Raw genomic sequence first — 57,671 nt, forward strand, 5'->3', positions numbered from 1 at the left:
AGCGTTAACTCGTAGGCTCATTATGCAAAAGGCACGCCGTCACCCCACTAAAGGGCTCCGACCGCTTGTAAGCGTATGGTTTCAGGATCTATTTCACTCCGTTATTCACGGTTCTTTTCACCTTTCCCTCACGGTACTGGTTCACTATCGGTCTCTCAGGAGTATTTAGCCTTAGCGGATGGTCCCGCCGAATTCAGACAGGGTTTCACGTGCCCCGCCCTACTCAGGATACCATTATCTATTACACTCGTTGCCCGTACGGGGCCGTCACCCTCTACGGCGCCGCTTTCCAGCAGCTTCCGGTTCCTTGTGCATAAAATCTCATGGTCCTACAACCCCAGAAAGGCCGTAACAATTCTGGTTTGGGCTGTTCCGCGTTCGCTCGCCACTACTTACGGAATCACTTTTGTTTTCTTCTCCTCCGCCTACTTAGATGTTTCAGTTCAGCGGGTTTGCCCACCTATCGGTGTGCTATATCTTCAATATAGCGGGTTGCCCCATTCGGATACCTGCGGATCAATCTGTGTGTGCCAGTCCCCGCAGCTTTTCGCAGCTTATCACGTCCTTCATCGCCTCTGAGAGCCTAGGCATCCCCCATACGCCCTTATTTTGCTTATTGCACCAAATCATAATTTAATATGATCCGTTTTTTTTTGTTTTTTACAATAAAACTGTAAAAAACGCTTTCTACTTTCTTATTATTTTCTTATCCCAATATGTCAATGAACTTTAATCTATCATTTCATGATAGTTTCGTGGAGAATAACGGAGTCGAACCGTTGGCCTCCTGCGTGCAAGGCAGGCGCTCTAGCCAGCTGAGCTAATCCCCCATTTCTTTAGTGATGAGTTATTAGTTATGAGTTATGAATTATTTCTCATAAGGCCTCAACCTCTAAAATTTCCTTTTCCTTAAGCATTCAACAGTCTTTTTAATTCTTAATCCCCGGTTTTTTTAACCGGAAATTCTTAAAAAGTAGTCCCGGGCAGACTCGAACTGCCGACCCCTACATTATCAGTGTAGTACTCTAACCAGCTGAGCTACGAGACTCTGTTTTACTTAATTCTTTTATCATTTTTTTAAATTAACAGCAAGAGTAATACAATCTTAAGATCCAGAACCTTAAGCGGGCATCTTATTTCCTGGGCGTGTCTCTGACTAACACCCAGGCTCTAGAAAGGAGGTGTTCCAGCCGCACCTTCCGGTACGGCTACCTTGTTACGACTTAGCCCTAGTTACCAGTTTTACCCTAGGCAGCTCCTTGCGGTCACCGACTTCAGGCACCCCCAGCTTCCATGGCTTGACGGGCGGTGTGTACAAGGCCCGGGAACGTATTCACCGGATCATGGCTGATATCCGATTACTAGCGATTCCAGCTTCACGGAGTCGAGTTGCAGACTCCGATCCGAACTGTGACCGGCTTTATAGATTCGCTCCTGGTCGCCCAGTGGCTGCTCTCTGTACCGGCCATTGTAGCACGTGTGTAGCCCAAGGCGTAAGGGCCGTGATGATTTGACGTCATCCCCACCTTCCTCACAGTTTGCACTGGCAGTCTTGTTAGAGTTCCCGACCTGACTCGCTGGCAACTAACAACAGGGGTTGCGCTCGTTATAGGACTTAACCTGACACCTCACGGCACGAGCTGACGACAACCATGCAGCACCTTGTAGACTGTCTTGCGAAAGATCTGTTTCCAAACCGGTCAGTCTGCATTTAAGCCTTGGTAAGGTTCCTCGCGTATCATCGAATTAAACCACATGCTCCACCGCTTGTGCGGGCCCCCGTCAATTCCTTTGAGTTTCAAACTTGCGTTCGTACTCCCCAGGTGGGATACTTATCACTTTCGCTTAGCCACTGAAGTCGCCCCCAGCAGCTAGTATCCATCGTTTACGGCGTGGACTACCAGGGTATCTAATCCTGTTCGCTCCCCACGCTTTCGTCCATCAGCGTCAATCCACCGGTAGTAACCTGCCTTCGCAATTGGTATTCCATGTAATATCTAAGCATTTCACCGCTACACTACATATTCTAGTTACTTCCCGGTAATTCAAGTCCTGCAGTATCAATGGCCGTTCCACCGTTGAGCGATGGGCTTTCACCACTGACTTACAAGACCGCCTACAGACCCTTTAAACCCAATGATTCCGGATAACGCTTGGATCCTCCGTATTACCGCGGCTGCTGGCACGGAGTTAGCCGATCCTTATTCTTACGGTACCGTCAGGCTGATTCACGAATCAGTGTTTCTTCCCGTACAAAAGCAGTTTACAATCCATAGGACCGTCATCCTGCACGCGGCATGGCTGGTTCAGGCTTGCGCCCATTGACCAATATTCCTCACTGCTGCCTCCCGTAGGAGTCTGGTCCGTGTCTCAGTACCAGTGTGGGGGATCTCCCTCTCAGGACCCCTACCCATCGTCGCCTTGGTAAGCCGTTACCTTACCAACAAGCTAATGGGACGCATGCTCATCTTCCACCGTTGTGACTTTAATTACCGGATGATGCCATCCTGTAATACTATGAGGTATTAATCCAAATTTCTCTGGGCTATCCCTCTGTGGAAGGCAGATTGCATACGCGTTACGCACCCGTGCGCCGGTCTCAAGGCCCGAAAGCCCCTACCCCTCGACTTGCATGTGTTAAGCCTGCCGCTAGCGTTCATCCTGAGCCAGGATCAAACTCTTCATCGTATATTTTTTATATTATAATTCGATGCTTACTATCGGTTCTTTTCGAATCTAATCGATTCTATTACCCTTATTTTATCTGTTCTGATTTTCATCAGAACGGCTGTCAATTCAATATGTCTACGAACGTAATTTCTTTTCTTTTCCGCTTGTCTCTCAAAGCGGGTGCAAAACTAAAACTTCTTTTTAAAACCTGCAAGAAAAATTTAAAAAAAATTAAAACTTTTTTTTCGTCTCATTTTCCAATTTTTCTTCCAGTCTGCCAAGGAACTTTCCGTGTTTTGCGGGGTGCAAATGTAAAAAGCTTTTTCAATTCCCGCAAGCTTTTTTTGAACTTTTTTCGAAAATTTCTTTTCCTTCCAATTCAAATGCCTGCCGGTATTTCTAAGAGCGTTTCGCTGATGCGGGTGCAAAAGTAGAACCTTTATTTACATTTACAAGACTTTTTTTTACATTTTTTCCATCTTTTTTCGATGTTTTTCTTAACCCGCTGGCAGAAGTGCTTTTACATTTTGATTATTTTTAATTTCCTGTGGGGTTTTTCTGAATTCAGACGTGTTTTTCTTATTTTACCCATCGTTTAGATTGGCAGTTTTGCGGAATTTTCAGATTTTATGCCCGCTCTATGGAAAGAATTTAAGATCCGAAAGCCTCCCTTCTGCCCCTTTTGCTCTCGCAGAGGCGCAAAGGCGCAAAGTTTCTCCCTATAGCCTATTCTGAAAACCGGTGCCCTAGCCCCGATAGGAGCGGAAATCCTTTTTGGAGCGGGGTTCGCCCCAAAAAGATTGAAGCGGATAGCGGGAAATAGCTCCTTATATTTATTAAAATTCCATTTTTTAAATTCCAAATTCCAAAAACTGTATTGCTTCGCTGCGCTCAGCTTATAATCTGCACTATTATATAAATAGTAAACCCGACAGGTTTTGAAAACCTGTCGGGTTTCATGGCGCCTAGATTCTGCTTTGCTATTCTTAAACATTCATTCTATACTTATATAATATGTAACAAAAAAACAAACCCGACTGGTTTTGGAAAACCGTCGGGTTTGAAATGAGAATTACTCTTATATATATTAAAGAGTAAAAACTATACCATATATAATATGTATTATTGATTTAAAGCATCTATTACTTCTTTTGTGATTTCTATGCTTTTTAGTTTTGCTTTGTGATCGAAGATTGGACTTGTTACCATAAGTTCGTCGATTCTTGCATAGTCTATAAACCTCTTTAAATCGGTTACTAATTGTTCTTTGTTTCCTGTAAAGGTTCCTGCTGTCATTTGGTTTACATGGAAACATTCTGCTTCGTTCATGATATCATCTAATGATGAAACTGGCGGCTGTAATCCTTTGCGGTCGTTTCTAATTAAGTTTAGAAACATTTGATACAAACTTGTTGAAAGCAATTCTGCTTCTTCGTTTGTATCGGCAGCAATGATATTTACACACGCCATTGTTTTTGGTTTGTCTAGATATTCTGATGGCTGGAAATTTTCTCTATAAAATTCAAATGCCTGAATCATCAGCTTTGGTGCAAAGTGCCCAGCGAAAGCATAAGGTAATCCATAAGCTGCCGCCAGAGCAGCACTGTCCATACTGGAACCTAAAATCCAGATTGGCACATTTAGACCTTCAGCTGGAAATGCACGAACTTTTCCTGTTGCATTTTCAGATGAAAAGTATTCTTGAAGTTTGCTTACGTTTTGTGGAAATCTTTGTGCTTGCTCGAAAAAGTCTTTTCGAATTGCTTCGGCAGTTGGCTGATCTGTTCCCGGTGCTCTTCCTAAACCTAAATCGATTCGGTTAGGATAAAGCGTTTCTAAAGTTCCGAATTGCTCTGCCACTACTAAAGGGGAGTGATTCGGCAGCATGATTCCGCCAGAACCTACGCGGATATTTTCGGTTTGACTTGCCACATAACCAATCAAAACCACCGTTGCTGTACTGGCAACGTGTGCCATATTATGGTGTTCTGCCAGCCAGATTCTCTTGTATCTGAGTTTATCTGCTAATTGAGCAATGTCTTTAGTTTTTTGAAATGTTTCTGTTGCATTACTATCTTGAGTGATAATTGCAAGCTCTAATATTGAGACTGAAATTGGGTTTTTCATATAAATTAAGGCTAAAATGCAAAATTAAGCCATTTATGCGAATGCCTTTGGTTTTCTAATGTTAATAGAATTATAATATTCGTAAATCGTTCTAAATATCTATTTTTTAATAATTAATTATTGTTTTACAATAATTAATTATACATTTGCAATATCAAATTTAATTTTCTGTGTATGAAGACCACTCACATTGTTTCGAGAATATTATTTTATTTCACCAGAATTTTATCAGCCATCTACTTTTTTCTGGCTGCTTATTCGGTTTTTGCATTAACAACAGGTCTGTTTTTAACTTTCAAAGATAATGGCAAATATTTTCAGGTTTGTTATCCGTTTACTATACATCCTGTAATGTTGGGCGATTACAACCTGCCGTATATTCTTTTTGATTTTCTGGCTCCGCTGAGTCTTTATGGACTTTTCTTTTTATTGAGCAGTAATGTTTTTAAAGTTTTCTTTCAGCCGAAACTGTTTACCCAAAATGGAGTTGTGCACTTAAAACGTTTTTATTTATCAAATTTATTCATTCCGAGTATCGTGATACTGTTTGCGTTCTTCTTCGTTCCTTTAGATAATGAAGTGGCACTTTTTATCATATTGCACGGAATGCTTGGCGCTTTTGCTTATTTTTTAGCTGCCATTTTTAAACAAGGTTTAAACCTTCAGAACGAACAAGACTTATTTATATAGCTATGCCAATAATTGTAAATGTTGATGTCATGCTTGCCAAACGCAAGATGCAGAGTAAAGAATTGGCAGAGAAACTAGATATAACGCCTGCTAATTTATCGATTCTAAAAACGGGAAAAGCAAAAGGTATTCGATTTGATACTCTCGAAGCTATTTGCAAAATTCTGGATTGCCAGCCTGGCGACATTTTAGAATATGTAAGCGAGTAGCTTTCTTTTAAATCAAATTTTCTGAATCTAAAAATCGGCATTTTAACGCCGAGAGGCATTCTATTGTCTAAAATTTTCAAATCATCATTTATATAATCATCAAAAATCAATCAAAAAATGAACAGTTTATCAATCAAGAATCTCAGCAAAACGTATGAGAACGGCACGCAGGCGATTGACCATTTATCGCTAGACATTACAAACGGAATGTTTGGTTTATTAGGACCGAATGGCGCTGGAAAATCAACTTTAATGCGAACCATTGCAGCTTTGCAAGAACCGACTTCGGGAATTATCGAGTTTAACGGAACCAACATTCTCGAAAATCCAATGTTTATTAGAGAAAATCTGGGATATCTTCCGCAGGAATTTGGCGTTTATCCAAAGATTTCTGCTTATCGTTTATTGGATCATTTGGCGATTTTGAAGGGAATTGTCAATACAAAAGAACGACATGAACAGATTTTGTATTTGCTGCAGCAAACCAATTTACTACAGCACAAAGACAAAGCGGTGCATTCTTTTTCGGGCGGCATGCGTCAACGTTTTGGAATTGCTCAAGCTTTGCTAGGAAATCCGAAGATTATCATTGTTGATGAACCGACTGCGGGACTTGATCCTGAAGAGCGAAACCGTTTCAATAATCTTTTAAGTGAAATTGGCGAAAGTATTATCGTGGTTTTGTCCACACATATTGTAGAAGATGTTCGCGATCTGTGCACCAAAATGGCGATTATTTCTAACGGAAAGTTGCTTTTGGAAGGAAATCCAAATGAAGCAGTTGATTCTTTGAAAGGAAAAATCTGGACGAAAGCCATTCATAAAGATGAACTGAAAGAGCATCAGGAACATTTTAATATAATTTCGTCTCATTTGAATTCTGGAAAAATCAACATTCATGTTTTCTCTGATCAAAAGCCTGATTCTGGTTTTGAATTGACTTCTCCAGATTTGAGCGATGTTTATTTCAATATTTTATCTCAAAATCAACTTAAAAAATAACGTTATGTTTTCGAAATTAATTCAATTTGAATGGCATAACAATACCAGAAACTGGGCTTTTTATGCTACCTATATTATATATCTGATTCTTGGCTTTCTTGTGAGTGCTTTTGCGAACTTTTCGTTTTCGGGCGCTTATAAAAATAGTCCATTTACCCTGACTTATGCGATTGGTTTGCTATCGTTGATGACGATTTTCTCCATCACACTTCAAGTTGCACAGCATTTTTTAAAAGAATACGAAACCAAATTTGATGCGATTCTCTTCTCTACTCCTATTTCTAAATTTCATTTTTTGGGAAGCAAGTTTATCACTGCTTTTGTAATTGCGATTTCTTCTTTTGGAATGTTCATCATCGGAATGATTATCGGGCATCAAATGTCATGGATTCCGAAAAGCGAAATTGGTCCTTTTGAAGTTTTAAATTACCTCTGGCCTTATTTTGTAATTGTTATTCCTAATATTCTTTTATGTCTTTCGATTCTTGCAACGTTGGCTTGGCTTACGCGAAGCAAACTTTTTATTTATGTTGGCGGCTTATTCATCTACCTATTATATATAGCGGGTTCGATTTTTTCTAATTCGCCTTTATTTGCAAATGCTTCTCCGTCTTCCGCGAAAGCGATGTCTTTGGCCGCAAAAATAGATCCGTTTGGGTTGGCTGCATTTTTAGAACAAACGAGATATTGGACATCCATAGAAAAAAACACCCAATTGCTTTCGCTTTCAGGCAACTTTTTATTCAATCGAATTATCTGGATTTGCGTTTCTTTCCTTCTGATTTTTGTTTCTTATAAATTGTTTTCATTTCGAAAAACAAAAACTAAAAAGGTAAAGTCGGTTAAAATCAATAGAAAAGAGGCAAAAGTATTTTCTGCTTTAATTCCAGAACAGCAATTCAAAACCTCAAAACATAATTGGGCCGTTTTTAAAAGCAATTTGAAAATGGATATTTATTTGGTTTTAAAAGGGATTCCTTTTTTACTGATTGCGATTTTATTTTCGGGAATATTAACGATTGAGATTTCAGATGAAATTGACGGCGGAATCAGATTGGCAGAAAATATTACCAATACGGCTTTGATGATTTCCACCATTATGGATCGCCTACCCTTTATTTTAATTCTGATTACTCTTTTTTATAGTAGTGAATTATTAAATCGAAGCGAAAATTCAAGATTTGAAATGCTCGAAAATACAGCGCCGTATTCTCAATTTATAGTTTTGATTTCAAAATTGACGACGCTTTTTATGATTCCGATGATTTTGATTGGAATCACTATTTTAATTGGAATTGGTTTTCAAATCATACATGCAAACGCTCCAATTGAAATTGGACTTTACCTTTCAATGTTTTATTATATTGGATTTCCATTGTTTTTGATTTCGATTTTGATAATTGCCATTCAGACTTTCATTAAAAACAAATATTTAGGATTGGCCATTTCCGCATTTATTGTGCTTTTGTTTTGCACAGGAATTGGAGAACAATTAGGAATTTCACATCCGCTATTCCGATTTGGAGATTCTTTTAAAAGAGAATATTTTGATTTGAATGGTTTTGGAAATTATACTTTTCCGTTTCATATTTCGATGTTGTACAATTTTGGTGTGGCTTTGATGCTGCTAACTTTGACCGGAATTTTATGGAAACGAAATTCGACTATTCTAAAAACCATTCGAAGAAATTCATTTAATGCTATTCAGAAAACAATTTTTGCTTTCGGAAGTATTCTTTTTATTGGTTTTGGAAGTTTTCTTTTTTATAAAACCAATATTGAATATCCGTATTTAACGAAAGACGATTACAATAATTGGAGCGAGCAATACGAAAAGCGGTTTAAAAAATATACGAATCTTGCCCAGCCAACGATTATTGCAGTTAAAAGTAAAGTTGATTTGTTTCCTGAAGAAAATCGTTATGAAGTGAAAGGCACTTATGAATTGATCAATAATTCGGAAAAACCAATTGATAGTTTACTCCTATATATAGATCGAAATTCGAAACTGACTTCTGTTAAAATTGAAAACGCCAAAAATCTCGATGATGCTTCTCAATTTCAGCATTATTGGTATCGATTGGAAAAGCCTTTACAGCTAAAGCAGAAAATGAAAATGAGTTTTTGTTTTACCTCAACCTGGTCGTCCTTTAAAGGTCATACTGCTTTTAATTCGATTATTGAAAATGGTTCGTTTATGCGAATAAGCCGTTACTTTCCAACTTTTGGTTATCAAGATTCTAATGAAATCAGCAGTAAAAAAGAGCGTACAAAAAGACATTTAAAATCACAAACACCGCTGAAAAAGCTGGAAGAAAAATCGAAAACGATAAATGATTTTATTGATTATGATGTTGTCGTTTCGACTTCAAAAAATCAAACCGCAATTGGAATTGGAGATTTAATTGAAAGTTGGAAAAAAGACAACCGTAATTATTTCCATTATAAATCTAATGAAAAGATTCCATTTCGATTTGCTTTTTCTTCTGCCGAATATGAAATTCAAAAAACGAATTATAAAGGAATTTCAATCGAAGTTTATTTTGATAAAAGGCATTCTAAAAATGTTACCAAACTAATTCAGGATCTAAAAAATACCTTGGATTATTGCCAAAACAACTTTGGGAAATATCCGTACAAAACCATTCGCTACGCCGAAGTTTCTGCTTTCGCGGATGGATTTGCCGCAACTTCCTATCCGTCGACGGTTTTCATGAAAGAGAATTTTGGGTTTTACAGCAACTTGAATAATCGAGATAAAGAAGATGTCATCAATCAATTGACGGCTCACGAATTGTCGCACGAATGGTGGGGAAATTCACAAATTAGTCCAGAACAAAAAGAAGGAAGTTGGATTTTGACTGAAACTCTGGCGCAATACACCGAATTAATGTTGTATGAAAAGGAACATGGTTTGGAAAAAGCGTTGGAAACTTTAAAAATTCATCTGGATTTGTATTTGAGCAGCCGTAGTTACGAGCCCGAAACTCCGTTATATAAAACCAATTATGAAACTCCTTACCTACCTTATGATAAAGGAATGTTGGTGATGCATCAACTACGCATTTTAATTGGAGAAGAAAAAGTAAATCTGGCTTTGCATAATTTCTTAAGTCATTATAAATATCCTACAATTCCGGATTCTGCGGATTTACTGAAAGAGATTTATTTAGTTACGGATTCCAAACTTCAACCCAAATTGGATGAAATGTTTAAAAAGATTATTACTTATTCTTCTAAAATTTCTGAAGTTGAAAGTGTAAAAAAGAATGGTTTTTATGAAGTTTCTTTTAAAGCGGATTCTAAAAAATATCTCGAAAACTCAACAGGGATTCGCAAACAAATTGTCAATGATGCAACAATTGATATCGGAATTTATGATGAAAACGGAAAGTTATCTTGTTATACTTTTCCAATCCAAAACAATAAAATTCAAGGCAAAATTAAAATCAAAAACAAACCTCAACGCATTGTAATTGATCCTTATTTAATGAACATTGACACTTTTATAAAGGACAACGAGAAAGAGATTGATTAAAAATTTCGTTGCGGTTAGTTTTTTAAACACATAGAAACATAGATTTTTTTGCTGTTAAAGGCGTTTCACTTGCATTAATACACATAGTTTCTATGTGTTAGAAACGAGTTTCTTTCAGCTTTCTTTTAAACAAAGAAAAATTTATGTTTCTATGTGTTTATTTTTCTACCCACAGATTCTTTTCTAAATAATTCTCCTCAATCAAAAAAGCAAACCGATTTTAACCCTAAATTTGTACATCAAATACCAAAATTTGGTTTAGCATCTCTGCAAATGACACACAAAATTTTAATTATAGACGACGAAGAAAAACTGAGAAGTCTGCTGGTTCGCATAATAAAATCGGAAGGATTTGAAGTTTTTGAAGCGAAAGATTTAAAATCTGGTTTTAAAAAACTGGAGCAAACCGATATTGATGTTGTTTTGTGTGATGTAAAACTTCCAGATGGAAACGGCGTTGATTTTGTGCAAAACATAAAAAGCAGTTTCCCTTTGGCAGAAGTTATTCTGCTGACGGCTTTCGGAAATATTCCCGACGGTGTTCAGGCGATGAAAAATGGCGCTTTCGATTATATTGTAAAAGGCGATGATAACGACAAGATTATTCCGCTTCTTTATAAAGCGGTCGAAAAAGTGCATTTGCAGAAAAAAGTAAAACAACTTGAAAAACGTATTGGTGATAAATATTCCTTCAATACCATAATCGGAAAATCAAAAGGAATTGAACAGGTAATTGATCTGGCCCAAAAAGTAGCCAAAACTGATTCGACTGTTTTATTGACTGGAGAAACAGGAACCGGAAAGGAGGTTTTTGCACAGGCAATTCATGAAAACAGCAATCGCGCAGGAAAATCTTTTGTGGCTTTAAATTGCAGCACTTTCAGTAAGGAAATTTTAGAAAGTGAACTTTTCGGCCATAAACAAGGTGCTTTTACCGGAGCTTTGAAAGATAAAAAAGGCTTTATTGAAGAAGCAAATGGCGGGACTTTATTCTTGGATGAAATTGGTGAAATGCCAATTGATCTTCAGGCAAAATTATTACGTGTTTTAGAAACTAGCGAATATATTCCCGTTGGAGACACGACTTCTAAAAAATCTAATTTTAGATTAATTGCTGCAACAAACCGAGATTTAAAAGAAGAAAGTGAAGCACATCGTTTCCGTTCTGATTTGTATTTCCGTTTGAATATTTTCGAAATCAAACTTCCTTCACTTCGTGAAAGAGCTAAAGATATTCCGTTACTCGCTAATTATTATGTGAAGCAATTTTCTGAAAAAACGAATAAAAAGACATTACATACTGCAGCTGATTTTCTCGAGAAATTAGAAAATTATTCTTGGCCGGGAAACATCCGTGAACTCAAAAATGTTATCGAGAGATCGGTTATTTTAAGCAATGGCGATACTTTGACTTCTGATGTTCTACCTTATGAAATCCAGCATCAAACAGAGAAAACCAACAAACCAATGTCGGCTTTTTCTATGCAAAGTATTGAGAAATTACACATTCAAAAGGTTTTAAATTATACTAAAGGAAATAAAGCTGAAACGGCGAGATTGTTGGAAATTGGGATTGCGACTTTGTATAGAAAGATTGAGGAATATGGGATAGAAATTTCCAAAATTTAAATTCCAAATTCCAATACTTCACTTTTAAAATCATTTACGATCCTGCAAGGTTTTCAAAACCTTGTAGGTTTAAATTTTAAAGTATTAGATTAACCTAGAATACCTACAAGGTTTTGAAAACCTTGCAGGAAACGGATAAAAATAAACCTATCGTTTTAATAAAAGCTTATCATTTTGATAGGCTTTTTTTATGCCTGATTTTTGGCACAAAAAAACAACTTCTTATTTTACAAGACTTTACACTCTACTTCACATTTTAGGAATATCTTTTGGCATAAGGAGAAAGAACATCAAAATTCCTTCTCATGAAAAATCAAGTTAATTCTATTTACAAACAAGCGGAACGCTTTGCCGAGATTACTAAAAAAAACATTATCTGCGGCAATATCGTTCGTGCTAAAAAATGTTTAGCGCTTGCCGAACGTCTATTTATTACTGGCAGTATCGAGACTAAAAATGCTATTTCAAACGTGTATGTTTTTTCGGTTTCTTCTTTTATGGAAATGCGCCACTGCAATATTTCACATCTTTTCCCGCAAACTCTTAAAGCAGAATATATCAAACAGGTTAATACTTCGGGAGTCTAAAAAGTTTAATCGGTTAACTGTTTAATTGTTTAATCGTTTCTGCAACAATCTAAAATCTGAAATCTAAATTCTAAAATAACTATGATCACAATTCTTTTACTCGCATTGGCCGTTTTGCTGTTTGCTATTTGTTTTAAATCTGTTGAATTCTTTGAAAAAATCTAAATCATGACTGCACTCTTTATTGTTTCAATTGCCGTTTTCGTGTATTTGGTTTATGTATTAATTAAACCTGAAAAATTCTAATAAGTGTGAAATGTCAAAAGTGAAATGTTAGATGCCTTTCATTTCTCAAATCTCATCTCACTTTTCACAACTTCACATTTCATTTTTTACAATCAACAACTCACAATATTATGAATACAGAATTATTAGGTGTTATAGGTATTTTTCTCCTAACTATTGTTTTAGCGATTCCTTTCGGAAAATATATTGCTAAAGTATTTTTAGGAGACAAAACGCTTCTTGACCCAATTTTCAATCCGCTTGAAAAAATTATTTTTAAAATCAGCGGTATCAATCCAGCTGAAGAAATGAATTGGAAACAGCATTTAAAAGCACTTTTAAGCATCAATATGCTTTGGTTCTTTCTCTGCTTTTTTGTGTTGCTTTTTCAGGGTTCTTTACCGTTAAATCCAGATAACAATCCATCAATGTCGCCTGATTTGGCTTTTAATACAACCATTTCATTTTTAGTCAATTGCGACTTACAGCATTACTCAGGTGAAAGTGGGGTTTCTTACCTGTCACAAATGGTATTAATGTTTTTACAATTTGTTTCGGCTGGTGTCGGAATTGCTGCTGCTGCAATGGTTTTTACCGCTATGCGCGAAAGAACAACTGACAAACTAGGAAATTTCTACAACTATTTTGTAAAAAGCTGTACTCGTATTTTATTGCCACTTTCAGCAATCGTAGCAATTGCCTTGGTTTTTAGCGGCACTCCAATGACTTTTGAAGGAAAAGATGCTATCACTACTTTACAAGGTGATCATGTGGAGGTTTCTCGCGGACCAGCTGCTGCTTTTGTTGCCATTAAACATATTGGTACAAACGGTGGCGGATTTTTCGGAGCGAACTCGGCGCATCCTTTAGAAAACCCTACTTATTTTACCAATGCTGTTGAGCTTTGGGCACAAATGATTGTTCCGTTTGCGATGATTTTCGCACTTGGTTTCTTTCTTAAAAAACAAAAATTCGCTTATATCATTTTTGGTGTAATGACGGTTGGATTTTTACTCTTGGTAATTCCGACAATGTCAAGCGAAATCAGTGGAAATCCTGCTATCGAAAAAATGGGAATTTCTCAACTAAATGGAGCTATGGAAGGAAAAGAAGTCCGCTTTGGTCCAGCTATTTCAGGTTTCTGGAGTATTGCCACAACAGTGATTTCTACAGGTTCTGTAAACAGTATGCACGATAGTTCGATGCCGGTTTCGGGAGCGATGCAGTTATTGGCTATGATGGTCAATGTATTTTATGGCGGATGCGGTGTTGGTTATCTTAACTTTTACATTTTCATTATTCTGGCTGTTTTCATTTCTGGATTAATGGTTGGTCGAACTCCCGAGTTTTTCGGAAAGAAAATTGAAGCCCGCGAAGTTAAAATTGCCGCTTTCATTGCTATTCTTCACCCATTATTAGTTTTAGCAGGAACCGCTTTAGCTTCTTATTTTGCTGCCCATGATACTGCAATGGGTTATTGGTTCAGCGGAAATGCAACGGGCTGGCTAAACAATCCTGGAAATCACGGATTCTCTGAAATGTTATACGAATATACTTCGAGTGCTGCTAATAATGGTTCTGGTTTTGAAGGTTTGGGCGATAATAATCCATTTTGGAATATCACTACAGGAATTGTTTTGTTGCTAAGCCGTTTCATCCCAATCATCGGACCTTTGGCAATTGCTGGTTTATTAGCCAACAAAAAATACATTCCAGAAAGTGCAGGAACTTTAAAAACGGATACAACGATTTTCGGAATCATGATTTTTGCTGTAATCGCGATTGTTGCGGCTTTATCTTTCTTTCCTGCTCTGGCATTAGGTCCACTTGCTGAATATTTCACACTGAAATAATGTTCGATTTGAATATCCACAAAGAATTTAAAAACATAGCCCAAGGTTTCAACCTTGGAGACAGAGATTGAATATATATATTGTGTCCCAACGGTTGAAACCATTGGCTATGTTCTACAAGCTATGTGTTTTTGCATCGCACAACATTTAACAAATAACATTTAACTTTTTACAAGAAAATGACAACTAATAAATCCACATCATTGTTTGAAAGCAAACAGGTAAAAGAAGCTTTATTGCAGTCTTTTGTGAAGCTGAATCCAAAAATGATGATTAAAAATCCGGTAATGTTTACCGTAGAAATTGGAACTGCCATTATGTTTGCCGTTTGCGTTTCGATCTTAATGGGCGCAACCGACCAAGGCAGTTTTATTTACAATTTAATTGTTTTCCTAATTTTATTTGTAACGCTTTTGTTTGCCAATTTCGCTGAAGCTATTGCCGAAGCCAGAGGAAAAGCACAAGCTGACAGTTTAAGAAAAACCCGTGAAGAAACTCCTGCAAGACAGATTCTGCCAAATGGAGAAATCAGAAACATTAGTTCTTCTCAATTAAAAAAAGACGATATTTTCATTTGTGAAGCGGGCGATTTAATTGCTGCCGACGGAGAAATTATAGAAGGTCTGGCTACAATCGACGAAAGTGCAATTACGGGAGAAAGTGCTCCTGTAATTCGTGAAGCAGGAGGAGACAAATCTTCTGTAACGGGAGGAACAAAAGTGTTGTCTGATAAAATCAAAGTAAAAGTAACTTCAGAACCTGGCGAAAGCTTTTTGGATAAAATGATTGCTTTGGTTGAAGGTGCAAGCCGTCAGAAAACGCCAAACGAAATTGCCTTGACTATTTTGTTAGCGGCTTTTACCTTAATCTTCGTGATTGTCTGCGTTACTTTAAAACCTTTTGCCGATTACGCGAACGCTCCTATTACTATTGCTGCTTTTATTGCCTTATTCGTTTGTTTGATTCCAACAACAATCGGAGGACTTCTTTCTGCGATTGGAATTGCGGGAATGGACAGAGCTTTACGTGCCAATGTGATTACAAAATCAGGTAAAGCGGTTGAAACTGCTGGAGATATTGACGTTTTACTTTTGGATAAAACAGGAACAATCACCATCGGGAACAGAAAAGCAACTAATTTTTACCCAACAAAAGGCATTTCTTTTGAAGATTTCGTTAAATCTGCTGTGTTGAGTTCGCTTGCCGATGATACGCCAGAAGGGAAAAGTATCTTAGAATTAAGTGAAATGATAGATGTAAAAAATGAGGCAAAAGCAAGCTTTTTACAAACGACTTCTGACATTTCACACACCATCAAATTTACTGCTGAAACCAGAACTTCGGGTGTGATTTTAAAAGATGGAACCAATATTCGAAAAGGTGCGCAAGACGCTGCTAAAAAAATTGCAGAACAAGCTGGAAATGTTTTCCCTGAAGACACTTTGCAACAGGTAATCACAATTTCTTCAAACGGAGGAACGCCTTTAGTGGTAATTAAAAACAACGAAATTCAAGGTGTTATCGAATTGCAGGATATCATTAAAACCGGAATGAAAGAACGTTTTGAGCGCTTACGCAGAATGGGAATCAAAACGGTTATGGTTACGGGAGATAATCCGCTTACGGCTAAGTTTATTGCTGAAAAAGCGGGAGTTGATGATTTTATCGCCGAAGCGAAGCCTGAAGATAAAATGAATTATATCCGAAAAGAGCAAGCTGAAGGTCGTCTGGTTGCGATGATGGGAGACGGAACAAATGATGCTCCTGCCCTTGCCCAAGCCAATGTTGGTGTCGCTATGAACAGCGGAACGCAAGCAGCAAAAGAAGCTGGAAACATGGTTGATTTGGACAACGACCCAACCAAACTAATCGAGATTGTCGAAATTGGAAAACAGCTTTTAATGACTCGAGGAACTTTAACCACTTTTTCAATTGCAAATGACGTTGCTAAATATTTTGCGATTGTCCCAGCCCTTTTCATTACTGCCATTCCAGCATTGCAAGGTTTGAACATTATGCATTTGCACAGCCCAGAAAGTGCTATTTTATCGGCTGTCATTTTCAATGCGATTATCATTCCGATCCTGATTCCACTGGCATTGAGAGGTGTTGAATATCGTCCGATTGGTGCGAGTGCGATTCTAAAACGTAATCTTTTGATTTATGGCTTAGGCGGATTGATTGTTCCTTTCATCGGGATTAAGTTAATTGATTTAATCGTTGCAATCTTTATTTAAGGTGCTAAGATTCTAAGGAACTAAGGTTTTCTCTTAGAATTGAAAACTAGAATCTATCAAAAATTAAAATAAAAACATCGGTTCTGAATTGCTAAGTTCTTAAAAGAATACTTAGAACCTCAGCATCTCAGAACCTTAGAACCTCAAAAAAAATGAAAACTATATTTTCACTCATAAAACTTACTGCGGTTACTTTAATCTTATTCGCAGTTATTTATCCTCTTGCGATTTACGGAATCGCACAAATGGCTCCCAATCAAGGAAAAGGAGAAACACTTTCTGTTAACGGAAAGGTTGTTGGGTATCAAAAAATCGGACAAAAGTTCGATAAATCGAATTATTTCTGGGGAAGACCTTCGGCAGTTGATTACAATGCTGCCGGAAGCGCCGGAAGCAATAAAGGTCCGAGCAATGCTGAGTATTTAGCTTTGGTTCAAAAGAGAATCGATACTTTCCTTGTTGTTCATCCTTACTTGAAAAAAGCTGAAATTCCAGCTGATATGGTGACAGCTTCAGGAAGCGGTTTAGATCCGAATATTTCTCCGCAAGGCGCTTTAGTTCAAGTAAAACGTGTGGCTAAAGAACGAAATTTAGCTGAAGCTAAAGTAAAGGCTTTAGTGGAATCTAAAATTAATACGGCTGTTGTTGGACCTGAAACTGTGAATGTTTTGGAGTTGAATGTGGCTTTGGATAAGCTTCATTAAAAGATGCTAAGGTTCTAAGTTGCTAAGATTCTAAGGTTTTCTCCTGCAAGGTTTTTAAAACCTTGTAGGTGTATACCAAAGTTATTTCGTCGTCTCTGTCATTTCGACGAAGTAGAAATCACACTAGAAACCCCACGCTGCTAATTGCCAATCTTTGTCGAATTACGAGTGTGATTTCTCCTTCGTCGAAATGACAAACTGAACGCAAATTGTAATCGAAAACTAAACTTAAAAAATTAATACCTATAAGGTTTTAAAAACCTTGCAGGAAATGATACGTCCTTTTTACCCCAAATGCCCTAGCCCCGATAGTAGTGGAAATCCTTTTGCTTTTTTCTTTAAAAAGCAAAAGATTACTTCGTCAGTTCGCTATCGCTCGTGTGAAACGGATAGCGGGATTAGCTCCTAAAAAATCTACTAAATAAATTAATTACCCTTTTGGGTTTGAATACCACAATTGACAATGAAAAAAATACTACTTACTGCTTTAATCGCATTTGGTTTTAGCAATTTACATGCACAAGAAGAGTCTAAAAGTCCGTTTACGTTCTCTGGATATGTAGACGTTTATTATAGTTACGATTTCGGGAAACCGGAAAATCATACGCGCCCAAGCTTTTTTTATAATTATAACCGAAGCAATGAGATAAACCTGAATTTGGGTTTGGCAAAAGTGAATTATTCTAAGGGAAATGTGCGAGGAAATTTTGCCTTGATGGCGGGAACTTATACTCAATATAATATGTCGGCTGAGCAGGATTTATTGAAAAATGTTTATGAAGCGAATGTTGGTGTGAAGATTTCACAAAAACATGATTTATGGATTGATGCTGGAATTATGCCTTCGCATATTGGGTTTGAAAGTGCGATTGGGAAAGACTGTGCGAATTTAACCCGAAGCATTCTGGCTGAAAATTCGCCTTACTATGAAGCGGGTGTAAAAATTGGCTATACTTCTGATTCTGGAAAATGGTATTTGGCTGCGATGTATTTGAACGGCTGGCAAAGAATTCAGAAAATCGACGGAAATCAAACTCCGGCTTTTGGAACACAGGTTACGTATAAGCCAACTGACAAAGTCGTTTTGAATTGGAGCACATACGCAGGAAATGAACAACCTGATATTAACAAAAAATGGCGTTATTTTAATAATTTCTACGGACAATTTAAAGTAACCGAGAAAATGAATCTAACCGCAGGTTTTGATATTGGTTCGCAGCAATCGGCTAAAAACAGTAACAAATACGATACTTGGTTTTCGCCTGTTTTGATTCTGCAATACAAACCAACAGATAAAATTCAGCTGGCAGCACGAGGCGAATATTACAGTGATGAAAAAGGTGTAATTATCGCAACAGAAACGCCTAACGGATTTAAAACTTACGGATTTTCAGCTAACTTTGATTACTTAATTACTGATAATGTTATGTTTAGAATTGAAGCGAGAAATCTGTCTAGCAAAGATGAAATTTTCACCAAAAACAATCTGCCAACAGATACAAATACTTTTGTAACAACGGCTTTGGCAATTAGTTTCTAACATTAAAATTATTTTACCATTAAGAGATGAAGAAAATTAAGTTTGAGCGTTTAAATCTACAATACAGGACATTAAGCTTAATGTTCTGTAGGCAAAGAAAAGCTTAACTTCCTTAATCTCTTAATGGTTAAACCAAAAAAAATGGAAAACGAAAATAACGCACAGCACTTTCTGGATTTGATTCAGAAATCCCGAAAAGGAAAATTTAAAATCTATATTGGGATGAGCGCCGGTGTGGGCAAAACTTTCCGTATGCTTCAGGAAGCGCATTCGTTATTAAAAAATGGAATCGATGTAAAAATTGGTTACATCGAAACGCATATGCGGAAAGAAACGCATGAGTTATTGTCTGGTTTGCCGATTATTCCGCGACGGACTATTTTTTATAAAGGAAAAGAACTCGAAGAACTCGATGTTCAGGCAATCATCAACCTTAGACCAGAAGTGGTTATCGTTGATGAATTGGCACATACAAACGTTGAGGGAAGCAAAAATGAAAAACGCTGGCAGGATGTTCTGGAGATTCTGGAAGCAGGAATAAATGTGATTTCGGCGGTCAATATTCAGCATATTGAGAGTCTAAATGAAGATGTAAAACGCATAACAGGAATTGACGTTCAAGAAAGAATTCCAGATAATGTTTTGCGTCTGGCTGATGAAGTGGTGAATATCGATTTGACTTCGGAAGATTTGATTGCCCGTTTGAAGGAAGGAAAAATTTATACGGCAGATAAGATTCAGACTGCATTGACTAACTTTTTTAAATCGGAACAAATTCTGCAGTTGCGTGAATTGGCTTTGAAGGAAGTGGCAAGCCAGGTAGTTCGAAAAGTGGAAAGCGAAGTTCCGAATCTGCATGCTTTGCGCCACGAAAAATTATTGGCTTGCATTAGCAGCAACGATAAAACGGCTAAAACAGTAATTAGAAAAGCGGCCCGTTTGGCAAGCTATTACAACGGAAGCTGGTATGTTTTATATGTCGAAACTCCGCAGGAAAGCAGTACCAGAATTGCCCTTGACAAACAAAGACATTTAATTAATAACTTTAAACTCGCCGTGCAATTGGGAGCCGAAGTTATTAAACTGGAAAATTCGAATATTGCCAATGCAATTTTGACAACTGTAGAAGAAAAACAAATTACAACTGTCTGTATTGGGAAACCGCATTTGAATTTATTTAAAGTAATTTTGTCTACAACAATTTTTAGGCGTCTGCTAAATAAATTGTCGTTGTCAAATGTCGATCTTGTTATACTGTCTTAAAAGTTTTTAAACCATATAAGTGATAAGTTCATTTAAAGTAGTTTGCGTTGAATTTAACCGCAAAGGTGCTAAGATTTCGCAAAGGACGCAAAGATTAAATTAAAAAACTTTGCGACTTTGCGTAAAACTTTGCGCTCTTTGCGGTTAAAAAAGTACTTAAATTTCCTTATATCACTTATATGGTTCAAAAAAAATTAAATGTTTTTATAAAATGAGAATTAAAACCAAATTGAATCTGGGTGTTGGATTGTTATTTTTAATGATCATCATTCTTTCTTTAGTGAGTGCTTACTCTGTTTTTTTGATTAAGCAGGACACTGAGAATATTCTAAAATCCAATTACAATACGCTGGAATATTCGCGAAATATGATTCTTGCCTTGGACGGAATGAAATCGGATTCGAAAGAAACGATTCAGAGTTTTGAAGAAAATCTTGAGAAGCAAACCCGCAATATTACGGAGCCAGGTGAAAAGCAAGCAACTGAAAAACTGAAAAAAAGTTTTGCTCTTCTGTCTAAAAACAATTCTAACGAAGTTGTAAAAACGCAAATCCGTCAGGACATTTTTGCGATTATGAAACTGAATCTCGATGCCATAAAACAGAAAAGCGATATTGCCAAACAATCAGCAGAAACGGCTAACTTGTCTATTGCGATTGTGGGTAGTTTATGCTTTTTAATTGCTTTTAATTTATTGGTTAATCTGCCCAACAATATTGCGAATCCGATTAAGGAATTAACGCTGAGTATTAAGGAAATTGCCAATAAAAACTATTCAGAACGTGTTCATTTTACCAGCCACAGCGAATTTGGAGATCTTGCCAAATCGTTTAATACCATGGCGCAAAAGCTGGAAGAATATCACGACAGCAACGTTTATAAACTTCTTTTCGAGAAAAAACGATTGGAAACACTCATCAATAATATGAATGATCCAATTATTGGTTTAGATCATGAAGGAATTGTTTTGTTTGTAAATGATGAAGCTTTAAAAATTATCGGTTTAAAATCGGAAGACATTATTGGAAAAACTGCATCTGAATTGGCGGTTTCTAATGATTTAATTCGTTCTTTAATTCTGAAAGAAAACGAAACTCCGAAAAAACAGCCTCTCAAAATTTTTGCGCATGGAAAGGAAAGTTATTTCGAAAAAGAAATTCATAATATCACCATAACACCAACGGGAGAAGAAAAAGAAATCAATATTGGTGATGTGATTATCCTTCGAAATATTACACTTTTTAAAGAACTGGATTTTGCCAAAACCAATTTTATTGCCACTGTTTCACACGAATTAAAAACGCCAATTGCCTCTATAAAATTGAGTCTTCAATTGCTTGAAAATGCCAAAACAGGCGATATGAACGACGACCAGAAACAATTGGTAGAAAGCATTAAAGACGACAGTCAGCGTTTGTTGAAGATTACAGGCGAATTACTCAATTTATCACAATTGGAAACGGGGAATATTCAATTGACTATTGGAAAAAGCAATCCGCATGAAATTGTAAAATATGCCGTAGAAGCCGTAAAAGTTCAAGCAGATCAAAAACAAATTCAGTTAATTGTTGATGCCGATGAAAATCTTAAAAATGTAAAAGCTGATGCTGAAAAAACAGGCTGGGTTTTGATTAATTATTTGTCGAACGCCATTCGATATTCTTCTGAAAAAAGCACGATTCTCATTAAATTAAAAGAAGAAAATAACCAGATGGTTTTTCAAGTTATTGATACCGGAAAAGGAATTGAACCAAGATACAAAGACAAAGTTTTCGATAAATATTTCCAGATTCCAGGCAGTCAGAAATCGGGAACTGGATTGGGTTTAGCAATCAGCAAAGAATTTATTGAAGCCCAAAACGGAAGCGTTGGCGTTGAAAGTAATTTAGGATTGGGAAGTACTTTTTGGTTTGCATTGAAGGTATAGATTTTAATGGCTTAAATTTTTCCGCCACGAATTCACGAATTTTGTTTAAAATAATTCGTGAATTCGTGGCGGAAAAAAAATCTTTTTAAATCATTAAAATCTGTGGCAACTTTTAAGTATTCGAAGTGTTATTCTTAATTTCCCTAACTTCTCTTTTCAATTCTAAAAGCAAATCTTTCATGGCTCCAGTTTCTGTAATTTCTTGTTTTTTATCTGAACGACCGATGTTGCATTCGTATTCCCAAATCTCCAAAATATCAGAAGCTTTCACTTCGTAATTCGGGTAAAAACTGTTATCAGATTCTAAAACTAAAGCGTTCTTTTTGTTTTTGTTAAGACGCTTATAGACCATTCCTTCATTCTTAGTAATCAAAATATAAGTTTTGCCATCCATCACCTCTCCCAGCTTTTCTACATAACGGCCAATAATAATAGAACCGTCTTCGTGCGGAGGCATTGAATCACCTTCAACGGGAAATCCGCGGTGTTTTCCTGGTCCTAAAAACGGAAGTGTAATCTGCTGTAAACTTTCAATGTATTCTGGATCAGCATATCCGTTTAAATAACCTGCTTTTGCTTTTTGAGATACAATTTCAATATAATTTTCTCCAAAACTATCCACCTGAATGGGTAAAATAAGTCGGTTTCCTTCCAGTTTTATCAAATTTTGCACATCAATTTTTCGAATATCGACCGATAATATTAAGTCAATACTCATATGAAAATATAACGCAATCTTCTTTAAAATATCATACGGTGCTTCCGAAGTTCCGTCTTCATATTTAACGTATCTTCCTCTGGTAATACTAAGGTTTTCAGCTAATCTCTCTTGTGATATTTTATGCTTAACCCTTAATGCTCTGATGTTGTCTGAAAATAAGGACATAATTAATTTTGTTATAATTTGGAACAGCAAATATATTAAAAAATGTTATTGCCTGTGCTAATTTTGTAATATGAAAAAATACTCTTTTTGAAGTGAATATGAAATTGACAAATATAAATACCACAAAATCAATAGAATTTTATATCCCAAATATAAGTTCGGAAGTAAAACTGCCTTTCTTTGACGTTGGTATCAGCGCAGGATTTCCTTCACCAGCAGATGATTTTATTGAATCATCAATAGATCTTAATAAAGAATTAATCAGACACACATACACTACTTATTTTGCCAGAGTAAAAGGACATTCTATGAAAAATGTCGGCATCAATGATGGTGATTTATTAATTATTGATAAAAGTCTGGAACCACAAAATAATAAAATTGCTGTTTGTCAAATTGATGGTGAATTTACCGTAAAACGTATCAGAATAGAAAAAGACATTATTTGGCTTATTGCCGAAAATGAAGATTATCAGCCTATAAAAGTAACTCCAGAAAATAATTTTGTGATTTGGGGCATTGTAGTTCATTGTATTAAATCTTTTTAAGTGTAGAAATGTTTGCTTTAGTCGATTGTAATAATTTTTATGCTTCTTGTCAAAGAGTATTTGAACCGCATTTAAGAGGAAAACCTATTGTTATTCTCTCTAACAATGACGGTTGTGTTATCTCAAGATCTGATGAAGCTAAAGCATTGGGTATTCCAATGGCTATTCCTGCTTTTAAATATGAAGCTGTTTTTAAAGAAAAGAACATTTTTGTTTATTCTTCAAATTATCCACTATACGGTGATATGAGTAATAGAGTGATGAATCTTCTTCAAACTTATACTTCCGAAATAGAAATCTATAGTATTGATGAGGCTTTCTTGAAATTTACAGGGTATGATTTATTTGATTTGAATGAGCTTGGCTTAAAAATGCGAAAAGAAGTAACACAAGGAACAGGAATTCCTGTCAGTATAGGTTTTGCTCCTACTAAAGCTTTGGCAAAAATGGCAAACAAGATTGCCCGAAAATTTGCAGATCGTACACAGAATGTTTACTGCATTGATTCTGAAGATAAGAGGATTAAGGCTTTAAAATGGTCGAAAATTGAAGATGTCTGGGGAATTGGAAGAAAACATGCGAAACGGTTGAAAGCAAAAAAAATCAACACAGCTTATGAATTCACACAGCTTCCAGATGCATGGGTAAGAAAAGAAATGTCGGTAATTGGGCTTCGATTAAAACATGAGTTAGAAGGAAAACCAACTTTGGGATTGGAAGAGGCTACCGAGCGAAAAATGATCGCTACAACCAGATCTTTTGAAAAAAGATATACTACTTATGAAGAAATATCAGAAAGAATCAGCACATTTACAGCTTCTTGTGCCGAAAAACTAAGACGCCAGGATTGTAATTGCAATATGGTAACGGTTTTTATTCAGACTGATTTTTTAGGCGGTGAAAACTCAAAATATTCACGAAGCATTACAATCACAACTGATTTCCCAACCAACTCAACTATAGAACTCAATGAAGCTGCACAAAAAGGATTTAAGCTTATTTTTAAAGAAGGGTATCGTTATAAAAAAGCTGGTGTGATTGTAATGGGATTAACGCCAAACAGCGAAACACAGCTTAATTTATTTGAAACTTCAAATCCGAAACATCAGCCATTAATGAATGTAATAGATAAAATGAACCAAAATTATGGGAATAACAAAATTAAATTCGGGATGCAGTCTTTAGGACGACAATGGAAAATGAAACAGGACAGATTATCTCCAAAATTTTCTACATCGCTTAAAGATGTGATTACAGTTAAAGCTTAAAAGTTTACAGATAAATATAAAAGGGGCAAAAAACAACAGAAAAATAATCGATTTTACATTATATACAAATGAAGAAGCAAGAATATGCCATAGTCGATATTGAAACCACAGGCGGTAATGCCAGTGGAAGCCGTATTACAGAAATTGCCATTATTATTCATGACGGTACAAATGTGCTGGATCGTTACGAAACACTTGTAAATCCAGAGCAGGACATCCCTCCTTCTATTTTTGGGTTAACGGGAATTAATAACGAAATGGTTGCCAATGCGCCAATCTTTGATGATATTTCCGAAAAAGTACTGGAAATGCTTACTGATCGTATTTTTGTAGCACATAATGTCAACTTCGATTATTCATTTGTGCATCATCAATTGGAGCAGGCAGGATTTAAATGGACAGCAAGAAAGCTGTGTACGGTTCGCGCTGCCCGAAAAATCAAACCCGGATTAGGTTCGTACAGTTTAGGAAATCTTTGCAATTCCTTAAATATATCATTAGAAAACAGACACCGTGCCGGCGGAGATGCCGATGCTACTGCTCTATTATTTTCTCTTCTGTTAGAATGGGACGACGCTGGAGAAATTGACAAAATGATCAAAAAAACAGCACAGGATCAGCGTTTGCCTCCAAATTTACCACAAGAAGATTTTAATAATTTACCTGACAAGCCGGGAGTGTATTATTTTTATAATCAGGCCAAAAAAGTGATTTATGTTGGAAAGGCAGTTAATTTGAAGAAACGTGTTACCTCACATTTTACAGGAAACAATATTAATCAGCAGAGACAGCATTTTTTACGAGACATTCATGGAATTTCTTTTGAAGTCTGCGCAACAGAACTCATGGCGCTTCTTTTAGAATGTACCGAAATCAAGAAGCTCTGGCCAACTTACAATAGAGCATTAAAACGTTTTGAAGCGAAATATGGAATTTATCAATACGAAGCCCGAAATGGTTATAAATATCTGGCAATCGGGAAAATGAGCAAATTTCAGACTTGTATTCACGAATTCAATAACCAGCATACAGGTATTCATTTATTACGAAGTCTGGCGGAACAATTTCAAATCGATCATCGTTTTTGTAAATATTCAAGATCAGAAGAAGGCGAATTTTTCTACAATCATGAAATAAAAGAATGGCCGGATCCAATACTTCATAATGAACAAGTCGACAATGCGATTGATTATTTATTGAACAACAGACCCAGCTTTGCCATTATAGATAAAGGAAGATCTTCAGATGAACGAAGCTGTATCTGGATTGAAAACGGTCATTTTTATGGAATGGGATATATTTCACGAGATGTTGCCATTAACGATTCTGAAGAAGTAAGAAGTTATGTCACCCCTTATAAAAGCAATCAATATATCGAACAGTTAATTTTTGCTTACGCCGAAAAACATCCGGGAAAAGTATTTTTCAGCAAACATTTTGCGAGATAAAACACTGAAAATCTGTAAATTTAATATTAGAACTAATTAAATCTACTATGAAAATAGCTACTTATAACGTAAACGGAGTCAATGGAAGATTAAATGTTTTATTACGCTGGCTCGAAGAAGCTGCTCCAGATATTGTGTGCTTACAAGAATTAAAAGCACCTCAAGATAATTTTCCGCTTAAAGCGATTAACGATGCAGGTTACAACGCAATTTGGCATGGACAGAAACAGTGGAATGGTGTTGCTATTCTTGCGCGAAATATGGAGATTGAAGAAATAACACGCACGCTTCCGGGTGATGAAGAAGATATTCAAAGTCGTTATATTGAAGCTTTGATTAACGGAATTGTAATTGCTTGTATTTATCTTCCAAACGGAAATCCCGCTCCAGGACCAAAATTTGAATACAAACTAAAATGGTTTGATCGCTTGGCTGATCGCGCTGAAACTTTACTAAACCTAAAAGTTCCGGTAATTTTAATTGGTGATTACAATGTGATGCCAACCGAATTGGATGTTTACAAACCAGAGAAATGGGTTAAGGATGCGCTTTTCAGACCTGAAGTAAGAAAGGCTTTTTCAACTATAGTTTCGCAAGGATGGACAGATGCTATTCGTACTTTGTATCCTAATGAAACAATTTATACGTTTTGGGATTATTTCAGAAATGCGTATGAACGAAATGCAGGTCTGCGAATTGATCATTTTTTATTGAGTCCGCAAATAGCAGCAATATTACGTTCGGGCGGAGTTGACCGCCATGTACGAGGCTGGGAAAAAACAAGCGATCATGCTCCTGTATGGATTGAAATTGACAAAAAATAAATGGAAAATGACATTATTTAACGACACCGAATTATTTACCGCTGGTTTGGGAGGAAAAAAAATATTTGACATCCCAGATTCTGAATTGATTTTAATCGACAACTTCTTTACAAAGGAAGAATCTGATCTTTTTTACGAAAGAATACTTCGCAAAACCAAATGGAGAGAATATGAAATGGAAATTTATGACAAAACCTATACGGTTCCGAGAATGATTGCTTGGTATGAAGACAAAGATAATGCTGGCGCTGATCCAAAAGGGCCAGATTGGACATATGAGTTATTAAAAATAAGAAGTCGTGTCGAAAAAGAAACACAACTTGACTTTAATACCGTTTTGCTTAATTTATACCGAAATGGAAATGATGGTGTAGGATGGCACAGTGACAAAGAACACAATACAGGGCCAAATCCTATTATTGCTTCGGTTACTTTTGGAGAAACCAGAATGTTTAAACTCCGTCATAAATTCAGGAAAGACATTCCTACTGTTGAGATTCCGCTGCATCATGGATCTTTTTTATTGATGGCGGGAACAACCAACAGTTATTGGCAGCATCAAGTACCGAAAACGGCTCGTAAAGTTTTACCAAGAATCAATCTTACGTTTAGAAGAACTAATCGAAATATTTGATTTTTATATAATTATATCTTCAAAAAGTGAGGTATTCACACTTAAAACACCGTAGGATATTCCTTCTTTAAAAAGTTAAAACATGCACTGTATGAACCTTTTATTAGGGAAAGCCTATCTTTTTTACTATTTTTGCAACCTTTTTTTAAATACAATACCGTAATGGCTTATTCGAACAATGATTTAGCGCGTTTCTTAGATGCGCAAAACAAACTTTATCTTACCGCTCTTTCCGAAATTGGAAAAGGGAAAAAAGAAACACATTGGATGTGGTTTATTTTTCCGCAAATAAAAGGTTTGGGCAAAAGCGATACTGCCAATCTTTATGCTATTAATGATTTAAAAGAAGCTTCTGATTACTTGGAACATCCCATTTTAGGAAAACACCTAATTGAAATTTCTGAATTGCTGTTAACGTTTAAGATGAAATCAGCTGATGGAATTTTTGGGGATCTAGATGCTCGTAAATTACGTTCGTGCATGACTTTGTTTTCTTTGGTAGAAAATGCAAATCCAATATTTCAGGAAATTCTGGAAGCTTTCTTTTCTGGAGAAACAGATCCGCTTACATTGTCTATTATTAATTCAACTATAAAATCACCTCTCGAAGCTGTTTTATAATTACAGATTCGTTGTGATTCTTTACATCAAAGGCACTACTTTACTGTAGTGCCTTTTTTTGTATTACCTATATCCGGATATTTAATCTCTTCGTGAAATCTTCTCTTTTTAAAATAATTAGCCCTAACTTGCATATAATCAACCACAAATCTTATTAATCATGACTGAAAAAATTAAGGCATTGCAGCTTATACATTTTGGAGTTTGTGCCGGAACCGTAATTATTTATCTGATTGTAGGTGATTTTTCAATCCAAAAACTTAGTATTCCACCTATAGATTCATCTTCTGCCGTTTATGTTGCAATTCCAGTTTTGGCTTTTGTATTAAGCAGTGTATTATTCAAAACACAATTAAAACAAATTGATCCGAAATTGAAGCTTGAAGATAAATTACCTGTTTATCAAACAGCATCTATTATGCGCTGGGCTATTTTAGAAGGCGCTGCATTTTTAATCTTATTCCTTAAACCTGACTTTGTTTTATTTGGAATCCTAATCATAATTTATCTTCTTTTCTTAAGACCAACTGAAGAGAGAATTACCAACGATTTATCTGACTATTAATCTTTTAAATGCAATAAAAAAGCGCCTTGTTAATCAAAGCGCTTTTCATTTTATGGATAAAGTTTTTCAAACTTGAAATCAATATTTTATGCTTCTTTTGGTTTCGTTAAATAATAAACTGGAATTCCTGTAACCATAATTAACACTCCCCATCCACAGGTTGAGAATTTTGTAATTAATAGAGAAACACAAATCGCAGCAGCAATGATAATGTATAACATTGGCAGAATTGGATATCCAAAAGCTTTGTAAGGTCTTTCTACATCTGGCATTTTTCTTCGTAAGATGAAAATTCCGTAAATCGTTAGAATGTAAAAAATCAATACAATGATGATTACAAAATCTAATAAATCACCATACTTTCCTGTCAAACACAAAGCCGAAGCCCAAATACACTGTGCCCAAAGTGCCCAAGATGGAACGCTGGAATTATTTAAAGTTGCTGCTTGTTTAAAAAACAAACCGTCTTTTGCCATTGTATAATACACTCTTGCACCCGCCATAATTAATCCGTTGTTGCAGGCAAAAGTCGAAATCATAATCATAATTGCAATGATTAAAGCTCCAATATTTCCGAAGATATAATCTGAAGCGACAACTGCTACACGATCAAATTTCGCTGTTGCTATTTCATCAAAAGGAATTACAGCTAAGTACATAATGTTTGTTAAAACGTAAATAATCGTTACTATAAACGTTCCTAAGAACAAACTAAAACCTACATTTCGTTTTGGATTTTTAATTTCTCCTGCAATAAATGTAACTCCGTTCCAAGCATCACTTGAAAATAATGATCCAACCATCGCAGCCGAAATACCGCTAATTAAAGCAGTTCCGCTAATGGGAAGCCAAGAGCCTGTTTCTTTATTAAATGAACGTGTAGTCCAAGCATCTGCCCAATTTGCATCCCAAACAGAAGCTTTTGCGGCAAGCGTTAATCCAAACACGATTAATCCAAGCAATGATAAGATTTTAATAATTGTTAAAACGGTTTGAAGAATTTTTCCGTTTTTTACTCCGCGGCTGTTTATAAAAGTTAGAATTACAATAGTAAGAATAGAGACCAACTGTGCTGCATTGAGTTTAAAAGAACCTAATTCGTATAAAATATTTTCGTCGCTTAAAGGTTCATAAAGATAAGCGGCAAATTTTGAGAAAGCTACTCCAACCGCCGCAATTGTTCCGGTTTGGATTACTGCAAAAAAACTCCAGCCATATAAAAAGGCTATTAATTTATTGTAGGCTTCTTTAAGATACACATACTGTCCTCCTGCTTTAGGAAACATAGCACTTAGTTCTCCATAACTTACTGCCGCAATAATGGTGATTAATCCTGAAATGAGCCAGATTAATGTCAGCCAGCCGGCAGATCCAACTTGTCGGGCAATATCGGCGCTTACAATAAATATTCCAGATCCAATCATAGAACCTACCACAAGCATGGTTCCATCTAAGAGTCCGAGTTCTCTTTTAAAATGTTCTTGTTCGTTTTCTTGCATTTTTTTGGTTTTAGGGTTGGTTAAAGATATACTTTTTTCCGAAATTCTAATCTTGAAATTCCAAATTCTACTTATTCTATAAATCCTTTTGATAACATATTATGTAAAAATTCAAATTACGGTTTTCCATAAAATATAACTTTTGAGAGTATTTACATTTGAAAAAACTAAAAACACAAATCCAATGAAAAAATTTTTACTCCTTTTGTTATTGATTCTAGTAAGTTCATGTTCTACAAATTATTATTTTGTAAATCTTGATGAAGATGCAAACATTTACAGTTCTAAAGAGGCAAAAGAAATAATTGCTGTTATTCCAAAAGGTTATAGTGCTTATATAGAAAAAAGTACAAAGAAATACAGAAAGGTTAAATGGCAAAATTATAAAGGATGGGCTATTGAACCGGTATACAGTAGAACTAGTATTTCTTCAATCAACAATAATTCTTCAAACAGTAATTATACAACTACAACTTATAAGAAAACATCAACAAGCAGTTCTTCTGGCGGATCAGTCCATGTAAAGGGATACACAAGAAAGAATGGAACTTATGTAAGTCCTCATACTAGAAGTTCTCCTAAACGCCGATAAACAATACTAATTTATTTTTAATAATTGCTTTACCTTAGCATTTTAAATAATGCCGTTGTAAATAGCTTTACAAACTTACTAAAGGTTATTTTAATGATGACTCAACAAGAAATACTAATAAATAAAATAGCCCAGGGAAAAATAGATTTTAAACCTGGGCTTGAACTTTTATTAAACGATGAAGATTACAATTTTGAAAAGCTTTTTAAAATTTTACACATTTATATCTTTAATTCTATTCCTAATAAAGTCGATTATAATTCAGAAGTTTATCAAAATGCTCTTAAAACAATTCCCTTAAAATCAACTTACACACCAATAGTTATTCTAAAAACGTTTCCAACTAAAATCGCGTTTAATAAGTTAATATCGCTTCCTTCAGCAGAAAACATCAAAACGATTACTGCATTACTCTGGATTTTTAAAATAACTGATACACAAAGGAGAAACACAGAATGCAAAAATGGATGTGATCATTTTTGGCATCAATTAGATATAACCTCAAACCAAAATAGTTAAACAAAATAAATTCTTCTTAGAACACTTATCCTTTACCGCGTTTAATCGAAATTACTTTGAAAATATTTTATTCTTGATTTAATCACAGAAAATTAAACACAAAACATTGAATAACAACAATTTAATTAGAAAAACTATTAACCAGAAAAAAATATTCTTTCACGTTATTTGGTGTCATTTTTTTACTAAATTTGATAAAGAAGCAAATTAATCTTAAAAACCCAGTAATTACTTTAACAATTGTTCACTAATTTCATTGAACAATAATCCACCTCAAGATTATTGATCAGTTATAGATAGAAACAACTTTATATAAGGCAGAAATTAATATTAACCTACTAATATTTAAGTTTATGTATAAGGTTCAATCTTTAAAAAACTTGCGCTTGCCAAATGTTTTTATTCTTATATTGATCGTATTTATTTCGTGTGCACTCTTAATTTTTATTAATTTTTTCACGATTAAAATTCTTTCAGCCAATAGAGCTTATATAAATGGCGAATCTCATTACTCAAAAGGACAGAAAGATGCTTCTCGTCATCTTATCACCTATTTGTATAATAAAGATCCTAATCAATGGAAATTATACAATGAAGAATTAAAAGTTCCTATGGGCGACGGTATTGCGAGAAAAACTCTTCTAAAAGTAGGCGATAATGAAATTGCCAGACAAGGTTTCTTAACAGGACGTAATCATAGTGATGATTTGAATGACATTGTCTGGTTATTTGTGAATTTTAAAAAAGTCCCATTTCTCGCAAAAGCAATTCATGAGTGGGAACAAGGAGATAATTTGATTGATGAACTTTTTATAATCGGAACACAAATTAATGCCAAAATTCAGTTTAACTCTTTAACAGCAGATGACCAGAAAAAGTTTCTTCACCAAATAAGCACTATAAGTGATAGGCTTACTATTAATGAACGTAATTTCTCTAATACTTTAGGAGAAGGAACCCGAAAAATAAAAACGCTTTTAACTATAACCAATATTATATTTATTCTGATTATCGTTTTAAGTGTTTGTTCGTATTATTCGATTATGGTAAAACGATTGACTATTTCTAAAAAAGAAATTGAGGTCAAAAATGAAAACCTAATTTTAGTCAATCACGAATTAGATCGTTTTGTTTATAGCGCATCGCACGATTTACGGTCTCCCATAACTTCTTTAAAAGGTCTAATTGAAATCACACAACTGGAAGATGATATTGATCAGATTAAAAATTATCTTCAATTAATGCATAAAAGCCTCACAAAGCAGGATCAGTTTATAAGTGACATTATTGATTATTCTAAAAACAAGAGAAAACAAATTGTAATGGAACCCGTAAGTCTTCGCGAACTGTTTAATGAGGCCATTTCACAATTAATGCATATTGAAAATGCTAATAAAATAACTTTCACCCAAGAATTACTAGTCGATGAAATCGAAAGTGATTCATTGCGTTTGAAAATCATTATCAGCAATCTGCTTTCAAATGCTATTAAATATGCTGATAATAATAAGAAAGAAATGTTCATCTCTATTAAATCTTATATTCTGGATGGTTTTAATAAAATTGAAGTAACCGACAATGGAATTGGAATCAATGATGAGTGTAAAGAACACATTTTTGAAATGTATTACGGTACCAATAAAAACAAAGGTTCAGGCTTAGGGCTTTATATTGTGAAAGAGGCTGTAGAAAATATCAAAGGAAACATTTCAGTATTTTCTGAAAGTAACATTGGAAGTAAATTTATTGTAGCTATTCCTGCTTATTATGGAATTTAATCCCGTATTTCTAATAATCGACGACAATTTAATTGATCAGCTTGTTACACAACAATTGCTGAAAAAAGTACTGCATGTTAATCAGGTCGTGATTGTAAACAATGGTCAGGAAGGTTTGCAATGGATTTTAAATAGTAAAAAAGAAACCGAAAAATTAATCGTTTTACTTGACATTCAAATGCCAGTAATGAATGGTTTCGAATTTTTAGAAGAATTCCAAAAATTAAATGACGGGATTAAAAATGAAATCCAGATTTATATTGTTTCATCGACTTTGGATCCGGATGAAATTCATCAGGTAAAGAAAAATGAAAACGTTTCTGGTTTTTTAAGCAAACCGCTTCCTACAGATAATTTAAGAAAGTTTTTTATCCCTTGATTTTTATTCTAAAATGCGGTTTACTTGTGAAAAAGATCTTTGGTAATAGGGTTCTCTTGTAGAAGAAATAATCACACCTCCGTGTGTTGAGGAATGTACAAATTTAATTTCGCCGTCAGCATTCTCAACCACCATACCTACGTGGTTAATATGACGTCTGCCATTGGTTTTAAAGAAAATCAAATCTCCTTTTTGCGCTTCTGCTGAAGCCACTTTAATACCAATTCGGGATTGCTCTATAGAACTTCTTGGTAATTTTATATCGAAATTGCCAAACGTACAATACATTAAACCAGAACAATCAAAACCTGCTTTTGTTATTCCTCCAGATCTATAACGTGTTCCGATATTTTCGGTTGCGTTTGAAATTAATTGCTCTATTAATTCCGAATGATTCCCTACACGAAAAAGGGTTGAATCTGTCTTTACATTAGTGTTGTCAGCAATTTGTATGTTTTCTTCTTTAATAGGTTCAATTTCGTTAGATTCTTTAACTGAATTTAGAACTTCTATAGCATCTGCTTTTTCTTTGCTAGTCTTTATTTTCAAGATAGAACCAACTCGTAATTTCTTTTTAGCAGATGGATTTTGCTTTTCTAATTCTGCAACTGTTATTCCGTATCTTTTTGCAATGGCATATTTTGTTTCTTTCGACTGAACCTCAACAGCAATTTCAACTTCATTTGATGGCATAATATCAGACTTTGAAGTCTCTCTAGCTGTAGTAGAATTTATTACCGATACTACGGCATTTGAAGGAATAATAATCTGCTGCCCTATTTTCAAACCTTCTGTTTCAAGAGAGGGATTTGCTTTCTTTAAATCATCAACAGAAACATTATATTTTTTTGAGATTCCCCAAAGTGTTTCTTTTGCTAGGACTTCATGCGAACCTGAGTTATTAACTATAGCTTCAGATTTTGGTTCTTTAATCTCAGATTTGGTTTTTCCTTGTGCAACACTTTTATTTTTACTCGGAATTAAAAGTACTGAGTTTAGTTTTAGAATCTTAGGAGCGTTTGGATTTGCATCGGTTATGTCTTTTACTCTTACTCCGTATTTTTTAGCAATAACAGAAAGATTATCTCCTTGCGAAATTTTGTGCTTTATAAAATTATCCTGCGCAAAAGCTCCAACACTGAAAAAAATCAAAACTACTACAAATCTAAAAACCATATTTCTCCTTTAAATTAATACTATTGTTTTAAGTCTTATTACATAATTCAACTCAAAAATTACAAATATATTACGTCAATTGCGAATTTAACGCTTAAATCAACAAAAACCATAATTTTTAACAATTAATTTACCTCAAAATTACAAGGGACGAATAACAATTCGAGTCAACTTTTTGACATGCAGATTCTTACCATAAAAACTTTCTTTTATAAAAACTCACATCAATATAACTCCACAACAAGCATAAAAACTATGCTCATCTTTTTGTTATAGACTAATTTCAGCCAGTCAATGTATTGATAGTTTTATCATTTTTTTCTGCAAAATTCCATTACAAAAGTTTTTTATTCAACTGAAATTGCAAAGTACAACTACCGAAAAAGCAAGTTGGTTTACACCAATAAAAAACGCCCTGTTTAACACAGAGCGTTTATTTTTATAATTGAATTTAAAAGATTAGGCTTTTCCAGCTGCAATTAAATTTAATGCAGAACCCGCAACAAACCATCCTATTTGTCCTTCGTTATACGTATGATTGGCCAAAATAATATCTTTTGTGCCATTTGCGTGAACGAATTCTAATGTTAGTGGTTTTCCTGGTGCAAATTCGGTTAAATCTAAAAAGTTAATAGTATCATCTTCTTGAATTTTATCGTAATCGGCTTCGTTTGCAAAAGTCAATCCCAAAAGACCTTGTTTTTTAAGGTTTGTTTCGTGAATACGAGCGAAAGATTTCACTAATACTGCTTTAACACCTAAGAAACGTGGTTCCATAGCCGCGTGCTCACGAGAAGAACCTTCACCATAATTATGATCTCCAACCACAATAGATGGAACTCCAGCTGCTTTGTATGCACGGGCAACAGCAGGAACCGCATCATATTGTCCAGTTAATTGATTTTTAACTGAATTTGTTTTTTGGTTATAGGCGTTTACAGCACCAATCAACATATTATTAGAAATATTATCTAAATGTCCACGGAAGCGTAACCAAGGCCCAGCCATAGAAATGTGGTCTGTAGTACATTTTCCAAATGCTTTAATTAATAATTTAGCACCTGTAATGTTTTTACCATCCCAAGCTTCAAATGGAGCTAATAATTGTAAACGTTCTGATGTTGGATTTACTACCACTGTAACTCCAGAACCATCTTCAGCTGGAGCTTGAAATCCCGGATCTTCAGCATAGAAACCTTTTGCAGGAAGTTCATCTCCCGTTGGTTCATCAAGCATTACTTCTTCTCCATCTTCATTAATTAATTTATCGGTTAATGGATTAAATCCTAAATCACCTGCAATTGCCAAAGCTGTTACCAATTCTGGAGAACCCACGAAAGCTAAGGTATTTGGGTTACCATCTGCACGTTTTGAGAAGTTACGATTGAAAGAGTGCACAATTGTATTTCTTTCTTCTTTTTCAGCACCTTCTCTATCCCACATACCAATACATGGTCCGCAGGCATTTGCAAATACTGTAGCATTGATTTTATTGAAAGTGTCGATAAATCCATCTCTTTCAATTGTAGATCTTACAACTTCTGAACCCGGAGTTATAGTAAACTTCGCTTTCGTTTTTAAATTCTTTGCTGCTACTTGTTTTGCTAAAGAGGCCGCACGAGAAATATCTTCGTAAGATGAGTTTGTACAAGAACCTATTAAACCTACTTGAACTTGTAATGGCCAGTTATTTTTGATCGCTTCTTCTTTCATTTTAGAAATTGGAGTAGCCAAATCTGGAGTAAAAGGACCGTTTAAATGTGGTTCTAATGTAGATAAATTGATTTCGATTACTTGATCAAAATATTGTTCTGGATTTTCATATACTTCTGGATCTCCAGTTAAATAAGGCGCTATTTTATCTGCTGCATCTGCTACATCTGCCCTATTTGTAGAACGCAAGTAACGGCTCATAGAATCATCGTATCCAAAAGTTGAAGTAGTTGCTCCAATTTCCGCTCCCATGTTGCATATAGTTCCTTTACCTGTACAAGACATTGCTTTTGCACCTTCTCCAAAATATTCAACTATTGCTCCAGTACCCCCTTTTACAGTCAAAATACCGGCAACTTTAAGAATAACATCTTTTGGAGCAGTCCATCCTGATAATTTCCCAGTTAATTTAACTCCAATAAGTTTAGGAAATTTAAGCTCCCAAGCCATTCCTGACATAACATCTACAGCATCTGCTCCACCAACACCAACTGCAACCATTCCTAAACCACCTGCATTTACAGTATGAGAATCGGTACCAATCATCATTCCGCCAGGAAATGCATAATTTTCAAGTACCACTTGGTGAATAATTCCGGCTCCTGGTTTCCAGAAACCAATTCCGTATTTATTAGAAACAGAAGACAAGAAGTCGAAAACTTCATTACTTTGTGTTTTTGCTCTAGCCAAATCGGTTACGGCATCCACTTTTGCCTGAATTAAGTGATCACAGTGAACCGTTGTTGGAACTGCTACTTTTGATTTCCCAGCGTGCATAAACTGTAATAATGCCATTTGCGCAGTTGCATCCTGACATGCCACACGATCTGGTGCAAAATCAACATAGTCAACTCCTCTTCCAAACGCCTTGGTTGGATTTCCTTCCCAAAGGTGATTGTATAAAATTTTCTCTGTTAAAGTAAGCGGACGACCAACAATCTCACGCGCTTTATCAACTCGCGCAGGCATGTTCTCATACACTTTTTTAATCATTTCAATATCAAAAGCCATAGATTTTTTTGTTTTTATTATTGTTTTTTGAACATCACAAGTTACAAAAAATAGAACAATTATTACTAAAAAAGCCCGAGTTTTACGACTCGGGCTTTTAAAATATTCTTAAATAATCTTCTGATTACATTACTAACTGTTTGTTAGAAGGTGCAAACTTAGTCAAATTGATTCCGTCTACCGCAGCAGTATATTCTGCCATAGTTGGAGTTCTGCCTAAAATTGTAGAAAGAACCACAACTGGAGTAGATGAAAGTAATGATTCTCCTTTTTTACCTTCTTTATCCTCTACAACTCTTCCTTGGAATAAACGAGTAGATGTTGCCATTACTGTATCTCCTTTAGCCGCTTTTTCTTGGTTACCCATACAAAGGTTACATCCTGGACGCTCTAAATACAACATATTTTCGTATTCAGTACGAGCTGCACCTTTAGGAGCATTGTCGTCAAATTCGAAACCAGAGTATTTTTGTAAAACTTCCCAGTCACCTTCTGCTTTCAACTCATCAACAATGTTGTAAGTTGGAGGAGCTACTACTAGAGGAGCTTTAAATTCAACTTTTCCTTGTTGTGCTTCAACATTTTTCAACATCTGAGCAAGGATTTTCATATCTCCTTTGTGAACCATACACGAACCAATAAATCCAAGATCTACTTTTTTATCTCCGCCATAGAAAGATAATGGTCTGATAGTATCGTGAGTATAACGTTTAGAAACATCTTTGTTATTTACATCTGGGTCAGCGATCATCGGCTCAGCGATTTCATCTAAATCAACTACAACTTCAGCATAATATTTCGCATTTGCATCTGGAGTTAAAGCTGGTTTTTCACCAGATTTAATTTCAGTAATTCTCTTATCTGCTTTGTTGATTAAACCTTGAAGAACTTGTCTGTCGTTATCCATTCCTTTGTCGATCATGATTTGGATTCTGCCTTTAGCAATTTCCAATGACTCGATCAAAGTATCGTCTTCAGAAATACAGATAGAAGCTTTTGCTTTCATTTCTGCAGTCCAGTCTGTAAATGTAAACGCTTGGTCAGCAGTAAGAGTTCCGATATGAACCTCGATGATTCTACCTTGGAATACGTTCTCACCGTTGAATTTCTTAAGCATTTGAGCTTGAGTAGCATGAACCACATCACGGAAATCCATATATTCTTTCATATCTCCTTTGAAAGTTACTTTTACAGATTCTGGAATTGGCATAGAAGCCTCACCAGTAGCTAATGCAAGAGCAACCGTTCCTGAGTCAGCACCAAAAGCAACACCTTTAGACATTCTAGTATGAGAGTCACCACCAATAATGATTGCCCATTCGTCAATAGTAATATCATTAAGTACTTTATGGATAACATCGGTCATTGAGTGATAAACACCTTTTGGGTCACGAGCTGTAATCAAACCAAAGTTGTTCATGAATTTCATCAATTTAGGAATGTTAGCCTGAGCTTTTTTATCCCAAACCGAAGCAGTGTGACAACCCGATTGGTAAGCACCATCAACAATTGGAGAAATCACTGTAGCAGCCATAGACTCTAATTCTTGAGCTGTCATAAGACCAGTAGTATCTTGCGAACCTACAATATTTACTTCTACACGAACATCAGATCCAGCGTGCAACACTTTTCCTGGAGCAATTCCAACAGCATTTTTGTTGAAGATTTTTTCAACTGCGGTTAAACCTTGTCCTTCGTTAGAAATTTCTTTTGATGGAGCAAATACAGCAGGAGCTTCGATATCTAATACTTTAGCAGCGAAAGTCTGCAGTTTTTTACCAAATACAATTGCGTAAGATCCTCCAGCTCTAATGAATTCCTTCTTTTGAGGAGTAAATGATCTAGAAATATCAATTAATTCTTGATCACCACTGTATAATTTTTTAGTTTGAGTATTGATTGTCAAAACAGTTCCTGTAGCCACAGAATAAGCTTGCTCAAGAATTGGCTCGTTGTTTTCGTTCAATACAGGTTTTCCATCTGCATCTAATTTTTTAACCCAGTTTTTAAGGTCAATCCCTATACCTCCAGTAACATCAACTGTAGTAAGGAAAATTGGAGAAATACCATTTGTACCTCCAACAATTGGAGCAATATTTACGAATGGAACGTATGGGCTTGCTTGTTTTCCTGTCCAAAGTGCCACATTGTTTACACCTGACATTCTAGAAGAACCAACTCCCATTGTACCTTTTTCAGCAATTAACATCACGCTTGCATCTGGATGTTTTGCCTGCAATGCCTGAATTTCCTCTTGTGCTTGAGGCGTAATCATACATTTACCGTGAAGTTCACGATCTGATCGAGAGTGAGCTTGGTTTCCTGGAGAAAGTAAATCTGTAGAGATATCTCCTTCACCAGCAATATAGGTAACAACTTTAATTTCTTCAGGCACTTCAGGAAGTTTAGTGAAGAATTCAGCTTTTGCATAACTTTCAATAATTTCTTTAGCGAACGGATTACCATTTTTGAACGCTTCTTTTAAACGGTCAGTATCTGCATCATAAAGAAATACTTGTGTTTTAAGAACTTCGGCCGCTTCTTTAGCAATAGAAGCATCATTTCCTAGAGCTAAATCCAACAACACTTCAATTGAAGGTCCACCCTTCATGTGCGATAATAATTCAAAAGCAAAAGCAGGTGTAATCTCTTCTACAACAGATTGACCTAAAATGATTTCTTTTAAAAACTTTGCTTTTTCACCTGCAGCACTTGTAGTACCCGGTAATGTATTGTAAATAAAAAACTTAAGAGAGTCTTCGCGGTATGCGTTATCAACATCTTTAATTTGAGAAATGATTTCGCTTAATAACTCAGCTCCATCAATTGGTTTTGGGTGTAACCCTTGATTTTTTCTTTCTTCAATTTCTTGAAGATAATCCTGATAAATATTCATAATAAAAGCGGATTTATTTTTTTGAGGCAAATTTAAGCATTAAACACGATAATTAAAAAAAATTTAATAGAACAAGCCATTTCAAAAATTATTATTGCTAAAAAACGATTTTCACTGCTTGTTTTTGTCAAAAAATCAATTTTATATTAAAATAATGAATTATTAACATTTAAAAATCTTTTCTTTAACAAAGTCGAAATTTGATGTTATAAAGGAAGTGAGATTTTTACCTCTATTTTAGAAAAGAACCTTTCTAAATTAGAATTTATAACGTTATAGTTGATACTTTGAAGTCTTTTTTCTGACACTTGTCGAATTTAGAATTCCCCAGAATTTGAGTTATTTTTGCTTAAAAACAAAAAATCCTGATAACGCATTATCAGGATTTTTATGAAGTATGATATTTAAAAATTACATCAGCTTTTTAATGATTGCTTCTTCAGTAATTCCTTCTGCATCGGCTTTGTAATTTTTGATAATTCTATGACGAAGAATTCCTGTTGCTACTGCTTGAACATCTTCAATATCTGGTGAAAATTTACCATTGAAAGCGGCATGTGCTTTTGCAGCCAGAATCAAATTCTGCGAAGCTCTTGGTCCCGCGCCCCAATCTAAATAGTTTTTCACGAAATCATTTGTCAAAGCATTGTCAGGACGTGTTTTGCTCACCAAAGTTACCGCGTACTCAATAACATTATCTGCCACTGGAATCCTGCGGATTAGATGTTGGAAATCTATAATTTCCTGAGCCGTAAACAATGGTTTGATATCTACTTTATTATCCGATGTAGTTTGTTTAACTACTCTTACTTCTTCTTCAAAAGTGGGATATTCCAATTTAATTGCAAACATAAAACGATCTAATTGCGCTTCTGGAAGCGGGTAAGTTCCTTCCTGCTCAATTGGGTTTTGAGTTGCCAATACAAAATAGGGCAAGTCTAATTTATAATTCTGCCCAGCAATGGTTACAGAACGTTCCTGCATGGCTTCTAATAATGCCGCTTGCGTTTTAGGCGGCGTTCTGTTGATCTCGTCAGCAAGAATAATATTTGAAAAGATTGGTCCTTTTATGAATTTAAAATGTCTGTTTTCATCTAAAATTTCACTTCCTAAAATATCCGACGGCATTAAATCCGGAGTAAATTGAATTCTTTTAAAATCTAAACCTAAAGCCTGAGACAAAGTATTTATCATTAAGGTTTTTGCCAAACCGGGAACACCAATTAAAAGTGCGTGTCCGCCTGAAAATATACATAGTAAAATTTGGTCTATAACGGCATCCTGCCCTACAATGATTTTTGCTATTTCGTTTTTTAATTCGCTTCGTTTCTGAACTAAATTGTGAATTGCTGTTACGTCAGACATTTATGAGTGTATTTAAAATTAAAAAGAGTTAACTTTATGAATTCATAAAACTAACTCTTTTTATTTATTTAATAAAAATTATTTTTTTAACCAGTTATTAGCAAAACTACAGTCTCTATATTCACCAATAATCTTAATGTAGGTGTCTTTAATTTTAGCATCAAACCATTTTGCAATTGCATTGATTTGTTTTTCTTTTAATGCTAATTCTTTAATTTTAGTGTAATCTTTAGCATAATCAGCTGTATGTTCGTCAATTCTATTGGTAACAGTGATTAGTTTATATGTTTTCTTTCCTCTGTCATCTGTATTTAAAAGTGGCTGAGAAATTTCATCATCTTTTAAATTTGACACCTGACCATATAAAGTAGGATCCATTTTTGTCAATTCAAAACGAGTATCTTGAGTATTTGGATTTACTAAAGTTCCTCCGTTTGCTCTAGTTTCTTTTTCATCAGATTCTGCTCTTGCTGCATCTGCAAACGAAATTTCTTTGTTCATAATTTTAGCTCTAACATTGGCTAATCTTTCTTTTGCATCCTTTAAAGCACTTTCAGAAACTACAGGAGCAATTAATATGTGACGTAATTCTACTTCTTGTCCTTTAATTTTGTCTACCATAATAATATGGAAACCGAAAGATGTTTCAAATGGCTGTGAAATTTCACCTTCTTGTAAACTAAACGCAACATCTTTAAACTCTTTTACGAAAGGTGTTTTACGAGTCATTTTATAATATCCTCCATTTGGAGCCGATCCTGGATCTTGTGAATATAAAACGGCTTTAGTAGCAAAACTTGACCCTTCCAAAACATCTTTTCGAATTGCATTTAATCGGTCGATTACTTTTTGCTTATCTTCTTTAGAAACTTTTGGTTCGGCTACAATCTGTGCTACTTCCATTTCGGCACCAAAAGTCGGCAATTCGTCTTTTGGTATTTTTTTAAAGAAATTACGAACTTCTTCCGGAGTGATTTCTACATCTTTTACGATTTTATCTCTCATTTCCGAAGCGAGTTTTTGCTCTTTTAAAATATCTGCAAAATATGTTTTAAACTCTTCTACTGAACTTTTTTTATAGTATGCCACTACTTTATCAATATTCCCAACCTGCTGAATCATGTAATTCAGACGCTCTTCCATCATGCTTCTTACTTCGGCATCACTAACAATAATACTATCTTGAATAGCTTGGTGTGCGTATAATTTATCTTCTAAAAGTTTACCAAGCATTTGGCATCTTGTAATGTCTTTTATACTTCCTCCTTGACTTGTGATTTCTAAAAAGCCTTTGTCAATATCAGAATCCAAAACGATATAATCTCCTACTGTCGCAATAATACCATCAATTTTAAGCTTTCCACCTGAATGAGTTTCTGCTGGTTTTTCAGCCACAACATCAGGAATTATTTCTTGTGCTGACACAATTGACGTGAAAAAAAGTGAAAAACAAAACATCATTACAAACTTGTAATCAATTGTTTTTGGCTGTAATTTTTTTAATAACATTTATTCAAATTTTATTTTAATGTAAAATCGCTTGGTATTTAATTCAATCTTAAACTTTTAGAATTTTAAAAGTCTATCAATAAACCTTAGTTCTTATAACTAATAACGAACAAAAATAACAATTCAATTACATAATACAACTATCGGCTATAGTATTAACAAAAAATTATATGGATTAAAATAAAATCCAATAAAACACTTGTTTACAAAAGTATGTTCTATATTATTTAAGTCATCGAAAAAAGAGCCTCAACTATATCGTTTAGAAAAGTTTTTAACACTACAACGTTTTCGCTTCAAACTATTTTCTTACAAAATAAATTCACTTCAAAAAAAAACTACTTTTGATGCGTAATTAATAATTTATTATGCTTAAAAATATAAATACCTATATTTTAAGGCGTAAAAATTAATAATTACGAAACTTTATTAATTTAACCTTAACCACATCTATTATGAAAAAACCTATTTCAAGATTCTTATTGATGGCCGTCACATCGGCATTTTTGTATTCATGTTCTCAAAATGAGACAAATGACAATGATGCTAAAGCAGAAAGCCAGCAGTTTAAAATTATTAATGTAACGCATCACGATGGAAAACCGTTTAGTACAGGTACTTCCTCTTCTCTAACCGGAAAATATGTAGACAACCCTGGCGGCGGTGTTATGATGCAGGCATTTTATTGGGATGTTCCTGCTGGTGGAAACTGGTGGAATACCGTAAGCAGTAAAGTAACCGCTTGGGGAAATGCCGGAATTGGTTCGATTTGGCTTCCGCCAGCTTCAAAAGCACAGAATGGTGCATTTTCTATGGGATACGACCCAACAGATTATTTTGATTTTGGAGATTACAACCAAAACGGAAGTATTGAAACAAGATTTGGGTCGAAAACCGAATTGATAAATTTGATCACTGCCGCTCATAACGAAAACATCAAAGTTTATGCAGATATCGTAATTAACCATAACAGCGGCGGACAATCTGAAGCAAATCCATTTACGGGAACCAACACGTGGACTAATTTTACAGGAGTTGCTTCGGGTAAGTTTCCTCGCAACTATAATGATTTTTACAAAAATAGTTACGGAAACAATGACGAAGGTTCTTTCGGAGGTTTTCCTGATTTATGCCATGCTGCACCAAATGTTCAAAACTGGCTTTGGCTTAGAGCTGATGGTGTTGGAAAATATTATAAAAATACCATGAAATTTGATGGCTGGAGATTTGACTACGTAAAAGGTTTTGGTGCATGGGTTGTAAATGCATGGAATGCTAATGTTGGCGGATTTTCGGTTGGAGAATTATGGGATTCCAATGTAAATGTATTAAATGACTGGGCAAACAATGCCAACAGTTCTGTTTTTGATTTTGCATGTTACTATAAAATGAATGACGCTTTTGACGGAAACAATTTGGCTTTGTTAAATGATGACATGATGTGGAAACGTAACCCATACAAAGCCGTGACATTTGTAACTAATCACGATACAGATGAAATTTGGAACAAATTGTTAGCGTACTCCTATATATTAACTCACGAAGGTTATCCGACCATTTTCTATAGAGATTATGAAGAATGGTTAGATAAAAATAAACTGAACAACCTAATCTGGATTCATAACAATAAAGCAACTGGAACAACTTCCATTTTATATTCTGATAATGATGAATATGTGGCGAGAAGAAACGGTTATAACGGAAATCCAGGATTAGTAGTTTATATTAACAATTCAGATGTTTGGCAGGAAAGATGGATTCAGACCAACTGGGCCAATACTCAAATTAAAGATTTTACAGGAAACTCAACTTGGTACCCAACTACACAAGCAGACAAATGGGTAAAAATACAATGTCCTCCAAAAGGATATTCAATTTGGTCAATTAATCAGTAATTTAAAAATGACTATGTAAGGCTGTTGCAAAACAGCCTTATTTTTTTGTTCGAAAATCCAGTTAAAAGAAAGACTTCCAAATTTAAGAACTGAATATTTTTATAAAGCCGTATTTAATAGTACTTTTGCAACCTATTTATACGAAATATGAGCTTTTTAAAAGAAATACAACGCAGAAGAACATTTGGAATTATATCGCATCCCGATGCCGGTAAAACGACATTAACAGAGAAATTACTTTTATTTGGAGGTGCAATTCAAGAAGCAGGAGCTGTAAAAAATAACAAAATTAAAAAAGGAGCAACGAGTGACTTTATGGAAATCGAACGCCAAAGAGGTATCTCGGTTTCGACTTCTGTGCTTGCTTTTAATTATAAAGATAAAAAAATCAACATCTTAGATACTCCTGGTCACAAGGATTTTGCCGAAGATACTTTTAGAACTTTAACTGCTGTTGATAGCGTAATTGTTGTAATCGACGTTGCAAAAGGGGTTGAGGAACAAACTGAAAAACTGGTTGCCGTTTGTAGAATGCGTAACATTCCGATGATTGTTTTCATCAACAAATTAGATCGTGAAGGTAAAGATGCTTTCGATCTAATGGATGAAGTAGAGCAAAAATTAGGTTTAAAAGTTACTCCTCTGAGTTTTCCAATCGGAATGGGTTATGATTTCCAAGGAATTTACAACTTATGGGAAGAAAACATTAACCTTTTCAGCGGAGACAGCCGTAAAAATATTGAAGAAACAATTGCTTTTTCTGATGTTCAGAATAATCCAGAACTAGATAAAATTGTGGGCGAAAAAGCAGCTAATAAACTTCGTGAAGAATTAGAATTAATTGATGAAGTTTACCCAAAATTTGAACGTCAGGATTACTTAGATGGAAAAATCCAGCCTGTATTCTTTGGTTCGGCTTTGAATAATTTTGGAGTTCGTGAATTATTAGATTGTTTCATTACAATTGCTCCATCTCCAAGAGCAAAAGATTCTGAGACTCGTACAGTTGAGCCAACAGAAGAAAAAATGTCTGGTTTTGTGTTTAAAATCCACGCCAACATGGATCCAAAACACCGTGACCGTTTGGCATTTATCAAAATTGTATCTGGAACTTTTGAAAGAAATAAGCCTTATTACCATGTTCGTCAGAAGAAAAATTTAAAATTCTCAAGTCCGAATGCCTTTTTCGCTGAAAAAAAAGAAATTGTAGATGTTTCTTATCCTGGTGACATTGTAGGTTTGCATGATACCGGAAACTTTAAAATTGGTGATACTTTAACAGAAGGTGAAATCATGAGCTTTAAAGGGATTCCTAGTTTCTCTCCAGAGCACTTTAGATACATCAACAACGCCGATCCTATGAAAGCTAAGCAATTGGAAAAAGGCGTTGATCAGTTAATGGATGAAGGTGTGGCTCAGCTATTTACCTTAGAAATGAATAATCGTAAAGTAATTGGAACGGTTGGAGCACTTCAATATGAGGTAATTCAATACCGTTTAGAGCACGAATATGGAGCTAAATGTACTTATGAAAATTTCCCTGTTCATAAAGCTTGCTGGGTAAAACCAGATGATGCAAAAAATGAAGAATTCAAAGAATTTAAACGTATCAAACAGAAATTCTTGGCTCATGATAAATATGGTCAGTTAGTATTCTTAGCGGATTCTGATTTTACCATTCAAATGACGCAAAGTAAATATCCAACCGTAAAATTATTCTTTACATCAGAGTTTGATTAAACTTTAATAAAATCACGAAAGGCTGTCTAAATTTTAGACAGCCTTTTTTTATAAAGTTATTTTAGTTCTATTTTTCAGGTATATAGTTGACTCCTAATCCTCCCATAATAACAACTTTTGAAAGTTCTTCTTCAGCAATAACAATATTTTGCGACAATATGCTTTTCTTAACTGATTTTACATCAAAAGGAATAGTTTTAGAAAGGTAATAATCATTTGCTGTAATCGTAATAGAAAGAGTTTTACTGTCTTTTAAAACTTTCACTGGAATTAAAAAATCACCTGAGGAACTCATTTTTATTGTACTTTCTGAATCATTAATGGTCAACATCAAATTTGGAAAATTATTTAGGTCAAATGGTCTATTAGTTTTAGCATTTAATAATTTCCCTTTGATTATTATTGAAATCTCTTGATTTTCTGTTTGACTGAAAGCAACTCTTCCTACCCTATAATCAATAGGTTTTGGATTATTTATTTCGGTTTTAATGGGTTCTTTTTCCTGACCACTAACATTGGATACCAGTAAAATAGATGCAGCAACGGCAGCATATTTTAAAGTGTTGATTTTAGAAGTTTCATTATATTGAAATTCTTCCTCAAGCTGGACTGTTTTTAATCTAGCACAGATATTTTTGTCTTTGTTCTCTGAGATGAATTTAGCTACTTCAGAATTCGTCTTTTGACTTAAATCAATGACATTCTTCATGCAAGAATTACAAAATGAGCCATTTGAATTAGGAATCATTTTATCAAAATTTTCAGAGCAAGGACTTGTTATTTCTAAGGTGAATTTCTTTCTCATATCCTATCATTTTAAAGTTAAAATCCATTAAAAGGATCATTTACTTATATAGAGTGCTTTTTTGATAAAAAGGTTGGGAAGGAAATAAAAAAAGCGCTAATAAAAATATTAGCGCTTTTTTTTAATTTGAATTAAATCAACCTTACTAAGTCATTATATTTCAAAAATTAATCTTTAGGCAACTGGAAAATTAAAACAATTTCACAATGAAAAGAAATTTAGTCGACAAACGTAATTTAAATCAGACAAACTGCAATTTTCTCTTAATCCTAAAAATAAAAAAGCCCCATTACTGGGGCTTTAAAGTTTATGCTTGTCCTGCTGGACCAAAATTAAGCGGTATTGGTGCTTGTTCCGTTTCTTTGATTTCGCCGTGGGCTGCTTCAAATCTGTGAATATTTTCACCTATTGCTCTTAATAATCTTTTAGCATGTTGTGGTGTCAAGACGATTCTTGATTTTACCTTGGCTTTAGGAATACCGGGCATAATGCTCACAAAATCTAAAACAAACTCTGATGATGAGTGATTAATAATCGCCAGATTAGAATAAATTCCTTCTGCGACAGTTTCGTCTAACTCAATGTTAATTTGCTCTTGTTGTTGTTTCGGATTACTCATAGTTTCCTAATTAATAAATGTATTCTTCTTTATTAGCCATCATTTCGTTGTAATCGTCTTTAGATCCTACGATAGTATTATCGTATTCTCTCATACCAGTTCCCGCAGGAATTCTGTGTCCAACAATTACATTTTCTTTTAATCCTTCTAAATCATCTATTTTACCAGCTACAGCAGCCTCGTTAAGTACTTTTGTCGTTTCTTGGAACGAAGCAGCAGAGATGAATGATTTAGTTTGTAACGAAGCTCTTGTAATACCTTGTAAAACTGGCGTTGCAGTTGCAGTAATTACATCTCTTGCTACAACAAGATTTTTATCTGTACGTTTCAATAATGAATTCTCGTCACGTAATTCACGAGGTGTAATGATCTGACCTGGTTTCAATACAGAAGAATCTCCTGCATCTTCCACCACTTTCATACCATATAATTTATCATTTTGAAGGATAAAGTCTTTAGTGTGAATTAATTGATCTTCTAAGAATAGAGTATCTCCTGGATCTTCCACTTTTACTTTACGCATCATCTGACGGATTACAACCTCGAAGTGCTTGTCATTAATTTTTACCCCTTGTAAACGGTAAACCTCTTGAATTTCATTTACCAAGTACTGTTGTACAGCAGCTGGTCCTTGAATTCTTAAGATATCATCTGGCGTAATTGCACCATCAGACAATGGAACTCCCGCTCTTACGAAGTCATTTTCTTGTACTAAGATTTGGCTAGAAAGTTTCACTAGATACTTTTTAATCTCACCAAATTTAGATTCGATAACGATCTCACGGTTACCTCTCTTAATTTTTCCAAAAGATACAACACCATCAATTTCAGATACAACTGCTGGGTTAGAAGGGTTACGAGCCTCAAGAAGCTCGGTAATTCTTGGTAAACCTCCCGTGATATCGCCTGCTTTAGAAGAACGACGAGGGATTTTCACTAATACTTTACCTGCTTTAATTTTCTCGCCATTCTCAACCATTAAGTGTGCACCTACTGGTAAGTTGTATGAACGAATCAATTCACCTTCTTTACCGTAAACCAATAAAGTTGGAATTAATTTTTTGTTTCTAGCTTCAGAAATTACTTTTTCTTGGAAACCAGTCTGCTCATCGATCTCAACCATGAACGATTGTCCTTGCTCTAAATCTTCGTAAGCAATCTTACCAGTAAATTCAGAAACAATTACACCGTTATAAGGATCCCATTTACAGATTACGGTTCCTTTAGTAACTACATCACCATCATTTACAAAAATACTAGATCCGTAAGGGATGTTATGCGTATTTAAAACAATTCCGGTTTTTTCGTCAATTAATTTCAATTCTGTTGAACGTGAAACTACAATATCAACTTCATTACCTTCACTGTCTTCACCTTTAACTGTTTTTAAATCTTCAATTTCAAGACGTCCGTTAAATCTTGTCACAATGCTAGATTCTTCAGAGATACCTCCAGCAACCCCTCCAACGTGGAACGTACGAAGTGTTAACTGTGTACCTGGCTCTCCAATAGACTGAGCTGCAATAACTCCGACAGCTTCACCTCTTTGTGTCATCTTACCAGTAGCTAAGTTTCTACCGTAACATTTAGCACAAATACCTTTTAAAGCTTCACAAGTTAATGGAGATCTAACTTCAACTTTCTCAATTGGAGAAGCCTCGATAGTCTTAACAATTGATTCCGTAATTTGCTCTCCAGATCTAACCATGATCTCGTTAGTAAGAGGATTAATAACGTCTTGCAATGCAACACGTCCTAAAATTCTCTCACCCAAAGATTCAACGATTTCCTCGTTTTTCTTCAAGGCAGCTACTTCAACACCTCTTAAAGTTCCACAATCTTCGATGTTGACAATAACATCTTGAGAAACGTCATGAAGCCTTCTTGTTAAGTAACCAGCATCGGCCGTTTTAAGAGCCGTATCCGCAAGACCTTTACGAGCACCGTGAGTAGAAATAAAGTACTCAAGGATCGAAAGACCTTCCTTAAAGTTAGAAAGAATCGGGTTTTCAATAATCTCACCACCACCGGCAGTAGATTTTTTAGGCTTAGCCATCAAACCACGCATACCAGTTAACTGACGAATCTGCTCCTTAGAACCCCTCGCCCCAGAGTCAAGCATCATATATACAGAGTTGAAACCTTGTTGGTCTTCTCTAATATTTTTCATTGCTAACTCTGTTAACTGAGCATTTGCTGAAGTCCACACATCAATAACTTGGTTGTAACGCTCGTTATTTGTGATAAGACCCATGTTATAGTTAGTTGAGATACCTTCAACTTGCTCTCTAGCATCTGCAATTAACTTCGTTTTTTGTTCTGGAATTCTAATATCACCTAAAGAGAATGATAAACCTCCTCTAAATGCGAATTTATACCCCATATCTTTCATATTATCCAAGAAAGCTGCCGTTGTAGGTACATCAGTCACACTTAAAATGTGTCCGATAATATCTCTAAGGTTTTTCTTAGTCAATACGTCGTTGATATATCCAGCTGCTTCAGGTACTACTTCGTTAAATAATACACGTCCTGCAGTTGTCTGGATGATTTTGTACACTAATTCTCCGTTCTCATTAAAATCTTTTGCTCTAATTTTCACACGAGCATTCAATTCTAATCTTCCTTCGTTTAATGCAATGTTTACTTCTTCAGCAGAATAAAAAGTCAAATCCTGGCCAATAATTTTGTGATCTTCTGTAGAAATACGTTCTTTGGTCATATAGTATAGACCCAAGACCATGTCCTGAGAAGGTACAGTAATTGGAGCACCATTTGCAGGGTTCAAGATATTGTGAGAAGCTAACATTAATAATTGTGCCTCTAAAATAGCCTCTGGTCCTAATGGTAAGTGAACCGCCATCTGGTCACCATCGAAATCGGCGTTGAATGCCGTACATACTAATGGGTGTAACTGGATCGCTTTTCCTTCAATTAATTTTGGCTGGAATGCTTGAATACCAAGTCTGTGCAAAGTAGGAGCACGGTTAAGTAATACTGGGTGTCCTTTAATTACGTTTTCAAGGATATCCCAAACTACAGGCTCTTTTTTGTCAATGATTTTCTTAGCAGATTTTACTGTTTTTACAATACCTCTTTCGATCAACTTACGAATAACGAATGGTTTGTATAACTCAGAAGCCATATCTTTTGGCAATCCGCACTCATATAATTTTAACTCTGGACCAACGACAATTACCGAACGAGCAGAATAATCCACACGTTTTCCTAAAAGGTTTTGACGGAAACGTCCTTGTTTACCTTTTAATGAGTCAGATAATGATTTTAATGGTCTGTTTGATTCTGTTTTAACAGCAGAAGCTTTACGTGTGTTGTCGAATAATGAATCTACAGATTCTTGCAACATACGTTTTTCGTTTCTTAAGATAACTTCTGGAGCTTTAATCTCCATTAATCTTTTTAAACGGTTGTTACGGATAATTACACGACGATATAAATCGTTCAAATCTGAAGTTGCAAAACGACCTCCATCAAGTGGCACAAGCGGACGTAATTCTGGTGGAATAACTGGAACCACTTTCATAATCATCCACTCTGGACGGTTTTCGCGGTTTTCGTTAGACTCACGGAAAGACTCAACAACTTGTAATCTTTTTAAAGCTTCAGTTTTTCTTTGTTTAGAGGTCTCGTTGTTAGCACTGTGTCTTAATTCATAAGATAAAGCATCTAAGTCAATACGAGCTAATAAATCCATAATACACTCTGCTCCCATTTTGGCAACAAATTTATTTGGATCTAAATCGTCTAAATATTGGTTTTCTTGCGGAAGAGTATCTAAAATGTTTAAGTACTCTTCTTCAGTTAAGAAATCTAATCTTTGTAATGATTCTCCATCTGCATTTTTAGCGATACCTGGCTGAATTACTACGTATCTTTCGTAGTAAATAATCATATCTAATTTCTTAGATGGAAGACCAAGGATATAACCAATTTTGTTTGGAAGAGATCTGAAGTACCAAATGTGAGCAATTGGCACAACAAGGTTGATGTGTCCTACTCTATCACGACGTACTTTTTTCTCTGTAACTTCAACACCACAACGGTCACAGATGATACCTTTGTAACGAATTCTTTTATACTTACCGCAAGCACATTCAAAATCTTTTACTGGTCCGAAGATTCTTTCGCAGAAAAGTCCGTCACGCTCTGGCTTGTGAGTTCTATAGTTGATTGTTTCTGGCTTTAAAACCTCTCCTCTTGATTCTTTCAAGATAGATTCTGGTGAAGCCAATCCAATAGAGATTTTGTTAAATCTTTTTACTGGATTTTTATCTTTATTGTTTCTATTATTGATCATAGTTTTTACTATTGATTTACTGCTGTTAAAAATTGATTTTAGATTTCCTAATCTCCATCTTTCAAAAATTACTTTCAGAAAGAGTTAAATCATCGCGCCTACCTCGGTTTACTTCTCTAAACCTCAAACTATTATTTGAAGTGCTAGTTATAAAATGCCCTGCATTATTATAAAAAATCGGAACGGGTTACGGGTATAAATCTTAAAAACTTTAATATTATTTGTAATAGCCAGCAGTCTCAATTTTCAGCGTTAAACTGAATACTGAAACTGCGACTAAAAACTTTTATTATTCTTCCAAACGAAGATCTAATCCTAGACCTTTCAATTCGTGCATTAATACATTGAATGACTCTGGTAAACCTGGTTCTGGCATAGTTTCACCCTTAACGATAGCTTCGTAAGTTTTAGCTCTACCAATAACGTCGTCAGACTTAACAGTTAAGATCTCACGTAGTGTACTAGAAGCTCCATAAGCCTCAAGTGCCCAAACCTCCATCTCTCCAAAACGCTGACCTCCAAATTGAGCTTTACCTCCAAGTGGCTGTTGCGTAATCAATGAGTATGGTCCGATAGAACGTGCGTGCATCTTATCATCAACCATGTGTCCTAATTTAAGCATATAAATTACACCCACAGTCGCTTTTTGTGCAAAACGCTCTCCAGTACCACCATCATATAGGTAAGTATGTCCGAAACGTGGTACTCCAGCCTCATCAGTCAAAGCATTGATCTCGTCTAGAGAAGCACCGTCAAAAATTGGAGTAGCAAATTTTCTACCCAAGTTCATACCAGCCCAACCTAATACAGTCTCATAAATCTGACCGATGTTCATACGTGATGGTACCCCAAGTGGGTTCAACACGATATCAACTGGTGTTCCATCTTCAAGGAAAGGCATGTCTTCATGACGAACGATTCTAGCAACAATACCTTTGTTACCGTGACGACCCGCCATTTTATCCCCTACTTTCAATTTACGTTTCTTAGCAATATAAATCTTAGCTAATTTCAAGATTCCAGATGGTAATTCATCTCCAACTGTAATAGTGAATTTCTCTCTTCTTAAAGATCCTTGTAAGTCGTTCAGCTTAATTTTATAGTTATGAATCAAATCATTAACCATTTTATTAGTAGCGTCATCGGCAACCCATTGACCTTTGCTTAGGTGAGCGAAATCTTCTACTGCATAAAGCATTTTCTGAGTATATTTTTTACCTTTTGGTAAAACTTCTTCACCCAAATCGTTCATTACACCTTGAGATGTTTTTCCGTTAACGATCAAGAATAATTTTTCAACCAATCTATCTTTTAATTCAACAAATTTAGTTTCAAACTCCATTTCTAAAGCGCCTAAAGCATCTTTATCTTGAGTACGTTTACGTTTATCTTTTACGGCTCTTGCAAATAATTTTTTGTCAAGAACTACACCATGTAAAGATGGAGAAGCTTTTAATGAAGCATCTTTTACGTCACCAGCTTTATCTCCGAAGATTGCACGAAGCAATTTCTCCTCTGGAGTTGGATCTGATTCTCCTTTTGGTGTAATTTTTCCGATCAAAATGTCACCAGGCTTAACCTCTGCTCCAATTCTGATCATACCGTTTTCATCTAAATCTTTAGTAGCTTCTTCAGAAACGTTAGGAATATCGTTTGTTAACTCTTCATTTCCTAACTTAGTATCTCTAACCTCTAATGAATAATCATCAACGTGGATAGATGTAAAGATATCATCGCGAACTACTTTTTCAGAAATTACAATCGCATCCTCAAAGTTATACCCTTTCCATGGCATGAACGCAACTTTTAAGTTTCTACCTAAAGCTAATTCTCCATTTTGAGTAGCATATCCTTCTGATAATACTTGTCCAGGAACAACTCTATCACCTTTTCTTACGATAGGCTTCAAGTTGATACTTGTACCTTGATTGGTTTTTCTAAATTTAATTAAGTTATACGTTTTCTCATCAGCATCAAAACTTACCATTCTCTCGTCTTCTGTACGATCGTATTTGATAGTAATGATGTTAGCATCAACATATTCTACAGTTCCATGCCCTTCAGCATTGATCAATACTCTAGAATCTGAAGCTACCTGACGCTCTAAACCTGTACCTACAATTGGTGCTTCAGGACGGATCAAAGGAACTGCCTGACGCATCATGTTCGATCCCATCAACGCACGGTTCGCATCATCATGCTCCAAGAAAGGAATCAAAGATGCAGAAATCGAAGCGATCTGGTTAGGAGCAACGTCTGTATAATGTACTGAACTTGGTTCAACAACTGGGAAATCACCCTCTTCACGAGCAATAACATTACCAGCAGTAATTTTACCATTATCATCCATTTCAATGTTTGCCTGAGCAATCATTTTTCCTTCTTCTTCTTCAGCACTTAAGTAAATTGGTGCGCTTTCTAAATCAACAACACCATCTGTTACTTTACGGTATGGAGTTTCGATGAATCCCATTCCGTTTACTTTAGCATAAACCCCAAGAGATGAAATCAAACCAATATTTGGTCCCTCAGGAGTTTCAATCGGACATAAACGACCATAGTGGGTATAGTGAACGTCACGAACCTCGAAACCAGCTCTTTCTCTAGAAAGTCCACCTGGTCCAAGTGCAGAAAGTCTTCTTTTGTGTGTAATCTCAGCTAATGGATTCGTTTGATCCATAAATTGAGACAACTGGTTAGTACCAAAGAAAGAGTTGATAACTGATGATAATGTTTTAGCATTAATCAAATCAATTGGTGTAAACACCTCGTTATCTCTAACGTTCATTCTCTCACGAATAGTTCTAGCCATACGTGCTAAACCAACACCGAATTGTTGAGACAATTGTTCTCCAACTGTTCTTACACGACGGTTTGATAAGTGATCAATATCATCAATCTCTGCTTTAGAGTTAATTAATTCGATCAAATATTTTACGATTGTAATGATATCTTCTTTAGTAAGCACTTGCTTATCCATAGGGATATCTAAATCTAATTTTTTATTCATTCTGTAACGACCTACTTCACCTAAGTTATAACGTTGGTCAGAGAAGAATAATTTATCAATAATACCACGAGCAGTTTCCTCATCAGGCGGTTCAGCGTTACGCAACTGACGGTAAATGTGCTCTACAGCTTCTTTTTCAGAGTTAGTTGGATCTTTTTGTAATGTATTGTGGATAATAGCATAATCTGCTTGGTTATTATCCTCTTTGTGTAACAAAATAGATTTAACGTTAGAATCAATGATCTCTTCAACATTATCTTTATCGATAATCGTATCACGATCAAGGATGATTTCGTTACGTTCGATAGAAACTACCTCTCCAGTATCCTCATCTACGAAATCCTCGTGCCATGTGTTCAAAACACGTGCAGCAAGTCTTCTTCCAATATATTTTTTAATTCCTGTTTTAGATACTTTAATTTCTTCCGCTAAGTCGAAAATCTCCAAGATATCTTTATCTCTTTCGAATCCAATAGCACGGAATAAAGTTGTTACAGGTAATTTTTTCTTTCTATCGATATAGGCGTACATTACGCTGTTGATATCAGTAGAGAATTCTATCCAAGATCCTTTAAAAGGAATAACTCTTGCAGAATATAGTTTAGTTCCATTTGCGTGGAATGACTGTCCAAAGAAAACTCCTGGAGAACGGTGTAATTGAGATACTACTACACGCTCAGCACCATTGATTACAAAGGTACCGCTTGGAGTCATATAAGGGATTGTTCCAAGATAAACATCTTGTACAATTGTTTCAAAATCTTCGTGTTCTGGATCTGTACAATATAGTTTTAACCTAGCTTTTAATGGCACACTATAAGTAAGACCTCTCTCTATACATTCTTGAATTGTATAACGTGGTGGGTCAACAAAATAATCTAGGAACTCCAATACGAAGTTATTTCTCGTATCTGTAATTGGAAAGTTTTCCATGAAGGTGTTGTATAACCCTTCGTTGCCTCTTTCGTCAGATTTCGTTTCTAATTGGAAGAAATCTTTAAAAGATTTAACCTGAACATCCAAGAAGTCTGGATAGTCAGGAATATTTTTTGTAGAGGCAAAATTCAATCTTTCAGTCTGATTTGTTATCATCAATGGACAAAATTTTGATTAAAAAAAAGTAATTTGTTTTGTGTAAAAACACACTGCTTAGTTTATACTTTCTTTTTAAAACCAATACATCTTTAAAAATAAACCAATAAAATCGGATTCATTTTTTGTCTTCGTATTGATCAAAAACTTTTTCGTATTTTAAACTATTTGATAATAAAATTTAATGTATTTTATTATACGAAAAATGGTTTAGGCCTTTGAGTGTTAACTCAGGACCTAAACCTAGTTCTTAAAACCGAGTTGAATTATTTAAGCTCAACTACAGCTCCAGCTTCTTCTAATGATTTTTTAAGACCTTCAGCTTCTTCTTTAGAAACTCCTTCTTTAACGTTACTTGGAGCACCGTCAACTACGTCTTTAGCTTCTTTAAGACCTAAACCAGTTAATTCTTTAACTAATTTTACAACAGCTAATTTAGAAGCTCCTGCATCTTTCAATACAACTGTAAATTCAGTTTGTGCTTCTTCAGCAGCACCGTCTCCTCCACCAGCAGCAACTACTACAGCAGCAGCAGCAGGCTCGATTCCGTACTCGTCTTTTAATATTGTTGCTAATTCGTTAACTTCTTTAACTGTTAAGTTAACTAATTGTTCTGCGAATTGTTTCAAATCTGCCATTTTCTTCTATCGTTTAAAATGATTTGTAAAAATATAATTTAATTATTGTGCGCTAATTAAGCAGCATGGAAGCAACAAACTTCCTTGCGTTGATTATTATGCTTCAGTTTCTTCTTCGCTAC

General features: G+C 35.2%; 40 protein-coding genes, 2 tRNA genes and 2 rRNA genes (2 of these 44 cut by a window edge). 26 read left to right on the plus strand and 18 right to left on the minus strand.

Going from position 1 to position 57,671, the window contains the following annotated elements; all coding sequences use genetic code 11:
* From J0383_RS05615 to J0383_RS05635, 5 genes are all read right to left on the minus strand, one after another.
* Positions 1-620 (minus strand): 23S ribosomal RNA (locus J0383_RS05615) (it extends 2,265 nt beyond the left edge of the window).
* A gap of 136 nt (positions 621-756) precedes the next feature.
* Positions 757-830 (minus strand) — tRNA-Ala (locus J0383_RS05620).
* A gap of 144 nt (positions 831-974) precedes the next feature.
* A tRNA-Ile gene (locus J0383_RS05625) sits at positions 975-1,048 on the minus strand.
* A 126-nt stretch (positions 1,049-1,174) separates the two neighbouring features.
* Positions 1,175-2,688, minus strand: a 16S ribosomal RNA gene (locus J0383_RS05630).
* The 16S and 23S rRNA genes sit together here with 2 tRNA genes alongside, the layout of an rRNA operon.
* Positions 2,689-3,792: 1,104 nt before the next feature.
* Positions 3,793-4,797, minus strand: coding sequence for an LLM class flavin-dependent oxidoreductase (locus J0383_RS05635; protein ID WP_207297463.1), 1,005 nt, complete (start codon positions 4,795-4,797; stop codon positions 3,793-3,795).
* Positions 4,798-4,971: 174 nt separating this feature from the next.
* On the opposite strand from J0383_RS05635, the gene J0383_RS05640 reads away from it, so the two are divergent.
* The 13 genes from J0383_RS05640 to J0383_RS05700 all read left to right on the plus strand — a co-directional run bounded on the left by J0383_RS05640 (position 4,972) and on the right by J0383_RS05700 (position 22,201).
* Positions 4,972-5,487, plus strand: coding sequence for a DUF2975 domain-containing protein (locus J0383_RS05640; protein WP_207297464.1), 516 nt, complete (start codon positions 4,972-4,974; stop codon positions 5,485-5,487).
* A 2-nt stretch (positions 5,488-5,489) separates the two neighbouring features.
* Positions 5,490-5,696 carry a helix-turn-helix domain-containing protein gene (locus J0383_RS05645; RefSeq protein ID WP_008466864.1) on the plus strand — a complete coding sequence of 69 codons (207 nt, stop codon included), beginning with the start codon at positions 5,490-5,492 and terminating at the stop codon, positions 5,694-5,696.
* 117 nt (positions 5,697-5,813) lie between these two features.
* The gene (locus J0383_RS05650) at positions 5,814-6,698 is read left to right on the plus strand and encodes an ABC transporter ATP-binding protein (RefSeq protein ID WP_207297465.1); all 885 of its coding nucleotides are present in this window, start codon (positions 5,814-5,816) and stop codon (positions 6,696-6,698) included.
* Positions 6,699-6,702: 4 nt separating this feature from the next.
* Positions 6,703-10,236 (plus strand): ABC transporter permease/M1 family aminopeptidase, encoded by a 3,534-nt coding sequence (locus J0383_RS05655; RefSeq protein ID WP_239023249.1) that lies wholly within the window; start codon positions 6,703-6,705, stop codon positions 10,234-10,236.
* Between the two features lie 273 nt (positions 10,237-10,509).
* A complete protein-coding gene (locus J0383_RS05660; RefSeq protein ID WP_207297467.1) occupies positions 10,510-11,865 on the plus strand; it encodes a sigma-54-dependent transcriptional regulator in 1,356 nt (451 codons plus the stop codon).
* A gap of 305 nt (positions 11,866-12,170) precedes the next feature.
* Positions 12,171-12,452: a DUF7674 family protein gene (locus J0383_RS05665; protein ID WP_207297468.1), complete on the plus strand. Its 282-nt coding sequence runs from the start codon at positions 12,171-12,173 to the stop codon at positions 12,450-12,452.
* Positions 12,453-12,620: 168 nt separating this feature from the next.
* Positions 12,621-12,698 (plus strand): K(+)-transporting ATPase subunit F, encoded by a 78-nt coding sequence (gene kdpF / locus J0383_RS05670; RefSeq protein WP_073489533.1) that lies wholly within the window; start codon positions 12,621-12,623, stop codon positions 12,696-12,698.
* Positions 12,699-12,808: 110 nt separating this feature from the next.
* Positions 12,809-14,530: a potassium-transporting ATPase subunit KdpA gene (kdpA, locus tag J0383_RS05675; RefSeq protein WP_207297469.1), complete on the plus strand. Its 1,722-nt coding sequence runs from the start codon at positions 12,809-12,811 to the stop codon at positions 14,528-14,530.
* Between the two features lie 179 nt (positions 14,531-14,709).
* Positions 14,710-16,767, plus strand: a complete 2,058-nt coding sequence (gene kdpB, locus J0383_RS05680; RefSeq protein ID WP_207297470.1) for a potassium-transporting ATPase subunit KdpB — start codon at positions 14,710-14,712, stop codon at positions 16,765-16,767.
* A gap of 152 nt (positions 16,768-16,919) precedes the next feature.
* The gene (locus J0383_RS05685; protein WP_207297471.1) at positions 16,920-17,471 is read left to right on the plus strand and encodes a K(+)-transporting ATPase subunit C; all 552 of its coding nucleotides are present in this window, start codon (positions 16,920-16,922) and stop codon (positions 17,469-17,471) included.
* Positions 17,472-17,934: 463 nt separating this feature from the next.
* A complete protein-coding gene (locus J0383_RS05690; RefSeq protein WP_207297472.1) occupies positions 17,935-19,011 on the plus strand; it encodes a porin in 1,077 nt (358 codons plus the stop codon).
* Between the two features lie 141 nt (positions 19,012-19,152).
* Positions 19,153-20,274 carry a sensor protein KdpD gene (locus tag J0383_RS05695; RefSeq protein WP_207297473.1) on the plus strand — a complete coding sequence of 374 codons (1,122 nt, stop codon included), beginning with the start codon at positions 19,153-19,155 and terminating at the stop codon, positions 20,272-20,274.
* A 211-nt stretch (positions 20,275-20,485) separates the two neighbouring features.
* Positions 20,486-22,201, plus strand: coding sequence for a sensor histidine kinase (locus J0383_RS05700; RefSeq protein ID WP_207297474.1), 1,716 nt, complete (start codon positions 20,486-20,488; stop codon positions 22,199-22,201).
* Positions 22,202-22,313: 112 nt separating this feature from the next.
* On the opposite strand, the gene J0383_RS05705 is transcribed toward J0383_RS05700, so the two are convergent.
* Complete coding sequence (locus tag J0383_RS05705) at positions 22,314-23,087, minus strand: XRE family transcriptional regulator (protein ID WP_207297475.1); 774 nt, start codon at positions 23,085-23,087, stop codon at positions 22,314-22,316.
* Positions 23,088-23,185: 98 nt separating this feature from the next.
* Between J0383_RS05705 and J0383_RS05710 the strand changes: the two genes are divergently transcribed.
* From J0383_RS05710 to J0383_RS05740, 7 genes are all read left to right on the plus strand, one after another.
* Complete coding sequence (locus tag J0383_RS05710) at positions 23,186-23,635, plus strand: LexA family protein (RefSeq protein WP_207297476.1); 450 nt, start codon at positions 23,186-23,188, stop codon at positions 23,633-23,635.
* 8 nt (positions 23,636-23,643) lie between these two features.
* Positions 23,644-24,903, plus strand: a complete 1,260-nt coding sequence (locus J0383_RS05715; RefSeq protein WP_207297477.1) for a Y-family DNA polymerase — start codon at positions 23,644-23,646, stop codon at positions 24,901-24,903.
* Positions 24,904-24,971: 68 nt separating this feature from the next.
* The gene (locus tag J0383_RS05720; RefSeq protein WP_207297478.1) at positions 24,972-26,351 is read left to right on the plus strand and encodes an exonuclease domain-containing protein; all 1,380 of its coding nucleotides are present in this window, start codon (positions 24,972-24,974) and stop codon (positions 26,349-26,351) included.
* 47 nt (positions 26,352-26,398) lie between these two features.
* Entirely contained in the window at positions 26,399-27,175 is a 777-nt protein-coding gene (gene xth, locus J0383_RS05725) for an exodeoxyribonuclease III (RefSeq protein ID WP_207297479.1), read from the plus strand.
* Positions 27,176-27,182: 7 nt separating this feature from the next.
* A complete protein-coding gene (locus J0383_RS05730; protein ID WP_207297480.1) occupies positions 27,183-27,809 on the plus strand; it encodes an alpha-ketoglutarate-dependent dioxygenase AlkB family protein in 627 nt (208 codons plus the stop codon).
* A 162-nt stretch (positions 27,810-27,971) separates the two neighbouring features.
* On the plus strand, positions 27,972-28,430 hold the full coding sequence (locus J0383_RS05735) for a DUF1810 domain-containing protein (RefSeq protein WP_207297481.1): 459 nt from the start codon (positions 27,972-27,974) through the stop codon (positions 28,428-28,430).
* 160 nt (positions 28,431-28,590) lie between these two features.
* A complete protein-coding gene (locus tag J0383_RS05740; RefSeq protein ID WP_207297482.1) occupies positions 28,591-28,995 on the plus strand; it encodes an MFS transporter in 405 nt (134 codons plus the stop codon).
* Between the two features lie 86 nt (positions 28,996-29,081).
* Here the strand turns inward: J0383_RS05740 and J0383_RS05745 are convergent, their stop codons facing one another.
* A complete protein-coding gene (locus J0383_RS05745; protein ID WP_207297483.1) occupies positions 29,082-30,494 on the minus strand; it encodes an APC family permease in 1,413 nt (470 codons plus the stop codon).
* 142 nt (positions 30,495-30,636) lie between these two features.
* On the opposite strand from J0383_RS05745, the gene J0383_RS05750 reads away from it, so the two are divergent.
* The 4 genes from J0383_RS05750 to J0383_RS05765 all read left to right on the plus strand — a co-directional run bounded on the left by J0383_RS05750 (position 30,637) and on the right by J0383_RS05765 (position 33,762).
* Positions 30,637-31,086, plus strand: coding sequence for a hypothetical protein (locus tag J0383_RS05750; RefSeq protein ID WP_207297484.1), 450 nt, complete (start codon positions 30,637-30,639; stop codon positions 31,084-31,086).
* Between the two features lie 24 nt (positions 31,087-31,110).
* The gene (locus tag J0383_RS05755; protein WP_207297485.1) at positions 31,111-31,605 is read left to right on the plus strand and encodes a DUF5958 family protein; all 495 of its coding nucleotides are present in this window, start codon (positions 31,111-31,113) and stop codon (positions 31,603-31,605) included.
* A 353-nt stretch (positions 31,606-31,958) separates the two neighbouring features.
* On the plus strand, positions 31,959-33,383 hold the full coding sequence (locus J0383_RS05760) for a sensor histidine kinase (protein ID WP_207297486.1): 1,425 nt from the start codon (positions 31,959-31,961) through the stop codon (positions 33,381-33,383).
* Positions 33,373-33,762 (plus strand): response regulator, encoded by a 390-nt coding sequence (locus tag J0383_RS05765; RefSeq protein WP_207297487.1) that lies wholly within the window; start codon positions 33,373-33,375, stop codon positions 33,760-33,762. The genes J0383_RS05760 and J0383_RS05765 overlap by 11 nt, the downstream gene beginning before the upstream one ends.
* A 3-nt stretch (positions 33,763-33,765) precedes the next feature.
* Here J0383_RS05765 and J0383_RS05770 read toward each other — a convergent pair whose 3' ends face one another.
* From J0383_RS05770 to J0383_RS05790, 5 genes are all read right to left on the minus strand, one after another.
* Positions 33,766-34,938: a C40 family peptidase gene (locus J0383_RS05770; protein WP_207297488.1), complete on the minus strand. Its 1,173-nt coding sequence runs from the start codon at positions 34,936-34,938 to the stop codon at positions 33,766-33,768.
* 459 nt (positions 34,939-35,397) lie between these two features.
* Positions 35,398-37,662: an aconitate hydratase gene (locus J0383_RS05775; protein ID WP_207297489.1), complete on the minus strand. Its 2,265-nt coding sequence runs from the start codon at positions 37,660-37,662 to the stop codon at positions 35,398-35,400.
* Positions 37,663-37,786: 124 nt separating this feature from the next.
* Positions 37,787-40,558 carry a bifunctional aconitate hydratase 2/2-methylisocitrate dehydratase gene (locus J0383_RS05780; RefSeq protein ID WP_207297490.1) on the minus strand — a complete coding sequence of 924 codons (2,772 nt, stop codon included), beginning with the start codon at positions 40,556-40,558 and terminating at the stop codon, positions 37,787-37,789.
* Positions 40,559-40,969: 411 nt separating this feature from the next.
* Entirely contained in the window at positions 40,970-41,923 is a 954-nt protein-coding gene (locus J0383_RS05785; protein WP_207297491.1) for an AAA family ATPase, read from the minus strand.
* A 78-nt stretch (positions 41,924-42,001) separates the two neighbouring features.
* Positions 42,002-43,432 (minus strand): peptidylprolyl isomerase, encoded by a 1,431-nt coding sequence (locus tag J0383_RS05790; protein WP_207297492.1) that lies wholly within the window; start codon positions 43,430-43,432, stop codon positions 42,002-42,004.
* A gap of 455 nt (positions 43,433-43,887) precedes the next feature.
* Between J0383_RS05790 and J0383_RS05795 the strand changes: the two genes are divergently transcribed.
* Together J0383_RS05795 and J0383_RS05800 are read left to right on the plus strand one after the other, a co-directional pair.
* A complete protein-coding gene (locus J0383_RS05795; RefSeq protein ID WP_207297493.1) occupies positions 43,888-45,327 on the plus strand; it encodes an alpha-amylase in 1,440 nt (479 codons plus the stop codon).
* Between the two features lie 147 nt (positions 45,328-45,474).
* The gene (locus J0383_RS05800) at positions 45,475-47,067 is read left to right on the plus strand and encodes a peptide chain release factor 3 (protein ID WP_207297494.1); all 1,593 of its coding nucleotides are present in this window, start codon (positions 45,475-45,477) and stop codon (positions 47,065-47,067) included.
* 67 nt (positions 47,068-47,134) lie between these two features.
* Here the strand turns inward: J0383_RS05800 and J0383_RS05805 are convergent, their stop codons facing one another.
* The 6 genes from J0383_RS05805 to rplJ all read right to left on the minus strand — a co-directional run.
* Positions 47,135-47,872, minus strand: a complete 738-nt coding sequence (locus J0383_RS05805; protein ID WP_207297495.1) for a hypothetical protein — start codon at positions 47,870-47,872, stop codon at positions 47,135-47,137.
* A 307-nt stretch (positions 47,873-48,179) separates the two neighbouring features.
* Positions 48,180-48,491, minus strand: a complete 312-nt coding sequence (locus J0383_RS05810; RefSeq protein ID WP_008466913.1) for a DUF3467 domain-containing protein — start codon at positions 48,489-48,491, stop codon at positions 48,180-48,182.
* Positions 48,492-48,501: 10 nt separating this feature from the next.
* Positions 48,502-52,809: a DNA-directed RNA polymerase subunit beta' gene (gene rpoC, locus J0383_RS05815; RefSeq protein WP_207297496.1), complete on the minus strand. Its 4,308-nt coding sequence runs from the start codon at positions 52,807-52,809 to the stop codon at positions 48,502-48,504.
* 289 nt (positions 52,810-53,098) lie between these two features.
* Entirely contained in the window at positions 53,099-56,911 is a 3,813-nt protein-coding gene (gene rpoB / locus J0383_RS05820) for a DNA-directed RNA polymerase subunit beta (RefSeq protein ID WP_207297497.1), read from the minus strand.
* 266 nt (positions 56,912-57,177) lie between these two features.
* Positions 57,178-57,549, minus strand: a complete 372-nt coding sequence (rplL, locus tag J0383_RS05825) for a 50S ribosomal protein L7/L12 (protein WP_207297498.1) — start codon at positions 57,547-57,549, stop codon at positions 57,178-57,180.
* A gap of 96 nt (positions 57,550-57,645) precedes the next feature.
* Positions 57,646-57,671: the 3' end of a 50S ribosomal protein L10 gene (rplJ, locus tag J0383_RS05830; RefSeq protein WP_207297499.1), read on the minus strand. It continues 478 nt past the right edge of the window; the window shows 26 of its 504 coding nt (coding positions 479-504); its start codon lies off the right edge, out of view — the gene reads right to left on this strand; its stop codon occupies positions 57,646-57,648.

The sequence above is a fragment of the Flavobacterium endoglycinae genome (assembly GCF_017352115.1).
In the GTDB taxonomy this organism is placed as follows: Bacteria; Bacteroidota; Bacteroidia; order Flavobacteriales; family Flavobacteriaceae; genus Flavobacterium; species Flavobacterium endoglycinae.

Coding starts and splice junctions, on each gene's coding strand:
- J0383_RS05735 (WP_207297481.1), top strand. CDS start 27,972: ATGGCTTATTCGAACAATGATTTAGCGCGTTTCTTAGATGCGCAAAAC.
- J0383_RS05770 (WP_207297488.1), bottom strand. CDS start 34,938: ATGGTTTTTAGATTTGTAGTAGTTTTGATTTTTTTCAGTGTTGGAGCT.
- J0383_RS05720 (WP_207297478.1), top strand. CDS start 24,972: ATGAAGAAGCAAGAATATGCCATAGTCGATATTGAAACCACAGGCGGT.
- J0383_RS05780 (WP_207297490.1), bottom strand. CDS start 40,558: ATGAATATTTATCAGGATTATCTTCAAGAAATTGAAGAAAGAAAAAAT.
- rpoB (WP_207297497.1), bottom strand. CDS start 56,911: ATGATAACAAATCAGACTGAAAGATTGAATTTTGCCTCTACAAAAAAT.
- rpoC (WP_207297496.1), bottom strand. CDS start 52,809: ATGATCAATAATAGAAACAATAAAGATAAAAATCCAGTAAAAAGATTT.
- rplL (WP_207297498.1), bottom strand. CDS start 57,549: ATGGCAGATTTGAAACAATTCGCAGAACAATTAGTTAACTTAACAGTT.
- J0383_RS05765 (WP_207297487.1), top strand. CDS start 33,373: ATGGAATTTAATCCCGTATTTCTAATAATCGACGACAATTTAATTGAT.
- J0383_RS05665 (WP_207297468.1), top strand. CDS start 12,171: ATGAAAAATCAAGTTAATTCTATTTACAAACAAGCGGAACGCTTTGCC.
- J0383_RS05705 (WP_207297475.1), bottom strand. CDS start 23,087: ATGTCCTTATTTTCAGACAACATCAGAGCATTAAGGGTTAAGCATAAA.
- J0383_RS05690 (WP_207297472.1), top strand. CDS start 17,935: ATGAAAAAAATACTACTTACTGCTTTAATCGCATTTGGTTTTAGCAAT.
- J0383_RS05640 (WP_207297464.1), top strand. CDS start 4,972: ATGAAGACCACTCACATTGTTTCGAGAATATTATTTTATTTCACCAGA.
- J0383_RS05710 (WP_207297476.1), top strand. CDS start 23,186: ATGAAATTGACAAATATAAATACCACAAAATCAATAGAATTTTATATC.
- J0383_RS05810 (WP_008466913.1), bottom strand. CDS start 48,491: ATGAGTAATCCGAAACAACAACAAGAGCAAATTAACATTGAGTTAGAC.
- J0383_RS05785 (WP_207297491.1), bottom strand. CDS start 41,923: ATGTCTGACGTAACAGCAATTCACAATTTAGTTCAGAAACGAAGCGAA.
- J0383_RS05635 (WP_207297463.1), bottom strand. CDS start 4,797: ATGAAAAACCCAATTTCAGTCTCAATATTAGAGCTTGCAATTATCACT.
- J0383_RS05695 (WP_207297473.1), top strand. CDS start 19,153: ATGGAAAACGAAAATAACGCACAGCACTTTCTGGATTTGATTCAGAAA.
- kdpB (WP_207297470.1), top strand. CDS start 14,710: ATGACAACTAATAAATCCACATCATTGTTTGAAAGCAAACAGGTAAAA.
- J0383_RS05790 (WP_207297492.1), bottom strand. CDS start 43,432: ATGTTATTAAAAAAATTACAGCCAAAAACAATTGATTACAAGTTTGTA.
- J0383_RS05645 (WP_008466864.1), top strand. CDS start 5,490: ATGCCAATAATTGTAAATGTTGATGTCATGCTTGCCAAACGCAAGATG.
- xth (WP_207297479.1), top strand. CDS start 26,399: ATGAAAATAGCTACTTATAACGTAAACGGAGTCAATGGAAGATTAAAT.
- J0383_RS05760 (WP_207297486.1), top strand. CDS start 31,959: ATGTATAAGGTTCAATCTTTAAAAAACTTGCGCTTGCCAAATGTTTTT.
- J0383_RS05715 (WP_207297477.1), top strand. CDS start 23,644: ATGTTTGCTTTAGTCGATTGTAATAATTTTTATGCTTCTTGTCAAAGA.
- J0383_RS05745 (WP_207297483.1), bottom strand. CDS start 30,494: ATGCAAGAAAACGAACAAGAACATTTTAAAAGAGAACTCGGACTCTTA.
- J0383_RS05655 (WP_239023249.1), top strand. CDS start 6,703: ATGTTTTCGAAATTAATTCAATTTGAATGGCATAACAATACCAGAAAC.
- J0383_RS05685 (WP_207297471.1), top strand. CDS start 16,920: ATGAAAACTATATTTTCACTCATAAAACTTACTGCGGTTACTTTAATC.
- J0383_RS05700 (WP_207297474.1), top strand. CDS start 20,486: ATGAGAATTAAAACCAAATTGAATCTGGGTGTTGGATTGTTATTTTTA.
- J0383_RS05795 (WP_207297493.1), top strand. CDS start 43,888: ATGAAAAAACCTATTTCAAGATTCTTATTGATGGCCGTCACATCGGCA.
- kdpF (WP_073489533.1), top strand. CDS start 12,621: ATGACTGCACTCTTTATTGTTTCAATTGCCGTTTTCGTGTATTTGGTT.
- J0383_RS05650 (WP_207297465.1), top strand. CDS start 5,814: ATGAACAGTTTATCAATCAAGAATCTCAGCAAAACGTATGAGAACGGC.
- J0383_RS05775 (WP_207297489.1), bottom strand. CDS start 37,662: ATGGCTTTTGATATTGAAATGATTAAAAAAGTGTATGAGAACATGCCT.
- J0383_RS05805 (WP_207297495.1), bottom strand. CDS start 47,872: ATGAGAAAGAAATTCACCTTAGAAATAACAAGTCCTTGCTCTGAAAAT.
- J0383_RS05730 (WP_207297480.1), top strand. CDS start 27,183: ATGACATTATTTAACGACACCGAATTATTTACCGCTGGTTTGGGAGGA.
- kdpA (WP_207297469.1), top strand. CDS start 12,809: ATGAATACAGAATTATTAGGTGTTATAGGTATTTTTCTCCTAACTATT.
- J0383_RS05800 (WP_207297494.1), top strand. CDS start 45,475: ATGAGCTTTTTAAAAGAAATACAACGCAGAAGAACATTTGGAATTATA.
- J0383_RS05740 (WP_207297482.1), top strand. CDS start 28,591: ATGACTGAAAAAATTAAGGCATTGCAGCTTATACATTTTGGAGTTTGT.
- J0383_RS05660 (WP_207297467.1), top strand. CDS start 10,510: ATGACACACAAAATTTTAATTATAGACGACGAAGAAAAACTGAGAAGT.